Source organism: Streptomyces cylindrosporus (assembly GCF_022698165.1).
In the GTDB taxonomy this organism is placed as follows: Bacteria; Actinomycetota; Actinomycetes; order Streptomycetales; family Streptomycetaceae; genus Streptomyces; species Streptomyces cylindrosporus.
Map to the genome: position 1 here is coordinate 281340 of NZ_JALDAY010000014.1, position 40470 is coordinate 321809.

Here is a 40470-nt window from a genome sequence, read left to right on the forward strand (position 1 = left end):
ACGCCGAGGCGGCCGAGCGGGCGATCCCGCTCGGCGGCGATCCCCTGCCCGAGGATCCGCGCGAGATCCGCTTCGAGAACGTCACCTTCCGCTACCCCGGCGAGTCGGCTCGCCCCGCCCTCGACGACATCACCCTCACCATCCCCCTCGGCCGGATCGTGGCGCTGGTCGGCGAGAACGGCTCCGGCAAGACCACCCTGGTCAAGCTGCTCGCGGGCCTCTACAAGCCGGAGGGGGGCCGCATCCTGTGGGACGAGGTGGACACGGCGACCGCCGACCGGTACCAGCTGGCCGAGCGGGTCGCGATGGTGGCCCAGGACTTCAAGCGCTGGCCCTTCACGGCCCGCGTCAACGTGGCGATCGGACGCTCCTCCGCGCCGCTCACCGAGGATCGGATGGCCGCCTCGCTCGACGAGGCGGGGGCGGGCGAGGTGGTGGGCGATCTGCCGCGCGGCCTGGACACCCTGCTGGCCCGGCAGTTCAGCGGCGGGCACGAGCTGTCCGGCGGTCAGTGGCAGCGGCTCGGCATCGCGCGGGCGGCCTACCGGCGCGGCCGGATCCTGGTCGTGGACGAGCCGACGGCGGCGCTGGACGCGCGGGCCGAGCTGGAGGTCTTCGAGAAGATCCGGGCGCTGGCCTCGACCGGCCAGACCGTCATCCTGATCACCCACCGGCTGGCGTCGGTGCGCCACGCGGACCTCGTCCACGTGCTCGACCAGGGACGTCTCGCGGAGACCGGCACCCCTGACGAGCTGCTGGCCCGGGGTGGCATCTACGCGGAGCTGTACTCGCTCCAGGCGGAACAGTTCACGGCGCCGGTGCCCGCCCCGGAGGCGGGCTGACGCGTCCCGGGACGGACGCGCGCCTCAGGCGACCGCGTCCACGGTCTTGTCGCTGCGGACGATCACCAGGAACGTGTCCGTGGCGATGTCCATGACGACCTCGGCGGGCAGCCCTTCCAGCCGCCGCGCGTGCGCGAACTCCTCCGCCGGCCACGAACCTCGCGGCCCACCTGCGGGAAAGCGTTCGAGCACGGTACGCCCGTTCACCATCTCGCCACCTCCAGAATGCGTTGTGCTTGTAGGAGTTAACGCCTTCCGGGGGCCGAACGCCTCGCCGAGTTGCGGGACTGAGACGTAGTTGACACTCGTTCAACGCGGACCGTGAGGGTCCGGTCACATTGCGACGATCTCGGTCACTTTCCGTGTCAGAACTCGTACTCGTCGTGATAACGAATGCGCACACTGCCCGCCGGCGCCCCGAGCACGGACGCCCGCCCCGCCGGCTTCTCCCACTCCTCCTGCCGCCCCAGCGCGGTCAGATCGAGGAAGCTCGTCGTGGAACCCAGCCCGTCGAGACCGCGTTCGTACGTCGAGTAGGTGTGGAAGACGCGCTCCCCGTCCCGCAGGAAGCAGCTGACGCCGGGCCGCTCGGCGAGCTCCTCGTCGAGCTCGAAGGTGACCTCGAAGTCACGGTTGAAGTCGCTGCCGTAGGACGAGTACCAGGGCACCGTCCACCCCATCCGCGCCTTGAACGGCAGGATCTTCGTGTACGGCGCCCGGGAGACGGCCGCGAAGGTCGTGCCGCGCGCCTTCAGATGGGCCAGATGCCCGATCTGGTCGAGGAAGGCCGAGCAGCTGCGGCAGCCCGCGTCCCACTCCGGCGCGAACATGAAGTGGTAGACGACCAGTTGGGTCCGCCCCTCGAACAGCTCGGCCAGCGTGGCCTTCCCGTCGCCGCCCTCGAAGACGTACTCCTTGTCGATCTCGACCATGGGCAGGCGCCGCCGAGCGGCGTTCAGCGCGTCACGCGCGCGGGTGGCCGCCTTCTCCTCGGCGAGCAACTCCGCGCGCGCCGCCCGCCATTGCTCTCGCGAGACGATCTCCGGTAGCGACATGGCTCCTCCTGTGCAGCGGTCCGTTCTTGATGTGACTGCCGCACGGAGCGGAACTCATCGCCGCTTCGGAATCTTTTTCCCGGCGCGCCTCAGGATGCCTTTCGGGTGTACGACACCTGCAGCTCGACCAGGCCGCGGGCGCGCAGGGAGCGGCGCCAGCGCAGGTTCTCGTCCGCGAGGGCGAGTTCGTCGAACCGCTCCAGGAGTGCGGCCACGGCGATCTCCGTCTCGGCGCGGGCCAGGGGCGCGCCCAGGCAGTAGTGGATGCCGTGGCCGAGGGAGAGGTGGCCGGAGGCGTCGCGGGCGAGGTCGAGGCGGTCGGGGTCGGGGAAGCGGGAGGGGTCGCGGTTGGCGGCGGACGGAGACACCCAGACCGTCTCGCCTGCGGGGATCGTGACCCCGCCGATGGTCACGTCCTCGACCGGGAAGCGCCGGATGGCGAACAGGGCGGGGCCTTCGTAACGGGCGAACTCCTCGACGGCGGCCGGGAGTCGGGCCGGATCCGCGCGCAGGGCGGCCAGCTGGTCCGGGTGCTGGAGCAGGGCCAGCACGGCGTTGCCGATGAGCTGGACGGTGTTCTCGTACCCGGCGAAGAGGATGAGGAAGGCGAGGGACATCAGCTCGTCCTCGCTGAGCCGGTCGCCCTCGTCGCGCACGGCGATCAGGTCGGAGAGCAGGTCGTCGGCGGGCTGCCGGCGCTTGTCCGCGAGGAGCCGGGTCAGATACCCGAGCATGGCCACGACCGCCTCCTTGGCGGTCCCGGGCGGCGCCGCCGGGTCCGGGGCGACGAGGGTGTCGGTCCAGACGCGGAAGTCCATGCGGTGCTCGTCGGGAATGCCGAGCAGGTCGCAGATGACGGTGATGGGGAGGGGCGCGGCGTAGGAGGCGACGAGGTCCGCGGTGCCGTGCGGGCCGAGGGCGTCGAGGAGCCGGTCGGCGGTACGGCGGATCGGGGCGCGCAACTGCTCGATCCTGCGCGGGGTGAAGGCCCGGCCGACCAGCCGGCGGATTCGGGTGTGGTCCGGCGGGTCCATGTTCAACAGGTTGGCGTCGAGCGCCGGCGGCAGCGAGAAACCCTTGTAAGTACCCGCCGTGGCATGCCGCTTGTCGAGGGACAGCCGCGGATCGGCGAGTGCCGCCCGGACGTCGTCGTACCGGGTCACGAGCCAGGCCGGGGTGCCGTCGGGCCCGGCGATGCGGTGCACGGGCGCGGTGTCACGCAGACGCCGGTACACGTCGTACGGGTGGTCGAGAAGGCCGTCGGCGGGATCCATGGGGCTCAGCCTAGAAGATCACGGACTGGCCGACTGGGTTACTCCCTGGGCGAGTTGGCCCATGAAGTTGAAGACTCCCTGCCCGAAGGCGGTGGGCGCGATCAGCACGCCGAAGGCCAGCGCGAGGAACACCGTCAGCCACTGGTCGGTACGGCTGCGGGCCTGCACATCGCGGTGACGTACGCGCACGAAGATGATGACAGCGAGCAGCACCGCGACGTCGATCGTCAGCTCCACCGGACCGGCCCTCCCCCTCTGACGAGTACACCCCGGCTTTCCTGTGTAGCGTGAAACCACTTCCCGTGATGGCCCGGTCACCGGCGGTTGGCGACAAATTGCTTCTTCGCGACCGGATTTCAGGTCTTGTAATCCTGGATACGGCGGCCGTGTCCGCGGTCGACCAGTGCGGGCATCCGTTCCCCCAACTCCCGTACCACGGAAGGGACATCGAGGGTAAGGAGCTGCCGGTCCCGCATGAGGACCCGGCCGTCGACGATCGTCGTGCGGACGTCGGAGGAGCGGGCGCTGTGCACGAGGGTGGCGGCGAGGTCGTGGACGGGCTGGGTGTGCGGGCCGGTGAGGTCGGCGAGGACGATGTCGGCGCGGCGGCCCGGCGCGATCCTGCCGATCACGTCACCGAGGCCGACCGCCCGCGCGCTCTGGAGGCTTGCGTGGTGCAGGGCTTGACGGGACGTCAGCCAGCGCGGGTCGCCGGTCGTGGACTTCTGGATGAGGGCGGTGAGCGCCATCGACTCCCATACGTCCAGGGAGTTGTTGGAGGCGGCCCCGTCCGTGGCGAGCCCGACGGGGATGCCGATGCCGTGCAGGGCGCGCACCGGAGTGGTGGTGGGCCAGGCGAACTTGAGATAGCCGCGCGGCGCGGTGGCGACGGCGACCCGGCCGCCGGCGTCTTCGAGCAACGGCAGGTCGCGGTCGAGGATTCCGGTGCCGTGGGCGATGAGGACGTCGGTGTCGAGGATGCCGGTGCGCCGCAGGATCTCGATGGGCGTGACGCCGTACCGGTCGAGGCTGACGTCGGTCTGGTCGCGGTTCTCGGCCGCGTGGATGTGCACCGGCAGCCCGTGCTCGCGGGCGAGTTCGGCGGTGGCGGCGAGGTCGGCTTCGTCGACGGTGTAGGGGGCGTGCGGGGCGAGGGCGGTGGTGATGCGGCCGCCGGCGCCACCCCGGTGTCGTAGCGCGAACTCCAGTGACTTCTCCCGGCCTTGGGGTCCCGTCGAGGAGAAGTACGCCTCCCCCAGATGCGCCCGCATCCCGCACTCCTCCACCACCGCGGCCACCGCGTCCATGGCGAAGTAGTGGTCGGCGAAACAGGTGACCCCGGCCCGGATCATCTCGGCGCAGGCGAGCCGCGCGCCCAACTCCACGTCCTTCTCGGTGAGGTTGGACTCGATCGGCCACACGACGTCGTTGAACCACTCGTCGGTCGGCAGGTCCTCGGCGACGCCGCGCAGGGCGACCATCGGCGCGTGTGTGTGGCAGTTGATCAGGCCGGGCAGGGCGACCTGTCCGCGGGCGTCGATGCGCTCGCCGGCCGCGACGCCCGCGACGTCCGCCGCGCCGGTGACGGACTCGACGACTCCGTCCCGTACGACGATCGCCGCGTCCTCCTCGAACCCGATCCGTTCCTGGTCGTCGTGCACGAGGACGGTGCATCCGGTGATGATGAGATCGGCGGGGGTCTCGGTCATTGCGCCAACGTATGCCCTGACGGCTCCGGACAGGAGCCAGGCGTGCCTACACGGCGAGGGGCAGTTCGGGCAGTCGTAGCCGAGTGCGCGCCCGGCCCTTCGCCAACTCGTCCAGCAGCTCGGCTATTTGCTCCCTGTCCCTGGCCGACAGGTGCCCGGAGTCGTCGAGGTGGACGGCGCAGGCGGTGGTGGCGTCGACGAGCCGTTCGAGGGCGACGACGACCTCGTCCGCGCCTTCCGAGTGCCGGGCGAGCGGCGGGAGTTCGGCGGCGGCGAGGGCGATGGCGGTACGGGCCTCGGCGAGCGTGCGATAGGCCTCGCGGCGGAGGGTCCAGCGGGCGGCGCGGCGGGATTCGGAGTACGCGCGGCTCTCCTCGAGCACGTGACCGAGGTACGCGTACGCCGCCGAGCCCGCCGCCGCGACCCGCGCCCGCACTCCCCCGCCCCGCTGCCCCGGCATCGGCACATGCCCGACGACGAGCACGATCGCGCAGGCCAGCAGCGTCTCGCCGATCCGGCTGACGGAGGCCTGCGGTTCCCCGCCCACCATCACCAGGGCCAGCACGAGAACCGTCACCACGGCGGTCTGCGCGGCGAAGTGCCGGGTGGCGACGGGTATGAGCGCGCCGCTGACGGCGACGAGCACGATGAGCCCCTCGGGCCGCGGCAGCACGGCGGCGAACCCGGCGAAGACGAGGGCACCCAGCACGGTCCCGGCGGCCCGGCACAACACCCGGGAGACGAGCGGCCCGAGATCCGGCTTGACCAGAAAGACGGCGGTGGCGGGCAGCCAGTACCAGTGCTCGTGCTGCCCGTACCAGCGGGCGTGGTGCAGGGCCTGCGCCACGGCGGCACTGGCCCCGAAACAGAGGCCGACCCGAAGCCCGTACTCCCGCCCACCGGCTCCGAGGACGAGCCGCACCACACTCCTCCAACTCCGCCTGCGACTGTGCAGGTCGCTGCTGCCGTGGCCCTGGTCGAAGGCCTCGGCGGCGTGCAGCAGGGCGTCGTCGAGGGCGCGCAGCGCGGGCCCGGACCGGTGGGGCGCGGGCAACGGCCCGGTGGGCGTGTTCTCGCGTACGGCGCCGGCGAGCCGCCGCGGCCCCTCGGAGGCCCGCCCGCCGACGGCCTCCCCGGCCCAGGCGAGCGCGGTCGCGGCCTCGGCGAGCGGCAGGGCGGCGGCGTACTGCGCGTGCAGCCGCCGCTCGGCGGCGGAGCTGGCGTACCGCCGCAGCCGGGGCCCGGTGAGGGCGTCCTGCGCGTGATCGAGAGCGGCGGTGAGCGCGGCACGCCGGGCAAGGGCGTGGTCTCCTCCGACGGCGTCGAGCAGTTCGGCGACGGCGTCGTACACGGCGGCGACGGCTTCCCGCTCCCCGTCGAACCGGAAGTCCCCGGCGGTGGCCCCGGGCGTGGGCAGCACCAGCCGCAGCAGCACCAGCCATCCGGCCCCGGCAAGAAACGCGAGCGCCCTCGCCCACCCGGCCTCGGGCACGGGCATCCCGGCCCCGATGGCGGAGGCGACGAGCAGCTGCGTCCCGGCACCGGAGGCGACGGGCCCGACGGCGCTGATCCCGCCGGCGACGAGCCCGACACAGGTGAGGATCAGCGTGAGCACGAGGGGCTCCGCATGCGCCCCGGCATACGTCCCCACCAGCAGCCCCCCGGCCCCCGCGAGCGCGGGCACCCCGAGTCGCCGCACGGACGCCCGCCGGCTCCCCGGCCGGTCGTTGATCCCGGCGAGCATGGCGGCGATGGCGGCGACGACACCGAGGGAGGTGCGGTGGACGAGCACGGCGGTGAGCAGCAACGGCCCGGCGGCAAGAGCCCCCCGCACGACGGCGCTCCAGGGCACGGGGCCGCGCTGGGCACGGAGGGCATGCGCGAGCCAGGGTGGAAGCGCGGGCCTGCCAGGAGGACGTACATGGGTACGGATACGGGTCCTGATGCCGGTGCGGGCGGCGGGGCGGGACACGGGGAGCGGGCTCCTGTCGTCGTGACGAGGGCGGGGGTGAGCCTTCGGGCGACGGTGGCCGGGCTGGGCTGGACTGGGCTGGGGTGTGCGGTGTCCACGGTAGATCGCGGGGTTGTGGGGTTCGGGGCGGTTGTATTACCGGGGTGTGACGATGCCTGGAATGGCCATGTTCTTTATGAACGCAATCGGGTCAGGAGTCCGCACAGGCCGCTTCGAAGAGCTCATCGGCCTCTGTGACCAGCTGGGTGAGTGTCTCCGGCGCCGAGTCCGTCGACAAGGACGCGAGGATGTCGTCCACGCCCCGCAGCCCGGCGCGCTCCAGCAGCCGTTTCTCGTTCGTCACCCATTCCCCCCGCCCCGCCAGCACCGCGTGCCCCGTCTGGACCGCGGCCGTGGCGATCGCGCCGGCAAGTTCTGTGAGGCGGCGAGCGGGGGCGTGGTTGGTCTTCGCGTAGGCGAGGGTGGCGTGGGCGGTGCCGCGCCAGCGGGTGGCGGCGGCGGTGCGGAGCTTCTCCGGGTACGCGGCCGGGCGGGGCAGGTCGCCGCGGAGGGTCCGGTTGATCGCCAGTTCCGCGACGATCAGGTACGTCGGGATCCCCGCGAGGTGGAACATCAACGGCTCCACCCGGAACCGCCCTTGCTCCGCCTCCCCCAACTCCCGCTCCACGACATCGAGATCGCGGTAGTGCACGTCCACGCGCCGCCCGTCGATCGTCAGCCACGCGCCGCCGTTGAAGACACCACCGCCCCAGCCCCCGACCTCGGAGACCTCGCCCTCCCAGCCGACGGCCCGGAGGTCGTCGGGGTCGAAACGGCCCCGGTAGTAGATCGCCAAGTCCCAGTCACTGCCGGGCCGATGAGTGCCCTGCGCCCGGGAACCGCCCAGAGCCACGGCCTGGACCGCGGGGAGGGCGGCGAGACGGTCGGCGGTCGAGTCGAGGAAGGCGGGGTCGGTTGGGGCGGGCATGGGCGCGGCTCCTGGGGGGGGGTGGACGGGCGGGGCCGAAGGTGGGAGGTGGGAGGTGGGTTCAAGCTTCAGGCTTCACTTGAAAAAGGCTGGCGGTCCAGCGCGCACGTGTCGAACGGTTATCCCCCCCGCCTCACCCCTCGCCACCGATTGTCAGTGGCGCACGCTTCAATGGAATCGTCACTCAGAGTAACGACGGGGGGGTCGTGATGGTCGGGTACGACAGCGGATGTGCAGGTCAGGGGCAGGCGCAGGGGCCGGATGTGGCGTACGTGTCCGTGGCCCGGTTGCGGGCGCGTGGGTGGACGTTGGGGATGGTGCGGCAACTGCTCGGTGAGCCCGATCTGCTGCGTGACAATCCCTATGTCCGCACGGGGCCGCGGACCCGCCTCTACGCCGTGAAACGCGTCGAGGACGCCGAGCGCAGCGAGGAGTTCCGGGCCGCGTCGGCCGCCGCCGCCCGGCGGTCCCACGCGGCGCAGGCCGCCGCGCAGCGCCGGCGGCGTGAGGTGCTCGCGCGGGTCGCCGCTGAGCCCATCGACGTGCCGCGGATCGCGCCCCGACGGCTCGCCCGGCTCGCGGTCGAGCACCGGAACCGGCGCGACGAGGAGCGGACGGCGTACGCGTACGAGCGCTGGGATCGCGTGTCGGATCCCGCGACGGACGAGAGCGCCGATCCCGATCCCGATTCCCATCCCGATTCCCGTCCCCATCCCGCCGCCCTCACCCGCTGGAAGGTCGACTACCTGCGGCATCGTCTGACTCGCTATCACGATCTGCTCGACGAATTGTTCGGCAGAACCGGGCGCGCGGCGGCCGAGCGGTTGCTGCGGCGCAGGATCTACGCCGCCATCTCCGAGGCGTACCCCGACCTTGCACAGGAGTGCGAACGGCGACTGCTTGAACCGGAGCACGGTCCACCGCCGGAATGACACGCCGGGCCGAGGTGCGGGCAGAGCGGACCGCTCCCCTCGCGTCCTCCCTACGCTCCGGGCACATGGAGAACCAGCAAGCCCTGCACGTTCACGAACGCCTCGCCGCCCGGCCCGAGTTGTGTCCCGTCACCTTCGGCGAAGGACGCCGCTTCGCACTCTGGGACCTCGCCTCCCTCGCCGAGGGCGCCCTCGGCGAGTGCGTCGACCCGGACTCGCTCACGGTGGCGGGCGAGAAGCGGCTGCGGCTGAGGCTCGGTGCGGCCGGGCGGGAGTACCGGCACGACGACGAATTCGGCAGGAGGTACTGGATCCGGACGGCGAAGGACGGAGGTGGGCCGGTGGGAACCGTCGCCGTGAGCAGCCGGCCGACGGGCGCGGGCGCCCTGTGTGTCTCCTCGCTGTACGTCCATCCCGTCGCCCGGCGCCGCGGGCTCGCGTCGGCCGTGCTCGACACGGTGTACGAGGCCTGCCGCGCCGAAGGGCTGCACGGGTTCCGCCTCGACGCCTACTGGGCGTGGCAGCGGTCCGTGCGCTACTACCTCAACCGCGGGCTGTGGGTCACGTCGTGGAAGCACGCGCTCGGGCTGGCCCGGCTCTCGTATCTCCCGCGATACGAAGTCAGCGAGAGCGAGGCGGGCGACCAGCTGACCTTTGCAACGCGCGGCCCGGACGGGGCAACGGTCCCGCTCCTCGTCGCCGGACGGGCCGGCGGGCGGCTGCTACTACGGGAGACCGAGCAGTACGAGCGCACGGCGGACAAGCGCGACGCCGTACGGCTGTACGCGCGCTCCACGCTCGCGCTGCACCTCGCCGCGCGCGGGTGGCCGTTGGTGAGAGGGGAGGAGGAATGGGCCGAGGCGGGCTGGTCGTGCGACATCGGGCAACCGGAGGGACTGGCGTACAAGATCGGGATCTTCGAGCAGGTGGCCGCGGAGGAGGGCTGGCGGGTGGAGAGTCCGTACGCCGCGCCTTCGGCACTCGGCGTGCCGGGCCCCGTACGCGGAAATTCGGATGCGGATTCGTTCGTCGGCCCGGACCATCGGTGAGTTGTGAGTTGTGAGTTGTCCCGCGTCCGACGACGCCCCCTGTCCGCAGGAGCCGCCGCATGATCCAGCGTGTCACCATCCAGCGCGTCACCTCGCCCGCCCTCTTTCCGCCGCCGCGCTACTCCCACGCCTCCGTCGTCGAGGCCGGGACGAAGCTCGCCTTTCTCGCCGGGTCCGTGCCGCTCGATGCCGAGGGGAAGCTGGTCGGTGAGGGGGATCCGGTGCGGCAGGCCGAGCAGGTGCTCGTGAACCTCCAGGAGCAACTGCGGTCCGTGGGGAGCGACTTGGCGCATGTCCTCGCGACCGACGTCCACGTCGTGAGCAACGAGCCCGCGGCGCTGTCCGCCGTCTGGGAGGTCGTCGAGGCGTCCGGGCTCAGCACCGGGCCGCATTCGTCGACGCTCATCGGCGTGAACTGCCTTGGCTACACGGGACAGTTGGTGGAGATCACGGCCGTCGCCGTCGTCCCCGAGCAGGCGGACGCGTGAGCCTCGCCCGCACCGGGGTGACCCTGCGCCGGGCCGCCGCTCCCGACGCCCTCGCCGCGGCCGAAGTCTGGCTGCGTTCCTTCGCCGCCGCGTTGCCGACGGTGGTCAGCCCCCGGTCCGCCGACGAGGTGCGGGGGTACTTCCGGGAGGTGGTGGTGCCGTCACTGGAGACGTGGGTGGCGTCGGTGCCCGGTGACGAGGGCGCGGACGGCGTCGTCGGGGTCATGGTGCTCGACGGGGACGAGCTCGCCCAGCTGTATCTCGATCCCAGCCTGCGTGGACACGGCATCGGCGACCGGTTCATCGCGCTGGCCAAGGAACGGCGTCCGGGCGGGCTCGGCCTGTGGACCTTCCAGGTCAACAAGCCCGCCCACCGCTTCTACGAACGGCACGGCTTCGTCGCCACCGAGTACACGGACGGCAGCGGCAACGAGGAGCGGGAGCCGGATGTGCGGTACGTGTGGCGGCCCTGAACCCCCGCACCCGGTTCAGCCGGTCGCGTTGCGTGCCAGTTCCAGTGCGTACGACGGCCACCACTGGCCCGCCGGCGGCCCGCCCCGGCATGTGCCGTCCGACTCTCCCGGCCGTTTGATCCAGAGGTAGGCGTCGAGGAGGGCGTTGTCCGTGCGGGTCGTGGGCGGGGTGCCGAGGGCGCGGCCGGGCGGGTTGCACCAGGCGTCCGTCGCGTTCGTCGCGTCCGTGGTGTACGGCCCGTTTCCGTTGCGGCTGGTGTCGATGACGTAGTGCTTGCCGCCGAGGTCCTTCGAGAGCCAGTCGCCGTATGCCGAACTCGCCTTGTTCGTCTGGAAGTTGGAGACGTTCAAGGCGAATCCGTCGGCGTGGGCCACGCCCGAGGACTTCAGGGCCTCGACCTGGCGCCAGGCCTCGGGGATCCAGCTTGAGTTGCCAGCGTCGAGGTAGACGTGCGTGTGCGGCCGTCGTTCGAAACGGTCGACGGCGTACGCGAGCAGGGCGAAGCGCTGGGCCGCCACGACCCGTGTGCAGCCCGCGACCACCTGGGACACGGCGTCGGGTTCGACGATGACGTAGGCGCCCCGGTCGCCCAGCGCCGCCGCGAACCGGTCGACCCAGGCGCGGTAGTCCGCGGCGTCGGCGGCACCGCCCGTGGAGTACTGACCGCAGTCACGGTTCGGGATGTAGTACGCGACCAGGACGGCGAGCCGGCCGGCCCGTGCCGCGGCGGTGGTGCGGGCGCGGACCACGGGGCCGGGGTCGGGGCCGTTCAGCCACTCGGCCTGGGCGCGGGAGGCGATGCGGTCCATGATCGCGGCGTCCGCGACACGGCCCTCCCGGCGCCACGCGGCCGCCTGTTGCGCGGCGCGGGAGCCGGGGTCGACCCAGAACGGCGACGATGTGTCAGCCGCTCCCCTGGATGCCCCGGTGCAGCAGGCCCCGGCCAGCAGCGCGGCGAGCAGTGTGCGCCGTACCGGTCCGGGGAGAGTCCGTCGCATCGATGAGAAACGGGAGGGCAGGATTCTGGCCACCGGGCGACTCCGTTCCCGCCGCCGGAAGCACCGGGCGGGCGGGGCGCGGGGCGATGCGGCGGCGACGTACTGGTCTGACCGGAGTCTGCGGGCCGGGCACGCCCGTCCCGGCGCACGCCCGCCGAGGTCGCCGCAAGATCACCCCGACGGCGGCCGAATCCGCCCCCCGTACATCTACATCTAGGCTTCCTCTTCCGCCCCGGTCCCCGCCCCCGGCAACCGCTCCCGGATCTCGTCCATGACCGACGAGTCCGTGAGCGTCGTGACGTCACCCAGTGCCCGCTGCTCGGCCACATCCCGCAGCAGACGACGCATGATCTTCCCGGAACGGGTCTTGGGAAGCTCGGCGACGACCAGGATCTGGCGCGGCCGGGCGATGGGACCGATCTCCCGGGCAACATGCTCACGCAACCGCGCCGCCACCTCGTCCGCGCCGGAGTCGGCAGCGGGACCGGCGGCAGCCACCGCCTCCCCGCGCAGGATGACGAACGCCACCACGCCCTGCCCGGTCGTGGCGTCGCTCGCCCCCACCACCGCCGCCTCCGCCACCATCGGATGCGAGACCAGTGCGGACTCGACCTCGGTCGTGGAGATGCGGTGTCCGGAGACGTTCATGACGTCGTCGACCCGGCCGAGCAGCCAGATGTCGCCGTCCTCGTCCTTCTTCGCGCCGTCCCCGGCGAAGTACATGCCGGAGAAGCGCGACCAGTACGTCTCGACGTACCGCTTCTCGTCGCCCCAGATGGTCCGCAGCATGCCGGGCCACGGGTCGGTGAGGACGAGGTAGCCGCCGGAGCCGTCGGGCACCGGCTTGCCCGTGTCGTCGACGACGTCGGCCGTGATGCCGGGCAGCGGACGCAGTGCCGAACCCGGCTTGCAGACGCTCACGCCGGGCAGCGGGCTGATCATCTGGGCCCCGGTCTCGGTCTGCCACCAGGTGTCGACGACCGGACAGCGGTCACCGCCGATGTGCTTGCGGTACCAGATCCACGCCTCGGGGTTGATCGGTTCCCCGACCGAGCCCAGCAGCCGCAGCGACGAGAGGTCGAAGCCGTCGGGGATGTCGCCGCCCCACTTCATGAACGTGCGGATCGCGGTCGGCGCGCAGTAGAGGATCGACACGCGGTACTTCTCGACGATCTCCCACCAGCGGCCCTTGTGCGGGGTGTCGGGCGTCCCCTCGTACATGACGGAGGTGACGCCGTTGGCGAGCGGTCCGTAGACGATGTACGAGTGGCCGGTGACCCAGCCGATGTCGGCCGCCGTCCAGAAGACGTCCCGTTCGGGCTTGACGTCGAAGACCGCCCAGTGCGACCAGGCGACCTGGGTGAGATAGCCGCCGGTGGTGTGCAGGATGCCCTTCGGGCGCGCGGTCGTACCGGAGGTGTACATGATGTACAGCGGGTGTTCGCTGTCGAAGGCCTCGGCCTCGTGCTCGGGCGGCTGTTCGTCCACCAGGTCGTGCCACCACACGTCCCGCCCGTCGGCCCAGTCGACCTCCTGCCCGGTCCGCCGGACGACCAGCACGTTGCGTACGTCGGGACACTCGCGCAGGGCCTCGTCGACGGCCGGTTTCAGCGCGGCCGGCTTGCCCTTCCGGTATCCGCCGTCCGCGGTGATGACCACGCGGGCGTCGCAGTCGATGATCCGCCCGCGCAGCGCCTCGGCGGAGAAGCCGCCGAAGACCACGGTGTGCGGGGCGCCGATGCGGGCGCACGCCAGCATGGCGACCACCGTCTCCGGGATCATCGGCATGTAGATCGCCACCCGGTCGCCGGCGCCGACGGCGAGCGCCTGCAGGGCATTGGCGGCCCGGCAGACCTCGGCCGTCAGCTCGGCGTAGGTGATGGTGCGGGTGTCGCCGGGCTCGCCCTCCCAGTGGAAGGCGACCCGGTCGCCGTGCCCGGCGGCCACATGCCGGTCGAGGCAGTTGTACGCGGCGTTCAGCCGGCCGCCGACGAACCACCGGGCGAACGGGGCGCGGCTCCAGTCCAGCACCTCGTCCCAGGGCTGCGCCCAGTCGAGCCGGCGGGCCGCCTCGGCCCAGAAGGCGAGGCGGTCGGCGTCGGCCCTTTCGTACTCCGCCGCGGTGGCGTTGGCCGTGGCGGCCAGCTCCGGCGGCGGTGGGAAGCGCCGCTCCTCCCGCAGCAGGTTGGAGAGTGTCTCCCCACCGGTGTCACTCATGCGTGGGCTCCGAAGGGACCGCGGTGGTGGCTGCGGCGGGGCCGCATCCGCTCACCGGCGTTCGGGAAGACCGGCACGACGGACCGCTGGTACGTGGAGTTGGTGACGCCCGCGAAGGAGGCGTACCAGGCGCACACCGCGGTGACCAGGCCGAGCCAGCCGCCCGCCTTGGTGGTGTCGGGCGACTGCGCGAAGTCGCCGATGCACAGGACGATGAAGGTCGCCGACAGGGTGACGAACACGGCGAGGATCGCCCCGGTCGTCCGGGTGGCGGCGACGGTCATGTACACCGTGAAGACGGCCCACACCAGCAGGAACAGTCCGGTGGCCTGGTGCGCGGTGGAGGCCGGCAGCCCGTCGGCGACGAACTTCGCGTAGGCGGCGTACGCCAGCCAGAACGCGCCGAAGGACGTGAAGGCCGTGGCGCCGAAGGTGTTCGCCTTGCGGAACTCCCACATCCCGGCGAGGAGTTGGGCAAGCCCGCCGTAGAAGAGCGCGAGCGGCAGGACGACGGCGACGAGCTTCTTGTCGGTGATGAGGTCGGCGTTGAAGGTACTGAGGACGAAGGTCGTCGCGGCGAAGGCGGCGAGGCCGAGCGGGCCGGGGTCCGCGATGTTCGGAGAGTCGGTGGTCGGGGTGCTCATGGCGCCTCCTTCTGATGACCTGGATCGCCTGTCTGCGCGACCCACCGGTCAGGGGCCGACCACCGAGTGCCCCCGGAACGGAGGCCTACTCCGAAACCTCCGGCCCCCGATGCCGGAAGGCCCAGGCCGCCGCTCGCGCCGCCGGCCCCACCAGGTCGGGCGCGTCACCCCCACACCCGCCGCTTCACCACCGGCCGGGCCCAGCTCCCCGCCCGGCTCGTCGTGAGCCCCAGCCCCACCAGTGACTCCGCCAGTTTCACCGCGGCCCCGACGCCGTCGACGACCGGCACCCCGAGCTTCTCCCCCACGACCCGCTGCAGCCCGGTCATCCCGGCGCACCCCAGCACCAGCACCTCGGCCCCGGCCTCCCGTGCCCGCTCGGCGGCCGCCAGGAAGGCCGCCTCCGTACGGTCGGCGTCGCCCAGGTCCAGGACGCCGAGCCCGGTTCCGACGACGGCGGCGCAGTTACGGCCCACCCCGGCCAGTTCCAGGCTGTCCTCGATCTGTCCGCACGAGCGCTCCAGCGTCGTCACCACCCCGTACCGCCGCCCGAGCAGACAGGCCAGATGAGCCGCGGCCTCGGTGATGTCGACCACCGGTACGTCCACCAACTCCCGTACGCCTTCCCGGCCGTGCTCGCCGAACCCGGCCATGACGACGGCGTCGTACGAAGGCCCCTCGTAGGTCCGCAGCAGGTCGATGACGGCCGCGGCCGACAGATAGCTGTCGAGCCAGCCCTCGGCCGATTCCGGTCCCCACGCGGGAGTGAGTCCGAGCACGGCGGTGCCCGGACCGGCGGCGGCCCGGGCACCTCGTACGATCTCCTCGGTCATCTCCTGCGTGGTGTTGCAGTTGGTGACGACGATCCGCACGTTTCTCAGACCTCCTGGGGCTTCTCGGCCACGGGGGCGGAGTCGGCCGCCCGGTCGTCGCGGCACAGCAGCATGTACAGGCCGGCCGCGAGGGCCGTGCCGATGAACCAGGAGTACGGGGCCACGTCGCTGAAGGTCTTCACCAGGGCGAGGACGCCCGCGACGCCGGCCGCCGGCAGGAACGCCCACAGGGCCTTGGGGTTGACGCCCTTGCGGTAGTAGTAGCGCGAGCCGGGCGCGGCCTTGAACAGTTCGTCGACGTCCACGCGGCCCTTCTTGACCCAGTAGTAGTCGAGCATGATCACGCCGAACAGCGGGCCGAGGAAGGCACCGAGGCCGCCGAGGAAGTAGTTGACGACCGTGGGGTTGGAGAAGAGGTTCCACGGGGTGACGACGAGCGCGGCGACCGTGCTGATCATGCCGCCGATCTTGAAGGTGATCTTCTGCGGCCAGACGTTCGCCAGGTCGTACGCCGGTGAGACGAAGTTGGCGACGATGTTGACGCCCATGGTGGCGACGGCGAAGGTGAACGCGCCCAGCACCATGACCCAGGTGTTGCCGACCTTGGCGACCAGTTCGGCCGGGTCGGTGATGGCCTGGCCCCACACCTCCAGCGAGCCGGCGGTCACGATCACCGAGACCACCACGAACGCGGTGGAGTTGATCGGCAGCCCCCAGAAGTTGCCCCGTCGCACGGTCGGGTAGTCCGGCGCGAAACGCGAGAAGTCGCAGAAGTTGAGCATCAGCGTGCCGTAGGTGGCCAGGATGAGCCCGATGGCCCCGAACCACTGCCGCCACTGCTCGCCCGTGGAGACGGGATGCGGCGTGGAGGTGAGCGAGATGCTCCAGTCGGCCTTCGACAGCACCCACACGGCCAGCGCGATCATCACGAGCCAGATCGCGGGTCCGCAGAAGTCCTGGAACTTGCGCACCGACTCCATGCCCTGGCTGATGATCAGCGCCTGGATCAGCCACAGCGAGACGAACGAGCACCAGCCCAGCGCGTCGAGCCCCAGGAACGAGTGGTGGGTCCAGGACTCCAGTCCGGGCCAGGCGGCGAGCAGCATCACGTTCACCGCGACCGAGGCCAGATAGGTCTGGATGCCGTACCACATGATGGCGATCACGGCCCGGATGAGGGCGGGGATGTTGGCGCCCCACACGCCGAAGCTGATGCGGCTGACGACGGGGAAGGGGACGCCGTGCCGCTGGCCTATCCGGCCCATCCAGTTCATGCCGATGTAGATCAGCACGAACCCGACGAGCAGGGACGTGAAGACCTGCCACACGTTCATGCCGAGGACCAGCAGCCCGGCGGCGAAGGTGTAGTTGCCGAGGTTGTGGACGTCGGACATCCACATCGCGAAGAGGTCGAAGACCTTCCAGTTCCGCTTCTCGGCGGGGGCGAGGTCCTCGTTGGTGAGGCGGGGATCGGGGACGAACGCTGGGGCGCCGGTGGCTTCGGCGCGGTCGGCGAGGGACACGGGGCCTCCTGGGACAGGGGACGGAGGACGGCAGCCGTTTGGTATACCAAACTGCCGTCATGGTCCCGCCGTCAAGAGTTCGGACCGATGTCACGTCTGTTAACGCTCGGTAAAAGCCCCCCGGGGTCGGCGAAGATAGCCCCATGAGCTCCACGACGACGAAGATCGAACCCCTGGGCGCGGTCCGTGAGCGTGTCCTGGCGAACCTGCGGCAGGAGATCATCGCGGGCCGCCTCCGCCCGGGCGACCGGCTGGTCGAACGGGATCTGGCCGAGCGCTTCGGGGTCTCCCGGGTGCCGGTGCGGGAGGCGATCCGCGCGCTGGTCGCGGAGGGTTTCGTGCACTTCGAGACACCGCGCCGCACGGTCGTCCGCAGGCTCACCCCGAACGACGTCCGGGAACTGTTCGAACTGCGCGAGGCCCTGGAGGTCTACGCCGCCGGTCTGGCCGCGTCGAACGCCACTCCTCAGGACCTGGCGGAGATCCAGGAGCTCCTCGACCGCGCGGCCGACGCGACCGAGGCGGCGGACGCGGAGCTGATCACCGACATCAACAGCCGCCTGCACGACCGCATCGTGGCGATGGCCGGCAACAGCCTGCTCACAGCGGCCCTGGAACCGGTCGCCGGCCGACTGCGCTGGATGACCCGGCGCAACGAGGAGTGGCCCCAACTCCTGCTGGAGCACCGCGAGTTGTACGAGGCGATCGCCTCCGGCGACCCGGACCGGGCCCGCGCCCACGCACTGGCCCATGTGCGGACCAATTACCGGTCGACGGTTCGCCACCTCTTCGGGGAGACTGAACCGCCCGCGTGACGGCGAGGCACGGCGACCATTCATCCAGCGGGGGAAGACAGTGGCACGACCGGCACGTTTCGGCATCACCCTTGCCATGCTCATGACCGTGGCACCGCTCGCCGCCTGCGGTTCGGGAGAGGACTCCACGACGGACGTGGCGCCCGCCAGGACCCTGAGCGCGGCGGAACTGGAGAAGGCCACGGTCACCACGGCCGACCTCGACGGGTACGAGGTGCAGCGCGCCCTGTCCGCGACCTTCGCGTCGCGCAGGACGGCGGAGCCCTCGGAGTGCACGCCCCTCGCCCAGGCGCTGGGCGGCAGCAGCGGCTATGCGGCCACCGCGCGCGTCGCCCGTTCCGTCTCGCCGAACGCCAAGGGCCACGGGGTGCAGCTGACGCTCTCGTCGCACAGTGCCGAGGACGCCGTCCACGTGATGGACGCGCTGAAGAAGTCCGCCGAGAAGTGCGAGGCCTTCAAGGACGTCATGGCGGACTTCGACTACGAAGCCGTGGATGTCCGGTCCGGCACCGACTACGGCGACGACGCCGTGTCCCTGGAACTCACCCAGCTGCTGCCCGGTGACACGGTCCGGGTCCCGTACGCGGTGGTGGCCGTCCGGCAAGGGGCGACCATCGCGATGTTCACCACCTTCGTCAGACCCACGGCGGGCGGCAAGAGCTCGGCCGCCGAGCCCGAACCGGTCATCGAGGCGCAGTTGAAGAAGCTGTCCTGAGCGGTCGGAGCCCGGCGTACTTGTCCGTCGCCGCCACCAGTGCCTCACCCATGTCCGGCGCCCCCGCGTTGTGCCCCACCTCGTCGACCACGACCAACTCGCTCCCGTCCCAGGCCTGTTGGAGCCGCCAGGAGATCCCGAGCAGGTTGCCGAAGTCGAGGCCGCCCTGGACCAGCGTGCCCGGAATCCCCTTCAGCCGGTGCGCGTCGCGCAGCACGACACCCTCGTCGTTCCCCTCGCCGAGGAAGTGGTCGTTGCCGAAGTAGTGGGTGACCGTGCGTGCGAAGCCCATCCGGAACCCGGCGTCCTCGAACCGCTCGACCGACCTCGGCGGCGCCGGGATCGTCGCCGTCTCCCAGTCGGTCCAGGCCCGCGCCGCCCGCGTCCGCACCTCCGGGTCGGGCGACTCCAGCAGCCGGTTGTAGGCGGCGGCGAGGTTGGAGTCCCGTTCGCCCTCGGGCAGTTCGCTCACGAACCGCTCGAAGGCCTCGGGGAAGATCCGCCCAAGTCCTCTGGTCAGCAAGGCGACTTCGGCGTTGGAGCCGGTCGCGACCCCGGTGAGCACCATCTCGCTCACCGCCTCCGGATGCGTCTGCGCGTACCGCAGCCCGAGCACCGACCCAAAGGACACGCCCCACACCAGCCAGCGCCCGATGCCCAGCTCCCGCCGCAGCAGCTCCAGATCGGCGATGAGGTGGCCCGTCGTGTTGACGCTCATGTCGGTGTCGTACGCGCTCGCGTTCGGCGTGGAGCGTCCGCAGCCGCGCTGGTCGAGGAGGACGATCCGGTAGGCGGCCGGGTCGAAGAGGCGCCGGAAGTACGGGGAGCAGCCGGAGCCGGGGCCGCCGTGCAGCACGACCGCCGGCTTGCCGTCCGGGTTTCCGCAGGTCTCCCAGTACACGAGGTTGCCGTCGCCGACGTCGAGGAGGCCGTGGTCGTACGGTTCGATCTCCGGGTAGAGAGGCATCCGGGCACCGTAACCCTCCGCCCGCCGTGCCGCCTCCTCATTTCACCGGCAGCCCCGCCGCCTCCCCCGCCGTGCGCAGGACGGCCCGCAGCATCTCCGGGGTGAGCTTGCCGGTGAAGGTGTTGCGCTGGCTGACGTGGAAGCAGCCGAAGAGGTCGAGGCCGTCGAGCGGGACGCGGGTGCCGTGCCCGAAGGCGGGCCGGGGCCGCGGTACCGTCCAGCCCGCCTCGGCGAACGCGGGCAGCGCGGCCTGCCAGCCGAAGGCGCCGAGGACGACCACGGCACGCAGGGTCGGGCGCAGCAGCTTCAGCTCCTGGACGAGCCAGGGCCGGCAGGCGTCCCGCTCGCCCGGCGTCGGCTTGTTCTCGGGCGGGGCGCAGTGGACGGGCGCGGTGATGCGCACGCCGTGCAGTTCGAGGCCGTCGTCGATGCTCACCGAGGTGGGCTGGGAGGCGAGCCCCACGTCGTACAGCGCCCGGTACAGCACATCGCCGGAGCGGTCGCCGGTGAACATGCGGCCGGTGCGGTTGCCGCCGTGCGCGGCGGGGGCGAGGCCGATGATCAGCAGCGGGGCGTCGGCGGGCCCGAAGCCGGGGACCGGGCGTGCCCAGTAGTCCCAGTCCTGGAAGGCGGCCCGCTTGGTCCGCCCGACCTCCTCCCGCCACGCCACGAGCCGGGGGCAGGCCACGCATCCGGCGACCCGGTCGTCGAGGAGGGCGAGACTGTCCATGCGTCAACGGTATGGCCCAAGGAACCCCGCCGTCAGCGCGCTCCCGACGGCGGCGACGGCGCATGCTGGAGGCATGGACGCGCATCCCAGTGTGGTCGTGCTCCCGCCGGAACCGGACGGCGGACGGCAGGTGACGGTCGACGGCGAGGCCACGGGCACCGCATACAGCCTGTTCGACGTGCTGGACATCGTGCACCGGGCGGGCCTGCCGGCCGAGGACCGGGCGGTCGACGACCCCGAGCTGATCGAGTGGCGGGGCGGCGGACCGTACGAGTGGGGCAACACGCCATAGCCCCTGGTCAGGCCTCCGCGTCGGTGCTCGCGGGCACCGCCCGCGCCGGAGCCGGCGTGGCCGGTGCCGGGCGTGGCATGAGCAGCAGCGCGATCATGGCTACGGCGCAGCAGCCGATGATGTACCAGCTGACGCCGGTGCTGGAGCCGGTGTGCTCCAGGATCGCCGTGGCGATGAGCGGCGCCGGTCCGCCCGCGATGACCGAGGCGAGCTGGTAGCCGAGCCCGGCGCCGCTGTAGCGGACGTTCGTGCCGAAGCCCTCGGCGATCAGCGCGGCCTGGGGGCCGTACTGGATGTCGTGGAAGACCAGGGAGAGCACGATCGCGAGCAGGACCAGCCCGGAGCTGCCCGTGTCGAGCAGCCCGAAGTACGGGAACGCGAAGGCGGCCGTGCAGACGATGCCGATGCCGTAGATCCTGCGTCGTCCGAAGCGGTCGGAGAGGTGGCCGAACAACGGCACGCTGACCAGGCCTACGGCCGCCGCGACGAGGGTGTAGTTCAGCAGGTCGCCGCGGGGAAGGCCGAGCTCCTTCGTGCCGTAGGTGAGCACGAAGGTGATGAAGAGGTAGAACGGCGCCTGCTCCGACATCCGCACGAAGGCCGAGGTCAGCACGGTGAGCGGCTGGTGCCGCAGCACGCTCCAGACCGGCTGCCGCACGAGCACCCGCTCCTGCTTCACCTCGGTGAAGGCCGGGCTCTCCAGCACGCGCAGCCGCACGTACAGCCCGACGCCGATCAGTACCGCGCTGGCGAGGAAGGGGATCCGCCAGCCCCAGCTGTCGAAGGCGTCGCCGGAGCTGGTGGCGTTCATCAGCTTGACCATGCCCGTGGAGGCGAGGAGCCCGAGCGGCACGCCGAGCTGCGGCCAGCTGGCCATCAGCCCGCGGCGGCGTTCGGAGCCCCACTCCATGGACAGCAGCACCGAGCCGCCCCACTCCCCGCCGACGCCGATGCCCTGGACGACCCGCAGCAGCACCAGCAGCAGGGGCGCGGCGAGACCGAAGGTGGCGTAACCCGGGAGCAGGCCGATGAGGAAGGTGCTGGCACCCATCAGGATCAGGGTGGTCACGAGGGTGGACTTGCGGCCGATCCGGTCCCCGACGTGCCCGAAGATCGCCGCGCCGAGCGGGCGCGCCGCGAACCCCACGAACTGCGTGGCGAACGAGGCGAGCACCCCGGCGTACGGCTCCGCGCCGGGAAAGAACACGTGCGGGAAGACCAGGGCCGCGGCGGTGCCGTAGAGGAAGAAGTCGTACCACTCGATCGCGGTACCGACCGTGGCGGCGACCACGGCCCGGCGGCGGTGCCGGTGCATCGCTTCGGGGACGGGGGACTCCTGCGCGGTCATGGCGGCTCCCGAACGGGGTGCGGTGAGCGTGCTCCCCGGCCGCGGACATGTCAAGAGGGGGTGCGGTCGCGAGGTGAGTGCGCCGATACGGCGGTGAGGTCGCCCAGCATCCGCAGTGCCGCCTCGCACGGGGAGCCGGGCTCGGCGGTGTAGGCGATCAGCCGCTGGCCGGAGCTGCCGGGGATGTCGAGGTTCTCGAAGGCGAGGTCCATCGGGCCGACCAGCGGGTGGTGCAGGCGTTTGACGCCCGAGGTGCAGGTGCGCACCGGATGCCTGGCCCACAGGGAGGCGAACTCCCCTGACTTCATGGAGAGTTCGCCGATCAGCTCGGCCAGCCGCCGGTCGTCGGGGTGCCGTCCCGCCACCAACCGCAGGGAGGCGACGGCGAGTTGGGCCTCCTCCGCCCGGTCCGGGTAGAGGTCCCGGTAGCGCTCGTCCAGGAAGAGCATCCGGATCAGATTGGGGTGGGCGTCCGGCTCCAGGTGCCCGGCGAGCAGCGCGTGCCCGAGCCGGTTCCAGGCGAGGACGTCACCGCGCCGGTCCAGGACGAGGGCCGGCACCTCGGTCATGGCGGTGAGCAACTGCCTGGCCGACGCGCTGACTTGAGGGACACGCGCCGAGGTCGCCCGGGACGGGGAGGCGGGCCGGGCGAGGCGCTTCAGATGCGCCGTCTCGTCCTCGCTCAGCCGCAGCGTGCGCGCGATCGCCTCCAGCACGGAGTCCGAGGCGCCGTTCCCGCGACCCTGCTCCAGGCGCGTGTAGTGCGTGACGCTGACGCCCGCGAGCATGGCCAGCTCCTCGCGGCGCAGCCCCGCGACACGGCGGCGGCCCGGCTGCGGGCCGATCCCGACGTCCTCCGGACGCACCGCGGCACGGCGGGACTTGAGGAACTCCCCCAGCTCGGACAATGCCTCCACCACCGCCTCCTCGGTCTCACCCCCATGATGCCCGCCGCCCCGCCCGAACGGGATCGCCGTGGGTGGTCACGCCATGACCACCCACGAGGGGGTTCTGGCTCGCCCCACCGAGCCGCGCGAGCCTTCCTGCACGACACCGCACTCCGCGATCCGCAATCCGCGCGACGGCACCGCCCGTCGCCGATTCGGCCTGTCAGGAAGGGTTACGACGTCATGACCGCCATCGATCCGAGGGCCCCCGGCACCACGGCCCCCGCCGCCCTCACCCCCCGCCTCCGTCTGGTGCTGGTCCTCCTCCTCGCCGCCCAGTTCATGCTGGCCGTGGACTTCTCGATCCTGAACGTCGCCCTCCCCGTGATCGGCGACGGCCTGGGCTTCTCGCTGGCGCACCTCCAGTGGATCGGTACGGCGTTCGCCCTGTGCGCGGCCGGGTTCACCCTGCTCTTCGGCCGGATCGCGGACCTGTTCGGCCGCCGCCGGCTGTTCCTCGGCGGCCTCGCCGTCCTGGGTGCCGCCTCGCTGCTGGGCGGCCTGGCACAGAGCCCGGAGGTGCTGATCACCGCGCGGGTCCTCCAGGGTCTGGCGACCGCCGCGGTCACCCCGGCCGCGCTGTCCCTGCTGACCACGTCGTTCCCGGAGGGGCCGCTGCGGGAGAAGGCGCTCGGCCTCAACGGGGCGCTGATGTCGGCCGGTTTCACCACCGGCGCGATCCTCGGCGGCCTCCTGACCGATCTCCTGTCCTGGCGCTGGGCGTTCTTCGTCAACGTCCCGGTGGCCCTCGCCGTGCTCCTCGTCGCCCCGACGGTCGTCGAGGAGTCCCGCCCGGACGAACGCCCGAAGCTGGACCTGCCCGGCGCGGCCACCGTCACCCTCGGCCTGCTGGCGGTCGTCCTCGGCCTCACCCGGGCCGGCGAGTCCGGCTGGGGCTCCCCCGCCGCCCTGCTGCCGCTCGCGGCCGGCGTCGTACTGCTGCTGGTCTTCCTCGGCGTCGAGCGCCGGGTCGCCGCCCCGCTGGTGCCCCTGTCCGTGCTCGGCAGGCGCTCCGTGGCCTGGGGAAACGCCGTCGGTCTGATCGCGTTCCTGACCGAGACCTCGCTCGTCTTCCTCCTCACCCTCTACCTCCAGGAGGTGCTCGGATTCTCCCCGCTGGCCGCCGGTCTGAGCTTCGGCGTGCTCGGTCTGGGTACGGTCGTCGGCGGCTCCGTCGCCCCCCGGGTCATCGGGCGGATCGGCAGCCGTGCCGCCCTGCTCGCCGGTGGTGTCACCCAGGCCCTCGCCACGGCCGCCCTGCTGGGCCTCGGCGACACCCGCTCCTCGCTGTGGCTGCTGCTGACCTGCACCTTCGTCGGCGGGGTCGGGAACATGCTGGTCATCGTCGGCTTCATGGTCACCGCGACCTCGGGCCTTGCCGACCACGAGCAGGGCCTGGCCACCGGGCTCGCCACCATGACTCAGCAGATCGGCATCACCATGGGCACGCCGGTCATGAGCGCGGTCGCCACGGCCGCCATGACGGGTTCCGGCACCGCGGCGGTCCTCGGCGGCCTCAAGACGGCGATCGCGGTGAACGCGGCCGTCGTACTCCTCGGCGTCTTCGGCGGATGCCGGACATCGAAGTGAAAACCGTGCGGGGCACCCGGGCCACGGGAGCTAGGGTCGGAACATGGCTGACGAGCAGGAAAGCGGGCGGGACCCCGTCGAGACGACCGTCGACCCCGCGGTGGCCGCCGCGATCGCCGCCGCCGAGGCGGCCGGGCCCGCGGACGGCGCGTCCGTGCGGGTCGACAGCTGGATCTGGGCGGTACGGCTGATCAAGACCCGCTCACTCGGCGCCACCGCCTGCAAGGGCGGCCATGTGCGGGTGAACGGCCAGAACGTGAAGCCCTCGCACTCCCTGCGCATCGGCGACGAGGTGCGGCTGCGCCACGAAGGCCGGGAGCGGATCGTCGTCGTCAAGCGCCTGATCCGCAAGCGCGTCGGCGCCCCCGTGGCGGTTCAGTGCTACGTCGACAACTCGCCTCCCCCGCCGCCCCGCGAGGCCGTCGCCCCCATCGGCATCCGCGACCGCGGCACCGGCCGCCCCACCAAGCGCGACCGCCGCGACCTGGAACGTCTGCGCGGCCTGATGGGCGGCGGCGCGGAGCGTCCGGGCCGGCACTGACCCGGACGTACGACGGAGGTGGCGGCCGGCATGAACACCCGGCCGCCACCTCCGTCGTACGGGCTCAGGCCCGTCGTCGTACCAGATTCACCAGCTCCCGGTTGGAGCCCCGCCGCGCCCAGGCGATCAGCAGCAGCGGCACGATCAGGATCAGCGGTGTCGCCGCGTTCTCGCCGCCGAAGACGATCAGCTGGACGAAGAACGCCCCGAGCATGAGCAGGCTCAGCGCGCCCGCGGCCACCGACTGCAGCACCGGGATCAACAGGGCCACCGCACCGGCGAGTTCGAGCGCGCCGATGGTGTACATGCCCGCGCTGCCCCAGCCGATCTCGTGGAAGGCGTCCACGGCGTAGGAGTTCGCGATCAGCTTGGGCAGGGCGCTCGCGATGCCGTAGAAGAGGGCGAGCACGACCTGCAGGGTGCGCAGGGCGATCCGGGCGCGGCGGCCGCGGGCGGTCGCGGACTCGGCGACGACGGTGGCGGACGAGCCGGAAGCGAGGGGGACGGTGGTCTCGGACATGAGGTTCTCCTGCGGTGAGCGGTTGGTGTCGCTGTCGCAGGGATAGACCGGGGTGCGCGTCCGAACTCATCGGTGGGAAGGGAAGGGAATCGGTGGGAAGGGAAGGGAAAGCGAACTAGAGCGGAAACCACCCGTGCCCGACGTACCAGTGCCCGCCCGCCCGCAGATGGTCCCCCACGGCCCGCTCCACCGCGGTCCGCCGGGGCAGTGACTCCACCGCCAGGTCCGGGTCGCCGAACACGAACTGGACCGGTTCGGTGTCGGCGGGCTCCGCGAGCCGGCGGGCCACCCGGAACCTCTCCTGGAAGCGGACGATGTTGGAGTCGGCGGGCAGGTACTCCTTCAACTGCGGGTCCAGCAGCCAGGAGTGGCACAGCACGGTCCGGTACTTCTCCTCGGGAAAGTGCCGGGCGAAGAACTCGGCGGCCAGCGCGAGCGAACGTTCGCAGGCCCGCGGCGACAGCGGGCCGAGGTAGTCGGGGATGTGGAGGCTGAGGCACGGCATGCCGGCGGACACGTCGAGGCCTGCCCCCGCGATCATCCGCGCCGTGCGCTCCCCGTGCCGGGCCCGCTCGAACTGCAGCCGCCCCAGCTGGTAGAGCTCGCCGCGGAAGTGGTGGACCAGCCACCAGGGGGCCTGTACGCCGGCCACGCCGTGCCGCCTCCGGTGCACGGCCATGTTCCGCCCGAGGTCGGCGAGGGTGTGCCGGGTGACCTCGGCCGGGACGCCCCGTGCGCGGTGGTACGCGCGCGTGTAGGGCAGCGCGGCGACGAACACGTACACGGAGAAGCAGCGCTGGAGCGGCCCCGAGGGCCAGTCGAGCTCGGGCAGGTCGACCGGGCTGCCCACCTCGCCCATGTCCTGGACGAGTTCGCGGACCGACGCCTCCAGGATCGCCCGCAGCTCCGGGTCGTCGGTCACCCGCCGGCCCATGCGTACGAGCTCGTTGATGTCCTCGTGCGGTACGGCGAGGTCGAGCAGCTCCTCGGCCAGCTCATCGGCATCGGGCAGCACGCGTCCCCCTGGTCCGGGCTCTTTGGTGAACGTCCGCATCGAAGAGTACGTTGCAAAGAGGAGTAGTGATCAGACGATGCGTACGGGCAGTGAGCCGACGACCGCGCGCAGTGCGCTGCGGGCGCGGTTCTGGCTGAGCGTGTGGGGGCTGGTCTGGTCGGTCTTCGGTACGGCGGCCTTCGCGCTGGCCGGGCGCCCGGGCTGGGCGGCGGCCTGCGGGGTGCTGTGGCTGGTGGTCACCGTCGACATGACCGTGATCCTCCACCACATCCGCCAGGGCCCGCACTACCAGCCGGGCCCGGACATCCCCCCGTACCGGCCCCCGGAGAACCCGCCCCGCTAGGTCGAAGGGCTCACGCCGACTCGTCGAACCGTGCCGCCTTCAGGTACTGCGGGTTGGGGTCCAGCGCTGCGGCGAGTCTGAAGTGCCGCTTGGCCTGTTCTCGTCGGCCCTGGCGCTCGTAGGTGCGGGCGAGCGCGAAGTGGGCGAAGGAGTTGTCCGGCTCGCGCTCCAGGACGATCGTGAACTCCAGCTCCGCGGGCCGCAGTTGGGCGGCGGCGAAGAAGGCACGCGCGCGCAGCAGCCGGGCGGCGGTGTTCTCGGGGTGCGCGGCGATGACTGAGTCGAGCAGCTTCACCGCGCCCCGCGGGTCCCGTGCGTTGAGCAGATGCTCGGCGGCACGGAAGTCGATGACATGCGTCTCCGGAGTACGTCCGGTCGAACCGCTGGTCTCGGGCACGGCAGAGTCCTTCCCTCACTGGAAGGGTTCAACGCGCTCGAAAGCGCCTGCTATTCCTGGGGCTGCCGGGACGAGTCCCCGGTTTCCCGCGCTCTGCGCACCAGCTCGGCCCAGACCTCCTTCACCCGGCGCTCCAGCTCCTCCAGCGGTACGTCGTTGTCGATGACGATGTCCGCGATGGCCCGGCGCTGCTCCCGGGTCGCCTGCGCCGCCATGCGCGCACGTGCGTCGGCCTCGGTCATGCCGCGCAGCCGCACGAGGCGGTCGAGCTGGGTCTCGGGGGCCGCGTCGACGACGATCACCAGGTCGTAGAGCCCGGCGAGGCCGTTCTCGGCGAGCAGCGGCACGTCGTGGATGACGACCGCGTCCTCGGCAGCGGCCTGTTCCAGCTCCCGGGAGCGCGCGCCGACCAGGGGGTGCACGATCGAGTTCAGCACGGCGAGCTTCTCGGGGTCGGCGAAGACGATGGACCCGAGCTTCGGCCGGTCGAGGGTGCCGTCGGCGGCGAGCACGTCCTCGCCGAAGGCCTCCACGACGGCGGCGAGCCCGGGAGTCCCGGGCTCGACGACCTCGCGTGCGATGCGGTCCGCGTCGATCAGCACGGCCCCGCTCGCCACGAGCAGCCGCGACACCTCACTCTTACCGGCACCGATGCCCCCGGTCAGGCCCACCTTCAGCATGTCCCGAAGCCTACGGCCCGCCTCTGACAACGCGCCCCTCAGGAGTCAGTTGTCTCCCTCGCGCTCCGCCAGGAACTTCTCGAACTCCAGGCCGATCTCGTCCGCCGACGGGATGTCGACGGGCTCGGCGAGCATGTTGCCCCGGCTCTCGGCGCCCGCGACGGCGTCGTACTGGTTCTCCAGGCCGGAGACGAGCGAGGTGAGCTCCTCGTCGCCCTCCTGGATCTGCCGGTCGATCTCGGTCTGTGTACGGTGCGCGTCCGTGCGCAGCGAGTGCGCGATGCCCGGCAGCACAAGGCCGGTGGCGGCCGTGATGGCCTCCAGGACGGTCAGCGCGGCGTCCGGGTACGGGGAGCGGGCGATGTAGTGCGGCACGTGCGCGGCGACGCCCAGGACGTCGTGCCCGGCCTGCATGAGGCGGTACTCGACGAGCGACTCGGCGCTGCCGGGGACCTGGGCCTCGTCGAAGGGGCTGCGGTGGCCCGGGACGAGGTCGGTGCGGTTGCCGTGCGGGGTGAGGCCGACCGGGCGGGTGTGCGGGACGCCCATCGGGATGCCGTGGAAGTTCACGGCCAGGCGTACGCCGAGCCGCTCCACGATCTGCTCGACGGCCTTCGCGAAGCGCTCCCACTCCACGTCCGGCTCCGGCCCCGACAGCAGCAGGAAGGGCGCCCCGGTGGCGTCCTGGACGAGCCGCACGTCGATGGTGGGCTCCTCGTAGTCGGTCCACTCGTCGCGCTTGAACGTCAGCAGCGGGCGGCGGGCGCGGTAGTCCACGAGCCGGTCGTGGTCGAAGCGGGCGACGACCTGGTGGGGCAGCGAGTCGAGCAGCCGGTCGACGATCTGGTCGCCGGTCTCGCCCGCGTCGATGTATCCGTCGAAGTGGTAGAGCATGACCAGTCCGGCCGACTCCTGGGCCAGCGCCATGTCGACGACGGCAAGCCCCTTCGGCTCCCATGCGTACAAACCCTGCGGATCAAGCACAGTGACCGCTCCTCCTCGTGTTCGTACTGCACAACGCGCCTCGGGACACGGGCATTCCCGCCCGTGCCCCTGATCAGGCCTCTTCTTACGGCCTTTTCATGACGCCGGTGGCGCTCACGACGCCATCACGCGCGCGTGCAGCGCACTCACCGCCTTCCGCGCCGACGAGAACGCCCCGTGCTGCCAGGCGTCCGTGTAGCTGAGCCAGTCACCGGCGAACCAGACGCGTCCGGTGGGCTCGTTGAGCGGCTTGTAGCGGGCGTCGTCGGGTCCGCCGGGGGTGTCGTGCCAGGCGGCCTCCAGGTGGGGCGTCTGGCGCCAGTGGTGGGAGAAGGAGGACGCGAGCTCGCTGCGGTACTTCTCGCCGTAGATCTTCACCCCGGCGGCCACCGCCCGCTGCTCACGCTGTTTCGGGGTCAGCTTCGCGTAGGAGTCGGCGTTGTCGTCGTAGTTGTAGTACCCGATGAGGACGCCCCGCTCACCGTGGAAGCCGTACGACGGATGCCAGATGTGCGTGACGTCCTGGTCGGTCTCGGTGATCCCGCCGTAGATGTTGTGGTCGAGCTCCCACCACCGCGACCGGTACTCCAGCCCTATCTTGGCCGCGGACGAGGGCGTGATCGCCTCCAGTGCGGACTGCACGCCGGTGCCGAGGTTGTGCGGCACCTTGGCGAGGATGTTGGGCGGCAGGGCGGCGACGCAGTAGTCGGCGTCGATCACCTTGGTGCGGCCGCCCTGGGTGTAGGTGACCGACACGCCGCTCCCCTTGTCGGTGATCCTGGAGACGACGGCACCCGTGTGGATCCGCCGGGCTCCGATCGCCCTGGTCAGCGCCTTGGGGATCTGGTCCATCCCGCCGACCGGCTGGAACATCAGCATGGCCTGGTCGAAGCCGAACTCGAAGGAGAAGTAGCGTCCGACGCCGCTCGCGAACACCTGGGAGGCGGTCGGCACGTCTCCGAGCAGCACACCCGGTGTTCCGGCGGCGGCGGGGACCGTCGTGTATCCCCGCCGCTCCCCGCCCTCGTACGTCAGCTTGTCCCCGAGCTCGCCCCAGTCCTCCAGAAAGGCCACCAGCCGCTCCTGGTCGTCGGCCGTCAGCTCCTTGTCGAGCGCGCCCTTGTCGGTGGCCTTGGCCAGCAGCTCCGAGACGTAGCCGTATACATCGGCCTTCGCGGTCCGGTACCGCACGGGCTTCGTCATCCCGGCGGACTCGTTGTAGATGTACGCGTCGGCGTTGACGTTGGTGAACACCTCGATGGGGACGCCGAGTTCACGGCAGTAGTCGAGAGTGATCATCCACTGCGGGATCCGGGCCGGGCCGCAGTTCATGTAGTGCCCGTCGGCGAAGCGGGCGGTCTGGGTGTTCCCGTACAGGTCCGTCGTGGTGTCCCCGCCGCGCGCGGTGAAGTTGCGCCCGCCGGTCCGCCCTCTGGCTTCCAGGACCGTACAGTCGTAGCCGGCCTTGCCCAGTTCGTACGCGGTGGTGAGTCCCGCTATGCCACCGCCGACGATGACGACCTTGGCGGCGGCGCGCCCGGTGAGGCTGAAGTCGCCCGCGCCGGGCGCCCGGAAGGGTGCTTCGCGCTGCGCGGCCGCGGCGGTGGGGGCGAGGCCGAGGGCCCCCATGGTGGCGAACATGGCCCCGGCACCGCTGGTGAGTCCGACGTCGCGCAGGAACGACCGCCGGCTGGTTGTGGAGACGCGCTGAGTCTGTGCCATCTATCGGCTCCCCTTTTCCGATCACCGTTGACCGGGGGAGCCTCCCAATGAGCAGTTACGGCCCATCGGTTACTCGTGTATCCCGCACGTTTCTGCAATCTCGCCGGGACAACGACACCCTGAAGGGGCGCGGGGCTGTATCTGAAATGCGGCTCCGCCGCGTGGGCGCGACCAGCCCCCACCGGGCCCGCACCCGAAAACACTGAAGGGCCGCACCTCGAAAGGTGCAGCCCCTCAGCTACTGGCTAAGCCTCAGCGGCAGCGTTCAGCTCTGGCCGCCGGCCAGCTTCTCGCGCAGCGCGGCAAGCGCCTCGTCGGAGGCCAGCGCACCGGAGGTGTCCGCACCCTCGGAGGAGTACGAACCGCCACCCGCGGCCGGAGCCGCACCGGCGGCGTCGCCGCCCTCGGCGGCAGCGGCAGCGTCGGCCTCGCGGCTCTTGATGACCTGCTGCTGGTGCTGCTCGAAGCGCTGCTGCGCCTCGGCGTACTGGGTCTCCCACGCCTCGCGCTGGGTCTCGTAGCCCTCGAGCCAGTCGTTGGTCTCGGGGTCGAAGCCCTCGGGGTAGATGTAGTTGCCCTGGTCGTCGTACGACGCGGCCATGCCGTACAGCGTCGGGTCGAACTCGACCGAGGCCGGGTCGGCGCCGAAGGACTCGTTGGCCTGCTTCAGGGACAGCGAGATCCGGCGACGCTCCAGGTCGATGTCGATGACCTTGACGAAGATCTCGTCGTTGACCTGGACGACCTGCTCCGGGATCTCCACGTGGCGCTCGGCCAGCTCGGAGATGTGGACCAGACCCTCGATGCCCTCGTCCACGCGGACGAACGCACCGAACGGAACCAGCTTCGTGACCTTGCCGGGCACGACCTGGCCGATCTGGTGCGTGCGGGCGAACTGCTGCCACGGGTCTTCCTGGGTCGCCTTCAGCGACAGGGAGACGCGCTCGCGGTCCATGTCGACGTCGAGGACCTCGACCGTGACCTCCTGGCCGACCTCGACGACCTCGGAGGGGTGGTCGATGTGCTTCCAGGACAGCTCGGAGACGTGGACCAGACCGTCGACGCCGCCCAGGTCCACGAAGGCACCGAAGTTGACGATCGAGGAGACCACACCGGAGCGGACCTGACCCTTCTGGAGGGTCGTGAGGAACGTCTGGCGGACCTCGGACTGGGTCTGCTCCAGCCAGGCACGGCGGGACAGGACCACGTTGTTGCGGTTCTTGTCCAGCTCGATGATCTTCGCCTCGAGCTCCTTGCCCACGTAGGGCTGGAGGTCGCGGACGCGGCGCATCTCGACCAGGGAGGCCGGGAGGAAGCCGCGGAGGCCGATGTCGAGGATGAGACCACCCTTGACGACCTCGATGACGGTACCGGTGACGATGCCGTCCTCTTCCTTGATCTTCTCGATGGTGCCCCAGGCACGCTCGTACTGGGCGCGCTTCTTCGAGAGGATCAGGCGGCCTTCCTTGTCCTCCTTCTGGAGGACCAGGGCCTCGATCTCGTCGCCGACGGCCACGACCTCGTTCGGGTCGACGTCGTGCTTGATCGAGAGCTCGCGGCTCGGGATGACACCTTCGGTCTTGTAACCGATGTCGAGCAGGACCTCGTCCCGGTCGACCTTCACGATGACGCCGTCGACGATGTCGCCGTCGTTGAAGTACTTGATCGTCTCGTCGATCGCTGCGAGGAAGGCTTCCTCGTTACCGATGTCGTTGACCGCAACCTGCGGGGTGGTGGCGGTGGTCTCGGTGCTGCTCGTCATGTGGGAAAGGGCTCCGGTACGGACATTGAAGTCGTAGGTACTGCTTACGCCGGGAGCCCGTTTCGCTCTGAAGAAGCCGGACAGCCAAGGAAGCGCCACACAAAACCACTGGTGGCGCCTCGAAAACCGAGGGGACATACAACAGATGCGAGCGCAGCCTGCTACGTCTGAGGTGCGCAGGCCCGCAGCGCAACTTGTAGCATACGGGGGCAGCCGGACAGGGTCAATGCGCGAAGGCGCACACCCGGGGCGGATCGCCGCATACCCGGCACAAGAACTGTCTCTGGAGGCCACGCAGGCCTGAGACACCCCTTCCGTGACACCCCGTGGGCGTCGGGTTGGAGGGAAGAGTACGACGAGGGAGCCGATCATCCAAGAGCCCGTTTCCTCCGAGCCCGACTTCGAGCCGGAGGCCACCCGACGCGAGGCCGACGTCACCGAGAGCGCCCGGGCCAACCGCGGCTGGTGGGACCGGAACGCGGACGAGTACCAGGTCGAGCACGGCACCTTCCTCGGCGACGACCGCTTCGTGTGGGGCCCCGAGGGCCTCGACGAGGTGGAGGCCGAGCTGCTCGGCCCGCCCGAGGACCTCAAGGGCCGGGCGGTCCTGGAGATCGGCGCCGGCGCAGCCCAGTGCTCGCGCTGGCTGACCGCACAGGGCGCCCGCCCGGTCGCCCTGGACATCTCCCACCGCCAGCTCCAGCACGCCCTGCGCATCGGCGGAACGTTCCCCCTCGTCTGTGCCGACGCGGGCGCCCTCCCCTTCGCGGACGCCTCCTTCGACCTGGCCTGCTCGGCGTACGGCGCGCTGCCCTTCGTCGCCGACCCGGTCCAGGTCCTCCGCGAGGTGCGGCGGGTGCTGCGCCCCGGCGGCCGCTTCGTCTTCTCGGTGACGCACCCGATCCGCTGGGCCTTCCCGGACGAGCCGGGCCCCGAGGGCCTGTCGGTCTCGGCGTCCTACTTCGACCGCACGCCGTACGTCGAGCAGGACGAGGAAGGCCGCGCGGTCTACGTCGAGCACCACAGGACGGTCGGCGACCGCGTCCGGGACGTCGTGGCCTCGGGCTTCCGCCTGGTCGACCTGGTCGAGCCGGAGTGGCCGGCCTGGAACACCTCGGAGTGGGGCGGCTGGTCGCCGCTGCGCGGGAACCTGATCCCGGGCACGGCCATCTTCGTGTGCGTACGAGACTGAACATGTGATCCGTTACGACGCCCTGGACGCGCTGCCCGTACGCGGCGCCCTGCCCGCCCTGGACGACGCTCTGGAGGCGCACGGCACCGCGGTGCTGGTGGCCCCTCCGGGCACCGGCAAGACGACGCTGGTGCCGCTGGAGCTGGCCGGGCTGCTCGGGAACGGCCCGGCGCGGCGGGTTGTCGTCGCGGAGCCCCGCCGTATCGCCGCCCGTGCCGCGGCCCGGCGGATGGCGTGGCTGCTGGGCGAGAAGGTCGGCGCGAGCGTCGGCTACACGGTGCGCGGCGAGCGGGTCGTCGGGCGGCACGCGCGCGTGGAGGTCGTGACGACCGGTGTGCTGTTGCAGCGGCTGCAACGCGACCAGGAGCTGACCGGCGTCGACGTGGTCGTCCTCGACGAGTGCCACGAACGGCACCTGGACGCGGACACGACGGCCGCCTTCCTGTGGGACGTACGCGAGACGCTGCGGCCGGAGCTGCGGCTGGTGGCGGCGTCGGCGACCACGGACGCGGACGGCTGGGCCCGGCTGCTGGGCGGGGCGCCGGTGGTCGAGGCGGAGGGGGCCGCGTATCCGGTGGAGGTGATCTGGTCCCCGCCGGCCCGTCCGGTACGTCCGCCGCACGGCATGCGCGTGGACCCGGCGCTGCTCGCCCACGTGGCGTCGACGGTACGGCGGGCGCTGGCCGAGCGGGACGGGGACGTGCTGTGCTTCCTGCCCGGCGTGGGCGAGATCGCGCGCGTGGCGGGGCAGTTGGGGTCTCTGGACGGCGTGGACGTGCTCCAGGTGCACGGGAGGACGCCGGCGGCCGTGCAGGACGCGGTGCTGGCGCCGGGCGAACGGCGCCGGGTCGTGCTGGCCACCTCGGTGGCGGAGTCCTCGCTGACGGTGCCGGGCGTGCGGGTGGTCGTCGACTCCGGGCTGGCCCGGGAGCCACGTGTCGACCACGCGCGCGGGCTGAGCGCGCTGACGACGGTACGGGCCTCGCAGGCGGCCGGGCGGCAGCGGGCGGGGCGGGCCGGGCGTGAGGCACCGGGGGCGGTGTACCGCTGCTGGGCGGAGGCCGAGGACGCCCGTCTGCCGCGCTTTCCGGCGCCGGAGATAAAGGTGGCCGACCTGACGGCGTTCGCGCTCCAGACGGCGTGCTGGGGCGATCCGGACGCGACCGGGCTGGCGCTGCTGGATCCGCCGCCGGGCGGGGCGATGGCGGCGGCGCGGGCGGTACTGACGGCGATCGGTGCGGTGGACTCCGCCGGCCGGGCCACGGAACGCGGGCTGCGGCTGGCGCGACTGGGGCTGCATCCGCGGTTGGGCCGGGCGCTGCTGGACACGGCGGGCGAAGGCGCCGAGGTGGTCGCCCTGCTGTCGGAGGAGGCACCGCGTGAGTACGGGGACGACCTGGCGGCTGCTTTGCGGGCCGCTCGGCGTGGGGGCGACGCCTATGCGGGACGGTGGCGTGCGGAAGTGCGCAGGCTCCGGGCGAACGAAGAAGACGCGTCCGCGACACAGAACGCGGCCGACGACCGCACCATCGAGCTCGTCGCCGCGCTCGCCTTTCCCGAGCGGGTGGCCAAAGCCGACGGCGGGTCCTATCTCATGGCCTCCGGGACCCGTGCCGAGCTCGGTGAGGGCAGCCCTCTGCGCGGGGCCCCCTGGATCGCCGTCGCCGTCGCCGACCGGCCCGTCGGGAAGGGGCACGCGCGTGTGCAGCTTGCGAGTGTGATCGACGAGGACGTGGCCCGGCGTGCCGCCGCGTCCCTGTACTCCGAGGGCCAGGAGGTGCACTGGGCCGACGGGGACGTCGTCGCGCGGCGCGTGGAGCGGCTCGGGGCCATCGAGCTCGCCGTGCGCCCGTTGAGGGACGCCGACCCCGTACTCGTACGCGATGCGCTTCTTGAAGGGCTGCGGGAGGAGGGGCTCGGCCTGTTGCGGTGGTCGGCCGATGCCGTCGTACTGCGGCAGCGGCTCGCGTTTCTGCGGCTGCGCCTCGGGGAGCCCTGGCCCGATGTGTCCGACGACGCGCTCCACGCGCGCGTGGACGAGTGGCTGGAGCCGGAGCTGGGCCGGGCCCGACGGCGGGCGGACCTCGGGCGGATCGACGCCGGGCAGGCGCTGGCGCGGCTGCTGCCGTGGGCCTCGGGAGAGGCCGGGCGGCTCGACGAGCTGGCGCCGGAGCGGATCGTCGTGCCCAGTGGGTCCAGGATCCGGATCGACTACGGGGACCCCGAACAGCCCGTGCTGGCCGTGAAGTTGCAGGAGATGTTCGGGCTGCACGAGTCGCCCTCGGTGGCCGGGGGGCCGTTGCTGGTGCATCTGCTGTCCCCCGCCGGGCGGCCCGCCGCCGTGACCGCCGATCTCGCCTCCTTCTGGAAGGACGGATACAAGGGGGTGCGGGCGGAACTGCGGGGGCGGTATCCGAAGCATCCGTGGCCGGAGGACCCGGCGAGCGCCGAGCCGACCCGGTTCACCAACGCGCGGCTCAGGCGATGACCGGTTCCGGCGCCTCGGACTCGGCCGGTTCCGGGTCCGCCGGGCGCCGGCTGCGGGCCTCCAGCCAGAGGGAGAGGGCCAGCAGGAGGACACCGAGGAACAGGAAGCCCCAGGGGAGGTACGAGGTCATCAGCAGGACCAGCGTGCGGTTGGACTTGACCAGCGCGACCGTGTGCTTGATGTAGTCCTCGCGCATCTTCACGTGGCCGGCGAACGCCGTCACCTTGTCGCGGTCGCCGAGGAGGGTGCCGCCGCGCAGTTCCTCCTTGTGGATCTCCTCGCCGTAGACGGGGGCGCCGGTGACCGGCTCGACCCAGAACTTGCGGACCGTGGTGTACCAGCGGGTGGTGCCGGTCTTGGCGACCGACTCGGGGGTGATGCCCGCGACGGGCATGGTCTTGGGGAAGGGGACCTTGGTCCAGGGGATGGTCTGCTCGAAGTAGTAGACCTTCAGGCCGCGGAAGTCCTGGGTGCCCTTGTAGTGGATGGGGTTGGTGGTGCGGGTCTGCGCGTCGAAGTACTCGTAGTCCCGTTTCTGCGTCAGGAAGGGCCATTTGAACTCGATGCCGGTCCGCTTGACCGGGTCGCCGTCGACCATCTCGCCGGTCGCGTGGACCGGGGCCTGGCTGTGGGCGTCGAAGATGTAGCGCTCGGGGATCCGCGAGACCATCTTGCCGTCGGGGCCCTGGACGTAGGAGAGGCCGTCCCAGACGACGACGTCCCGGCCCGCGGTCTTCTCGATCTTCTTCGCGGCCTCCACGTTGCCCTTGAGGGTCTGCACGATGGTGACCTCGGGGACCGTGCGCGCCTTCATGGTGCCGTAGTCGAGGAGGGTCGCGTTCTTCGCCTCCAGGACCATGTCCTGGTACTGGTTGGCCGGGATCTTGGCCAGGCGCGGGAAGGCGTACCAGCGCAGCAGCGGGGACAGGGCCGCGAAGAACACGGCGAAGGCGAGCAGGACCAGACTGGCCTTGCGGCGCATCTCGGCCTCCCGGGCGGACGGCTACGGGTGTGCGGGGACCGTCGTGAGCAGCGGTTTCGGGGACGTCTTTCCGGCCGGCTGCCCCATCGCGGTGATGGTGAGGACGAACGCGAACGCGAGGGCGAGACCGGTCGCCGCGGCGATCAGGGCGCGCATGCCTGCCTCCCGACGGACTGGAACTGATACATCGTCAGGTCCGGCACCGTAGCAACGGGTGGGCGAGATGAGAACACGTCGCACACGACGGAGGCGCGCGCGGGACGGACGAAGGGCGCCCGCTCCGCCGTGGCGGACCGGGCGCCCTGTCGTGAAGGGGCTTGTTCTCTCTTACGAGGTGGCGCTCGCCGACGGGCTCGGGCTCGCCGAGGATGAGGCAGCCGCCGTCACCGTCAGCTGGACGTCGAGCGTGGCGCCGCCCGCGGTGGTGATGCGGAGCAGGAAGGTGCCGGCGGTGTCGTCGGCGTACAGCTTGGGCAGCGTGAGCACGCCGTTCGCGTCCGTCGTCAGACCCGTCAGGGTGCGTACGGTCTTGCCGTCGGCGTCCTTGAAGTAGGGGCCCTTGTCGTTCTCGGTCGCGTCGTCCGCCGACTTGATCAGGGTGGCGGTGGCCGCGACCTTGTCGGCGACGGCGCTCTTGTAGGTGGCCTTCACCTCGACCTGGTCGGCGAACTCGCCACCCGCGGTGCAGGTCAGCGCGGTGTCGCTGGTGCGGACGAGGGTGTCGGCGACGCGCTCGGTGACGGTGGCCGTGTAGTCGAGGCCGGTGATCGTGCGGCCCACGACGGTCGCGCGGACCTTGAAGTCACCGGTCTTCTCGCCGGCCTGGAGCGCGGGCGCGACAGCGGTGCCGGAGCTGTTGGTGACGACCGTGGCCACGCTCTCGCCGCCGGTGAAGGTGGCGTCGGTGTCGCCGACGATGGTGAAGCGGATGCGCACCTTGGCGACGGCCTTGCCGGCCTTGGTCTCGGCCTTGGTGCTGATCTTCTTGGTGAAGGCGTCGCCGGCCATCGCGGTGAGCTTGACGGTGCCCGCGTCCTCCAGGTGGTCCACCGTGTCAGTGGGCGTGGGCGTGGGCGACGGCGAGCTCGGCGTGGAGGGGCTGCCGCTGCTGCCCGGCGTGGGGCTCGGGGAACCGGTGCTCGGCGGGTTCTTGGACGGCTTCGACGACGGCTTGGAGCTGGTCTTCTGGCCGTCGTCGCTGCGGTTCGAGGGGACCGAGCCGGTGCCGTCCGGGATCTCGTGGGTGCCCTTGCGGTAGTACTCCAGCCACGACAGGACCGTGTTGAGGTAGTCCTGCGAGTTGTTGTAGCTGAGGATCGCGCTGTCGAGGCCGGACTGGGTGGACATGTCCCAGTTGTTGCGGCACAGGTAGTGGGCGGCGGCGAGGGCGGCGTCGTAGACGTTGTTGGGGTCCTTGACCCCGTCGCCGTTGCCGTCCCGGCCGGCCCAGGCCCAGGTGGACGGGATGAACTGCATGGGGCCGACGGCCTGGTCGTACGAGCTGTTGCCATCGTACTTGCCGCCGTCGGTGTCCTTGATGAGCGCGAAGCCGTTGCCGTCGAGCTGCGGGCCGAGGATCGGGGTGATCGTGGTGCCGTCGGCGTCGACCTGGCCGCCGCGGGCCTGGCCGGACTCGACCTTGCCGATGGCGGCGAGCAGTTGCCAGGGCAGGTTGCAGCCGGGCTTGGCCTCCCGCATGGCCTGCTCGGCCTTCTTGTAGGCGTCGAGGACGGTCGCGGGGATGCCGGACTCGGCGTCCCCCTGGGCGACCGGGGTGCCCGTGCTCGTGCTGGGCGAGGGGCTCGGGCTGTTCAGCGGCGGGAGGTCCGTGTAATAGGGGGAGTTGCCGGTGGCGGCGCCCGCGTCGGCGGTGGCCTCGGGCGTGGGCTGGGCGTCGGACGCGGACTGTCTGCCGTGGTCGTCCACGGTGACGCCGGGCGCCTGGGACGCGGACAGAGCCGCGACCGCGAGTGCCGCCACGGCGGTGGTCGCCGCTCCCTTGGCCAGCCTCCTGCCGAATTGCGCCGACATAGAGTGAACCCCTCCCGTGGACGCCCGAGCGCCCGTCTCTGTCTCTGTGCTCGCCCTGTTGTGACGATCGGTCTGCCTCGCCGGTTGCCCCGCCACGCCTTTCGATTTCCGTTCGACGCGTTCCCCGGCAGGGCGACCCAGGCGACCCTATGACAACTTCCTTTCCATGGGGACCCGTTCGCGCCCGGTTTTCACCAGTTGGCCATGTCCTGTTGCCCCATGGGTTCGCGCTCGTACGGGGCCCATACTGGACGGAATCGATCACCCCCGGCCAATCCACCGCGCGAGGAGCTCCGTTGCCGTTCACCCTGAGTCATGCGGCGGCCGTACTGCCCGCCGTACGCACTGACGGAACGGGCCGGGGGCGACTGGTTCCGGCCATGCTCGTCGCGGGTTCCTTCGCGCCCGACATGACCTATTACGCGGCGAGTGTCGTGCCCGGGGCGATGGAGTTCGGCGAGGTCACGCACTCCTTCCCCGGCGTCTTCACGGTCGACGTGGGGGTGGCCTGGGCGCTGGTGGGCCTGTGGCTGCTGCTCCGCGAACCCCTGCTGGCCCTGCTCCCCCGCACCTGGCAGCCCCGCCCGGCGGCCCTCCTCCACAGCGGCACGCCCCGAGCACGCGTGACACCGTCGCTGCTGACCCGCTGGTACGCCTCCGCGGCGCTGGGCGCGCTGACCCACGTGGTGTGGGACGCGTTCACGCACCACGACCGGTGGGGTGTGCGCCTCTTTCCGGTACTGGGGGAGGACTTCGGCGGCTCACCGCTGTTCTGGTACCTGCAGTACGGGAGCTCGGTGGCGGCGGCGCTGGTGATCGCCGGGTGGGTGGGGTGGGCGTTGCGGCGGGGCGTCGGGAGCACTGCGCCGGTGGCCGTGGTGGCGGCGGTTCCTGTGTTGTCCGTACGGGACCGGTGGTGGGCCGGGGTCGTGATCGGGGGGTGTGCCGGGGTCGCGGCGGTGGAGCGGGCGACGCGGTGGTGGGCCTACTGGGGCTCCACCGCGAAGCCGTACGAACTGATCCCGACGGTGTGCTTCGGCGCGGGCGCGGGCCTGGCACTGGGCCTGCTGCTCTACGGGGTGGGGGTACGGCTGTGGCGCCCTGCCCCGACGACGAAGCAGCCGGACCCGGTCAGCGCCGCCGGGCGGGGCGGTCCTGGGGGCCGGTGAGGGTGTCGGCGGTGGCGACGAAGACGGTGATGGCGCCGCGGGCACGACGGGCACGACGGGCCCGACGAGCACGGACGAGGAGCCCGGCGAGGTAGCTGCGCCCGAGGCCCACCCAGAGACGCCAGGCGGGTGGGTCGGCGGGGGTGGTGGGTGGTGGGGTGACGGGGCGGGGGGGGGCGGGGGGGGGGGGGGGGGGGGGGGGGACGGGGCCGGGCGGGTCGGGGAGGGGGGCGGGGGGGGGGGTGCCGGGGGGGGGGGGGGCG

Annotated in this window: 40 protein-coding genes (1 of these 40 cut by a window edge); 14 read left to right on the forward strand and 26 right to left on the reverse strand. The window is 71.6% G+C overall.

What is annotated here, in order from left to right:
* Positions 1 to 842 carry the end of an ABC transporter ATP-binding protein gene (locus MQP27_RS40120; protein WP_242774904.1) on the forward strand. It extends 1120 nt beyond the left edge of the window, so the window shows 842 of its 1962 coding nt (coding positions 1121-1962); its start codon lies beyond the left edge, outside the window; its stop codon occupies positions 840 to 842.
* Between the two features lie 24 nt (positions 843 to 866).
* On the opposite strand, the gene MQP27_RS40125 is transcribed toward MQP27_RS40120, so the two are convergent.
* From MQP27_RS40125 to MQP27_RS40155, 7 genes are all read right to left on the reverse strand, one after another.
* On the reverse strand, positions 867 to 1049 hold the full coding sequence (locus MQP27_RS40125; RefSeq protein ID WP_242774906.1) for a DUF8839 family protein: 183 nt from the start codon (positions 1047 to 1049) through the stop codon (positions 867 to 869).
* A gap of 158 nt (positions 1050 to 1207) precedes the next feature.
* The gene (locus tag MQP27_RS40130) at positions 1208 to 1897 is read right to left on the reverse strand and encodes a DUF899 domain-containing protein (RefSeq protein ID WP_242774786.1); all 690 of its coding nucleotides are present in this window, start codon (positions 1895 to 1897) and stop codon (positions 1208 to 1210) included.
* Positions 1898 to 1986: 89 nt separating this feature from the next.
* Positions 1987 to 3171, reverse strand: a complete 1185-nt coding sequence (locus MQP27_RS40135; RefSeq protein ID WP_242774791.1) for a cytochrome P450 family protein — start codon at positions 3169 to 3171, stop codon at positions 1987 to 1989.
* Between the two features lie 18 nt (positions 3172 to 3189).
* Positions 3190 to 3408 (reverse strand): hypothetical protein, encoded by a 219-nt coding sequence (locus tag MQP27_RS40140; protein WP_242774794.1) that lies wholly within the window; start codon positions 3406 to 3408, stop codon positions 3190 to 3192.
* Between the two features lie 119 nt (positions 3409 to 3527).
* The gene (locus tag MQP27_RS40145; RefSeq protein WP_242774796.1) at positions 3528 to 4880 is read right to left on the reverse strand and encodes an amidohydrolase; all 1353 of its coding nucleotides are present in this window, start codon (positions 4878 to 4880) and stop codon (positions 3528 to 3530) included.
* 46 nt (positions 4881 to 4926) lie between these two features.
* Positions 4927 to 6813, reverse strand: coding sequence for an FUSC family protein (locus MQP27_RS40150; protein WP_242774907.1), 1887 nt, complete (start codon positions 6811 to 6813; stop codon positions 4927 to 4929).
* A gap of 229 nt (positions 6814 to 7042) precedes the next feature.
* The gene (locus MQP27_RS40155) at positions 7043 to 7819 is read right to left on the reverse strand and encodes a nucleotidyltransferase domain-containing protein (RefSeq protein ID WP_242774800.1); all 777 of its coding nucleotides are present in this window, start codon (positions 7817 to 7819) and stop codon (positions 7043 to 7045) included.
* A 314-nt stretch (positions 7820 to 8133) separates the two neighbouring features.
* On the opposite strand from MQP27_RS40155, the gene MQP27_RS40160 reads away from it, so the two are divergent.
* From MQP27_RS40160 to MQP27_RS40175, 4 genes are all read left to right on the forward strand, one after another.
* Complete coding sequence (locus MQP27_RS40160; RefSeq protein ID WP_242774802.1) at positions 8134 to 8751, forward strand: hypothetical protein; 618 nt, start codon at positions 8134 to 8136, stop codon at positions 8749 to 8751.
* Positions 8752 to 8816: 65 nt separating this feature from the next.
* A complete protein-coding gene (locus MQP27_RS40165; protein WP_242774804.1) occupies positions 8817 to 9800 on the forward strand; it encodes a GNAT family N-acetyltransferase in 984 nt (327 codons plus the stop codon).
* A 59-nt stretch (positions 9801 to 9859) separates the two neighbouring features.
* On the forward strand, positions 9860 to 10288 hold the full coding sequence (locus MQP27_RS40170; RefSeq protein ID WP_242774806.1) for a RidA family protein: 429 nt from the start codon (positions 9860 to 9862) through the stop codon (positions 10286 to 10288).
* Complete coding sequence (locus MQP27_RS40175) at positions 10285 to 10761, forward strand: GNAT family N-acetyltransferase (RefSeq protein WP_242774808.1); 477 nt, start codon at positions 10285 to 10287, stop codon at positions 10759 to 10761. Before MQP27_RS40170 ends, MQP27_RS40175 begins: the two co-directional genes overlap by 4 nt.
* A 15-nt stretch (positions 10762 to 10776) precedes the next feature.
* Here MQP27_RS40175 and MQP27_RS40180 read toward each other — a convergent pair whose 3' ends face one another.
* The 5 genes from MQP27_RS40180 to MQP27_RS40200 all read right to left on the reverse strand — a co-directional run bounded on the left by MQP27_RS40180 (position 10777) and on the right by MQP27_RS40200 (position 16977).
* Entirely contained in the window at positions 10777 to 11760 is a 984-nt protein-coding gene (locus MQP27_RS40180) for a glycoside hydrolase family 6 protein (protein WP_242774810.1), read from the reverse strand.
* A gap of 213 nt (positions 11761 to 11973) precedes the next feature.
* The gene (acs, locus tag MQP27_RS40185) at positions 11974 to 13977 is read right to left on the reverse strand and encodes an acetate--CoA ligase (RefSeq protein WP_242774812.1); all 2004 of its coding nucleotides are present in this window, start codon (positions 13975 to 13977) and stop codon (positions 11974 to 11976) included.
* Positions 13974 to 14621: an acetate uptake transporter gene (locus MQP27_RS40190; RefSeq protein ID WP_242774815.1), complete on the reverse strand. Its 648-nt coding sequence runs from the start codon at positions 14619 to 14621 to the stop codon at positions 13974 to 13976. Before MQP27_RS40190 ends, acs begins: the two co-directional genes overlap by 4 nt.
* A gap of 164 nt (positions 14622 to 14785) precedes the next feature.
* Complete coding sequence (locus MQP27_RS40195; protein ID WP_242774817.1) at positions 14786 to 15493, reverse strand: aspartate/glutamate racemase family protein; 708 nt, start codon at positions 15491 to 15493, stop codon at positions 14786 to 14788.
* A 5-nt stretch (positions 15494 to 15498) separates the two neighbouring features.
* Complete coding sequence (locus tag MQP27_RS40200; protein ID WP_242774819.1) at positions 15499 to 16977, reverse strand: NCS1 family nucleobase:cation symporter-1; 1479 nt, start codon at positions 16975 to 16977, stop codon at positions 15499 to 15501.
* Between the two features lie 143 nt (positions 16978 to 17120).
* On the opposite strand from MQP27_RS40200, the gene MQP27_RS40205 reads away from it, so the two are divergent.
* Together MQP27_RS40205 and MQP27_RS40210 are read left to right on the forward strand one after the other, a co-directional pair.
* On the forward strand, positions 17121 to 17792 hold the full coding sequence (locus tag MQP27_RS40205; RefSeq protein ID WP_242774821.1) for a GntR family transcriptional regulator: 672 nt from the start codon (positions 17121 to 17123) through the stop codon (positions 17790 to 17792).
* 82 nt (positions 17793 to 17874) lie between these two features.
* On the forward strand, positions 17875 to 18507 hold the full coding sequence (locus tag MQP27_RS40210) for a hypothetical protein (protein WP_242774823.1): 633 nt from the start codon (positions 17875 to 17877) through the stop codon (positions 18505 to 18507).
* On the opposite strand, the gene pip is transcribed toward MQP27_RS40210, so the two are convergent.
* Positions 18476 to 19474 (reverse strand): prolyl aminopeptidase, encoded by a 999-nt coding sequence (pip, locus tag MQP27_RS40215; protein ID WP_242774826.1) that lies wholly within the window; start codon positions 19472 to 19474, stop codon positions 18476 to 18478. The two genes, MQP27_RS40210 and pip, sit on opposite strands and share 32 nt — an antisense overlap.
* A gap of 37 nt (positions 19475 to 19511) precedes the next feature.
* Positions 19512 to 20204, reverse strand: a complete 693-nt coding sequence (locus MQP27_RS40220) for a uracil-DNA glycosylase (protein ID WP_242774828.1) — start codon at positions 20202 to 20204, stop codon at positions 19512 to 19514.
* A 73-nt stretch (positions 20205 to 20277) separates the two neighbouring features.
* Between MQP27_RS40220 and MQP27_RS40225 the strand changes: the two genes are divergently transcribed.
* Positions 20278 to 20496: a hypothetical protein gene (locus MQP27_RS40225; protein ID WP_242774831.1), complete on the forward strand. Its 219-nt coding sequence runs from the start codon at positions 20278 to 20280 to the stop codon at positions 20494 to 20496.
* Between the two features lie 7 nt (positions 20497 to 20503).
* Here MQP27_RS40225 and MQP27_RS40230 read toward each other — a convergent pair whose 3' ends face one another.
* Positions 20504 to 21844, reverse strand: coding sequence for an MFS transporter (locus tag MQP27_RS40230; RefSeq protein ID WP_242774834.1), 1341 nt, complete (start codon positions 21842 to 21844; stop codon positions 20504 to 20506).
* 50 nt (positions 21845 to 21894) lie between these two features.
* A complete protein-coding gene (locus tag MQP27_RS40235) occupies positions 21895 to 22761 on the reverse strand; it encodes a helix-turn-helix transcriptional regulator (RefSeq protein ID WP_242774837.1) in 867 nt (288 codons plus the stop codon).
* Between the two features lie 213 nt (positions 22762 to 22974).
* Here MQP27_RS40235 and MQP27_RS40240 point away from each other — a divergent pair, with 213 nt between their 5' ends.
* Complete coding sequence (locus MQP27_RS40240; RefSeq protein WP_242774839.1) at positions 22975 to 24381, forward strand: MFS transporter; 1407 nt, start codon at positions 22975 to 22977, stop codon at positions 24379 to 24381.
* Between the two features lie 43 nt (positions 24382 to 24424).
* Positions 24425 to 24922, forward strand: coding sequence for an RNA-binding S4 domain-containing protein (locus tag MQP27_RS40245; protein WP_242774841.1), 498 nt, complete (start codon positions 24425 to 24427; stop codon positions 24920 to 24922).
* 64 nt (positions 24923 to 24986) lie between these two features.
* Here the strand turns inward: MQP27_RS40245 and MQP27_RS40250 are convergent, their stop codons facing one another.
* Both MQP27_RS40250 and MQP27_RS40255 read right to left on the reverse strand, forming a co-directional pair.
* Positions 24987 to 25442: a DoxX family protein gene (locus MQP27_RS40250; protein WP_242774843.1), complete on the reverse strand. Its 456-nt coding sequence runs from the start codon at positions 25440 to 25442 to the stop codon at positions 24987 to 24989.
* 115 nt (positions 25443 to 25557) lie between these two features.
* The gene (locus tag MQP27_RS40255) at positions 25558 to 26457 is read right to left on the reverse strand and encodes an acyltransferase domain-containing protein (RefSeq protein WP_242774846.1); all 900 of its coding nucleotides are present in this window, start codon (positions 26455 to 26457) and stop codon (positions 25558 to 25560) included.
* Positions 26458 to 26533: 76 nt separating this feature from the next.
* Here MQP27_RS40255 and MQP27_RS40260 point away from each other — a divergent pair, with 76 nt between their 5' ends.
* Positions 26534 to 26800 carry a DUF6343 family protein gene (locus MQP27_RS40260; RefSeq protein ID WP_242774848.1) on the forward strand — a complete coding sequence of 89 codons (267 nt, stop codon included), beginning with the start codon at positions 26534 to 26536 and terminating at the stop codon, positions 26798 to 26800.
* 10 nt (positions 26801 to 26810) lie between these two features.
* Here the strand turns inward: MQP27_RS40260 and MQP27_RS40265 are convergent, their stop codons facing one another.
* The 5 genes from MQP27_RS40265 to rpsA form a co-directional block, all read right to left on the reverse strand.
* Positions 26811 to 27197, reverse strand: coding sequence for a tetratricopeptide repeat protein (locus tag MQP27_RS40265; protein WP_242774850.1), 387 nt, complete (start codon positions 27195 to 27197; stop codon positions 26811 to 26813).
* 50 nt (positions 27198 to 27247) lie between these two features.
* Entirely contained in the window at positions 27248 to 27877 is a 630-nt protein-coding gene (coaE, locus tag MQP27_RS40270) for a dephospho-CoA kinase (RefSeq protein WP_242774852.1), read from the reverse strand.
* A gap of 45 nt (positions 27878 to 27922) precedes the next feature.
* Positions 27923 to 28861 carry a PAC2 family protein gene (locus MQP27_RS40275; protein ID WP_242774854.1) on the reverse strand — a complete coding sequence of 313 codons (939 nt, stop codon included), beginning with the start codon at positions 28859 to 28861 and terminating at the stop codon, positions 27923 to 27925.
* A gap of 114 nt (positions 28862 to 28975) precedes the next feature.
* Entirely contained in the window at positions 28976 to 30502 is a 1527-nt protein-coding gene (locus MQP27_RS40280) for a flavin monoamine oxidase family protein (protein ID WP_372511432.1), read from the reverse strand.
* A gap of 346 nt (positions 30503 to 30848) precedes the next feature.
* Entirely contained in the window at positions 30849 to 32345 is a 1497-nt protein-coding gene (gene rpsA, locus MQP27_RS40285) for a 30S ribosomal protein S1 (protein ID WP_242774858.1), read from the reverse strand.
* Between the two features lie 316 nt (positions 32346 to 32661).
* Between rpsA and MQP27_RS40290 the strand changes: the two genes are divergently transcribed.
* Positions 32662 to 33537 carry a class I SAM-dependent methyltransferase gene (locus MQP27_RS40290; RefSeq protein WP_242774860.1) on the forward strand — a complete coding sequence of 292 codons (876 nt, stop codon included), beginning with the start codon at positions 32662 to 32664 and terminating at the stop codon, positions 33535 to 33537.
* Between the two features lie 4 nt (positions 33538 to 33541).
* The gene (gene hrpB, locus MQP27_RS40295; RefSeq protein ID WP_242774862.1) at positions 33542 to 36025 is read left to right on the forward strand and encodes an ATP-dependent helicase HrpB; all 2484 of its coding nucleotides are present in this window, start codon (positions 33542 to 33544) and stop codon (positions 36023 to 36025) included.
* Here the strand turns inward: hrpB and pgfA are convergent.
* The 3 genes from pgfA to MQP27_RS40310 all read right to left on the reverse strand — a co-directional run bounded on the left by pgfA (position 36015) and on the right by MQP27_RS40310 (position 39038).
* Positions 36015 to 37007: a cell envelope lipid trafficking protein PgfA gene (gene pgfA, locus MQP27_RS40300; RefSeq protein WP_242774864.1), complete on the reverse strand. Its 993-nt coding sequence runs from the start codon at positions 37005 to 37007 to the stop codon at positions 36015 to 36017. The genes hrpB and pgfA overlap by 11 nt on opposite strands.
* Positions 37008 to 37028: 21 nt before the next feature.
* A complete protein-coding gene (locus MQP27_RS40305; protein WP_242774867.1) occupies positions 37029 to 37163 on the reverse strand; it encodes an SPW_0924 family protein in 135 nt (44 codons plus the stop codon).
* Between the two features lie 171 nt (positions 37164 to 37334).
* Positions 37335 to 39038: a lytic transglycosylase domain-containing protein gene (locus MQP27_RS40310; RefSeq protein ID WP_242774870.1), complete on the reverse strand. Its 1704-nt coding sequence runs from the start codon at positions 39036 to 39038 to the stop codon at positions 37335 to 37337.
* A gap of 296 nt (positions 39039 to 39334) precedes the next feature.
* Between MQP27_RS40310 and MQP27_RS40315 the strand changes: the two genes are divergently transcribed.
* Positions 39335 to 40207 (forward strand): DUF4184 family protein, encoded by an 873-nt coding sequence (locus MQP27_RS40315; protein WP_242774872.1) that lies wholly within the window; start codon positions 39335 to 39337, stop codon positions 40205 to 40207.
* Positions 40208 to 40470: the final 263 nt, after the last annotated feature.

Bases quoted from the DNA above. Each gene is read 5' to 3' on its own strand.
- MQP27_RS40130 (WP_242774786.1), bottom strand. From the start codon at position 1,897: ATGTCGCTACCGGAGATCGTCTCGCGAGAGCAATGGCGGGCGGCGCGC.
- MQP27_RS40135 (WP_242774791.1), bottom strand. From the start codon at position 3,171: ATGGATCCCGCCGACGGCCTTCTCGACCACCCGTACGACGTGTACCGG.
- MQP27_RS40145 (WP_242774796.1), bottom strand. From the start codon at position 4,880: ATGACCGAGACCCCCGCCGATCTCATCATCACCGGATGCACCGTCCTC.
- MQP27_RS40155 (WP_242774800.1), bottom strand. From the start codon at position 7,819: ATGCCCGCCCCAACCGACCCCGCCTTCCTCGACTCGACCGCCGACCGT.
- MQP27_RS40160 (WP_242774802.1), top strand. From the start codon at position 8,134: ATGGTGCGGCAACTGCTCGGTGAGCCCGATCTGCTGCGTGACAATCCC.
- MQP27_RS40165 (WP_242774804.1), top strand. From the start codon at position 8,817: ATGGAGAACCAGCAAGCCCTGCACGTTCACGAACGCCTCGCCGCCCGG.
- MQP27_RS40170 (WP_242774806.1), top strand. From the start codon at position 9,860: ATGATCCAGCGTGTCACCATCCAGCGCGTCACCTCGCCCGCCCTCTTT.
- MQP27_RS40180 (WP_242774810.1), bottom strand. From the start codon at position 11,760: ATGCGACGGACTCTCCCCGGACCGGTACGGCGCACACTGCTCGCCGCG.
- acs (WP_242774812.1), bottom strand. From the start codon at position 13,977: ATGAGTGACACCGGTGGGGAGACACTCTCCAACCTGCTGCGGGAGGAG.
- MQP27_RS40190 (WP_242774815.1), bottom strand. From the start codon at position 14,621: ATGAGCACCCCGACCACCGACTCTCCGAACATCGCGGACCCCGGCCCG.
- MQP27_RS40205 (WP_242774821.1), top strand. From the start codon at position 17,121: ATGAGCTCCACGACGACGAAGATCGAACCCCTGGGCGCGGTCCGTGAG.
- MQP27_RS40210 (WP_242774823.1), top strand. From the start codon at position 17,875: ATGACCGTGGCACCGCTCGCCGCCTGCGGTTCGGGAGAGGACTCCACG.
- pip (WP_242774826.1), bottom strand. From the start codon at position 19,474: ATGCCTCTCTACCCGGAGATCGAACCGTACGACCACGGCCTCCTCGAC.
- MQP27_RS40220 (WP_242774828.1), bottom strand. From the start codon at position 20,204: ATGGACAGTCTCGCCCTCCTCGACGACCGGGTCGCCGGATGCGTGGCC.
- MQP27_RS40225 (WP_242774831.1), top strand. From the start codon at position 20,278: ATGGACGCGCATCCCAGTGTGGTCGTGCTCCCGCCGGAACCGGACGGC.
- MQP27_RS40230 (WP_242774834.1), bottom strand. From the start codon at position 21,844: ATGACCGCGCAGGAGTCCCCCGTCCCCGAAGCGATGCACCGGCACCGC.
- MQP27_RS40240 (WP_242774839.1), top strand. From the start codon at position 22,975: ATGACCGCCATCGATCCGAGGGCCCCCGGCACCACGGCCCCCGCCGCC.
- MQP27_RS40245 (WP_242774841.1), top strand. From the start codon at position 24,425: ATGGCTGACGAGCAGGAAAGCGGGCGGGACCCCGTCGAGACGACCGTC.
- MQP27_RS40250 (WP_242774843.1), bottom strand. From the start codon at position 25,442: ATGTCCGAGACCACCGTCCCCCTCGCTTCCGGCTCGTCCGCCACCGTC.
- MQP27_RS40260 (WP_242774848.1), top strand. From the start codon at position 26,534: ATGCGTACGGGCAGTGAGCCGACGACCGCGCGCAGTGCGCTGCGGGCG.
- coaE (WP_242774852.1), bottom strand. From the start codon at position 27,877: ATGCTGAAGGTGGGCCTGACCGGGGGCATCGGTGCCGGTAAGAGTGAG.
- MQP27_RS40280 (WP_372511432.1), bottom strand. From the start codon at position 30,502: ATGTTCGCCACCATGGGGGCCCTCGGCCTCGCCCCCACCGCCGCGGCC.
- rpsA (WP_242774858.1), bottom strand. From the start codon at position 32,345: ATGACGAGCAGCACCGAGACCACCGCCACCACCCCGCAGGTTGCGGTC.
- pgfA (WP_242774864.1), bottom strand. From the start codon at position 37,007: ATGCGCCGCAAGGCCAGTCTGGTCCTGCTCGCCTTCGCCGTGTTCTTC.
- MQP27_RS40305 (WP_242774867.1), bottom strand. From the start codon at position 37,163: ATGCGCGCCCTGATCGCCGCGGCGACCGGTCTCGCCCTCGCGTTCGCG.
- MQP27_RS40310 (WP_242774870.1), bottom strand. From the start codon at position 39,038: ATGTCGGCGCAATTCGGCAGGAGGCTGGCCAAGGGAGCGGCGACCACC.